This is a genomic window from Janthinobacterium sp. SUN100 (assembly GCF_030397705.1).
Classification (GTDB): Bacteria; Pseudomonadota; Gammaproteobacteria; order Burkholderiales; family Burkholderiaceae_D; genus Janthinobacterium; species Janthinobacterium kumbetense.
In genome coordinates this window covers 740,076-794,084 of record NZ_JAPUBU010000002.1, presented here as the reverse complement: position 1 = coordinate 794,084, position 54,009 = coordinate 740,076, and the positions used below count along the sequence as shown (strand labels likewise).

General features: G+C 59.2%; 62 protein-coding genes (2 of these 62 running past the window's edge). 16 read left to right on the top strand and 46 right to left on the bottom strand.

All coding sequences use genetic code 11. The features are described 5' to 3' along the window. From O0881_RS15875 to O0881_RS15830, 10 genes are all read right to left on the bottom strand, one after another. Positions 1–97: the 5' portion of a hypothetical protein gene (locus O0881_RS15875; RefSeq protein WP_289912128.1), read on the bottom strand. Its footprint begins 71 nt before the window's first position; the window shows 97 of its 168 coding nt (coding positions 1–97); its start codon is at positions 95–97; the stop codon falls past the left edge of the window. Positions 98–126: 29 nt separating this feature from the next. Beyond that, positions 127–741 (bottom strand): hypothetical protein, encoded by a 615-nt coding sequence (locus O0881_RS15870; protein ID WP_289912127.1) that lies wholly within the window; start codon positions 739–741, stop codon positions 127–129. After that, positions 738–977 carry a hypothetical protein gene (locus O0881_RS15865; RefSeq protein WP_289912126.1) on the bottom strand — a complete coding sequence of 80 codons (240 nt, stop codon included), beginning with the start codon at positions 975–977 and terminating at the stop codon, positions 738–740. Before O0881_RS15865 ends, O0881_RS15870 begins: the two co-directional genes overlap by 4 nt. Then, entirely contained in the window at positions 971–1,123 is a 153-nt protein-coding gene (locus tag O0881_RS15860) for a hypothetical protein (RefSeq protein ID WP_170846482.1), read from the bottom strand. Before O0881_RS15860 ends, O0881_RS15865 begins: the two co-directional genes overlap by 7 nt. Continuing rightward, complete coding sequence (locus O0881_RS15855) at positions 1,120–2,958, bottom strand: replication endonuclease (RefSeq protein WP_289912122.1); 1,839 nt, start codon at positions 2,956–2,958, stop codon at positions 1,120–1,122. The genes O0881_RS15860 and O0881_RS15855 overlap by 4 nt, the downstream gene beginning before the upstream one ends. Then, positions 2,948–3,301: a hypothetical protein gene (locus O0881_RS15850; protein WP_035820917.1), complete on the bottom strand. Its 354-nt coding sequence runs from the start codon at positions 3,299–3,301 to the stop codon at positions 2,948–2,950. Before O0881_RS15850 ends, O0881_RS15855 begins: the two co-directional genes overlap by 11 nt. Before the next feature lie 101 nt (positions 3,302–3,402). Beyond that, positions 3,403–3,804, bottom strand: coding sequence for a hypothetical protein (locus O0881_RS15845; protein WP_289912119.1), 402 nt, complete (start codon positions 3,802–3,804; stop codon positions 3,403–3,405). Positions 3,805–3,924: 120 nt separating this feature from the next. After that, entirely contained in the window at positions 3,925–4,188 is a 264-nt protein-coding gene (locus O0881_RS15840; protein ID WP_289912118.1) for an ogr/Delta-like zinc finger family protein, read from the bottom strand. After that, positions 4,185–4,373: a hypothetical protein gene (locus O0881_RS15835; RefSeq protein ID WP_046682347.1), complete on the bottom strand. Its 189-nt coding sequence runs from the start codon at positions 4,371–4,373 to the stop codon at positions 4,185–4,187. Before O0881_RS15835 ends, O0881_RS15840 begins: the two co-directional genes overlap by 4 nt. A gap of 37 nt (positions 4,374–4,410) precedes the next feature. Next, the gene (locus O0881_RS15830) at positions 4,411–4,614 is read right to left on the bottom strand and encodes a hypothetical protein (RefSeq protein ID WP_035820909.1); all 204 of its coding nucleotides are present in this window, start codon (positions 4,612–4,614) and stop codon (positions 4,411–4,413) included. 294 nt (positions 4,615–4,908) lie between these two features. Between O0881_RS15830 and O0881_RS15825 the strand changes: the two genes are divergently transcribed. The 3 genes from O0881_RS15825 to O0881_RS15815 all read left to right on the top strand — a co-directional run bounded on the left by O0881_RS15825 (position 4,909) and on the right by O0881_RS15815 (position 9,998). Further along, the gene (locus O0881_RS15825; RefSeq protein ID WP_289912116.1) at positions 4,909–5,352 is read left to right on the top strand and encodes a helix-turn-helix transcriptional regulator; all 444 of its coding nucleotides are present in this window, start codon (positions 4,909–4,911) and stop codon (positions 5,350–5,352) included. A gap of 345 nt (positions 5,353–5,697) precedes the next feature. Continuing rightward, positions 5,698–8,622 carry a tetratricopeptide repeat protein gene (locus O0881_RS15820; protein ID WP_289912115.1) on the top strand — a complete coding sequence of 975 codons (2,925 nt, stop codon included), beginning with the start codon at positions 5,698–5,700 and terminating at the stop codon, positions 8,620–8,622. Between the two features lie 527 nt (positions 8,623–9,149). Beyond that, a complete protein-coding gene (locus O0881_RS15815) occupies positions 9,150–9,998 on the top strand; it encodes a hypothetical protein (protein ID WP_289912114.1) in 849 nt (282 codons plus the stop codon). A 41-nt stretch (positions 9,999–10,039) separates the two neighbouring features. On the opposite strand, the gene O0881_RS15810 is transcribed toward O0881_RS15815, so the two are convergent. From O0881_RS15810 to O0881_RS15695, 24 genes are all read right to left on the bottom strand, one after another. Further along, a complete protein-coding gene (locus O0881_RS15810; RefSeq protein WP_289912113.1) occupies positions 10,040–11,272 on the bottom strand; it encodes a contractile injection system protein, VgrG/Pvc8 family in 1,233 nt (410 codons plus the stop codon). Then, on the bottom strand, positions 11,269–11,877 hold the full coding sequence (locus O0881_RS15805) for a phage tail protein (RefSeq protein WP_289912111.1): 609 nt from the start codon (positions 11,875–11,877) through the stop codon (positions 11,269–11,271). Before O0881_RS15805 ends, O0881_RS15810 begins: the two co-directional genes overlap by 4 nt. 15 nt (positions 11,878–11,892) lie before the next feature. Next, complete coding sequence (locus tag O0881_RS15800) at positions 11,893–14,763, bottom strand: phage tail protein (protein WP_289912110.1); 2,871 nt, start codon at positions 14,761–14,763, stop codon at positions 11,893–11,895. Further along, positions 14,764–14,877: a GpE family phage tail protein gene (locus tag O0881_RS15795; protein ID WP_071650284.1), complete on the bottom strand. Its 114-nt coding sequence runs from the start codon at positions 14,875–14,877 to the stop codon at positions 14,764–14,766. A gap of 8 nt (positions 14,878–14,885) precedes the next feature. Beyond that, on the bottom strand, positions 14,886–15,194 hold the full coding sequence (locus O0881_RS15790; protein ID WP_289912108.1) for a phage tail assembly protein: 309 nt from the start codon (positions 15,192–15,194) through the stop codon (positions 14,886–14,888). 38 nt (positions 15,195–15,232) lie between these two features. Continuing rightward, positions 15,233–15,742: a phage major tail tube protein gene (locus O0881_RS15785; protein ID WP_278318237.1), complete on the bottom strand. Its 510-nt coding sequence runs from the start codon at positions 15,740–15,742 to the stop codon at positions 15,233–15,235. Between the two features lie 50 nt (positions 15,743–15,792). Next, positions 15,793–16,968: a phage tail sheath protein gene (locus tag O0881_RS15780; protein ID WP_289912103.1), complete on the bottom strand. Its 1,176-nt coding sequence runs from the start codon at positions 16,966–16,968 to the stop codon at positions 15,793–15,795. Between the two features lie 42 nt (positions 16,969–17,010). Next, a complete protein-coding gene (locus O0881_RS15775) occupies positions 17,011–17,496 on the bottom strand; it encodes a hypothetical protein (protein ID WP_289912102.1) in 486 nt (161 codons plus the stop codon). A 9-nt stretch (positions 17,497–17,505) separates the two neighbouring features. Further along, entirely contained in the window at positions 17,506–19,383 is a 1,878-nt protein-coding gene (locus O0881_RS15770; RefSeq protein ID WP_289912100.1) for a phage tail protein, read from the bottom strand. Further along, positions 19,380–20,000, bottom strand: a complete 621-nt coding sequence (locus O0881_RS15765) for a phage tail protein I (protein WP_289912098.1) — start codon at positions 19,998–20,000, stop codon at positions 19,380–19,382. Before O0881_RS15765 ends, O0881_RS15770 begins: the two co-directional genes overlap by 4 nt. Continuing rightward, a complete protein-coding gene (locus tag O0881_RS15760; RefSeq protein ID WP_289912097.1) occupies positions 19,993–20,904 on the bottom strand; it encodes a baseplate J/gp47 family protein in 912 nt (303 codons plus the stop codon). The genes O0881_RS15765 and O0881_RS15760 overlap by 8 nt, the downstream gene beginning before the upstream one ends. After that, complete coding sequence (locus O0881_RS15755) at positions 20,901–21,245, bottom strand: GPW/gp25 family protein (RefSeq protein ID WP_092717996.1); 345 nt, start codon at positions 21,243–21,245, stop codon at positions 20,901–20,903. Before O0881_RS15755 ends, O0881_RS15760 begins: the two co-directional genes overlap by 4 nt. Next, positions 21,242–21,904, bottom strand: a complete 663-nt coding sequence (locus tag O0881_RS15750; protein ID WP_289912095.1) for a phage baseplate assembly protein V — start codon at positions 21,902–21,904, stop codon at positions 21,242–21,244. Before O0881_RS15750 ends, O0881_RS15755 begins: the two co-directional genes overlap by 4 nt. A gap of 265 nt (positions 21,905–22,169) precedes the next feature. Beyond that, on the bottom strand, positions 22,170–23,168 hold the full coding sequence (locus tag O0881_RS15745) for a hypothetical protein (protein WP_289912094.1): 999 nt from the start codon (positions 23,166–23,168) through the stop codon (positions 22,170–22,172). Positions 23,169–23,356: 188 nt separating this feature from the next. Beyond that, positions 23,357–23,833 (bottom strand): phage virion morphogenesis protein, encoded by a 477-nt coding sequence (locus O0881_RS15740; RefSeq protein ID WP_289912092.1) that lies wholly within the window; start codon positions 23,831–23,833, stop codon positions 23,357–23,359. Further along, the gene (locus tag O0881_RS15735) at positions 23,830–24,318 is read right to left on the bottom strand and encodes a phage tail protein (protein WP_289912091.1); all 489 of its coding nucleotides are present in this window, start codon (positions 24,316–24,318) and stop codon (positions 23,830–23,832) included. Before O0881_RS15735 ends, O0881_RS15740 begins: the two co-directional genes overlap by 4 nt. Then, positions 24,302–24,814 (bottom strand): lysis system i-spanin subunit Rz, encoded by a 513-nt coding sequence (locus tag O0881_RS15730; RefSeq protein ID WP_289912089.1) that lies wholly within the window; start codon positions 24,812–24,814, stop codon positions 24,302–24,304. Before O0881_RS15730 ends, O0881_RS15735 begins: the two co-directional genes overlap by 17 nt. After that, a complete protein-coding gene (locus O0881_RS15725; RefSeq protein WP_289912087.1) occupies positions 24,811–25,371 on the bottom strand; it encodes a glycosyl hydrolase 108 family protein in 561 nt (186 codons plus the stop codon). The genes O0881_RS15730 and O0881_RS15725 overlap by 4 nt, the downstream gene beginning before the upstream one ends. Continuing rightward, a complete protein-coding gene (locus tag O0881_RS15720) occupies positions 25,371–25,742 on the bottom strand; it encodes a hypothetical protein (protein WP_035820867.1) in 372 nt (123 codons plus the stop codon). Before O0881_RS15720 ends, O0881_RS15725 begins: the two co-directional genes overlap by 1 nt. Before the next feature lie 65 nt (positions 25,743–25,807). Next, positions 25,808–26,020 (bottom strand): tail protein X, encoded by a 213-nt coding sequence (locus O0881_RS15715; RefSeq protein ID WP_289912086.1) that lies wholly within the window; start codon positions 26,018–26,020, stop codon positions 25,808–25,810. Continuing rightward, the gene (locus tag O0881_RS15710; protein ID WP_289912084.1) at positions 26,020–26,523 is read right to left on the bottom strand and encodes a head completion/stabilization protein; all 504 of its coding nucleotides are present in this window, start codon (positions 26,521–26,523) and stop codon (positions 26,020–26,022) included. Before O0881_RS15710 ends, O0881_RS15715 begins: the two co-directional genes overlap by 1 nt. 95 nt (positions 26,524–26,618) lie before the next feature. Further along, complete coding sequence (gene gpM, locus O0881_RS15705) at positions 26,619–27,335, bottom strand: phage terminase small subunit (protein WP_289912082.1); 717 nt, start codon at positions 27,333–27,335, stop codon at positions 26,619–26,621. Continuing rightward, positions 27,335–28,354, bottom strand: coding sequence for a phage major capsid protein, P2 family (locus O0881_RS15700; protein ID WP_289912081.1), 1,020 nt, complete (start codon positions 28,352–28,354; stop codon positions 27,335–27,337). The genes gpM and O0881_RS15700 overlap by 1 nt, the downstream gene beginning before the upstream one ends. A 47-nt stretch (positions 28,355–28,401) precedes the next feature. Further along, positions 28,402–29,190: a GPO family capsid scaffolding protein gene (locus tag O0881_RS15695; RefSeq protein WP_289912078.1), complete on the bottom strand. Its 789-nt coding sequence runs from the start codon at positions 29,188–29,190 to the stop codon at positions 28,402–28,404. A gap of 136 nt (positions 29,191–29,326) precedes the next feature. Between O0881_RS15695 and O0881_RS15690 the strand changes: the two genes are divergently transcribed. The 4 genes from O0881_RS15690 to O0881_RS15675 all read left to right on the top strand — a co-directional run bounded on the left by O0881_RS15690 (position 29,327) and on the right by O0881_RS15675 (position 35,487). Continuing rightward, complete coding sequence (locus tag O0881_RS15690) at positions 29,327–31,138, top strand: terminase ATPase subunit family protein (RefSeq protein ID WP_289912077.1); 1,812 nt, start codon at positions 29,327–29,329, stop codon at positions 31,136–31,138. Next, complete coding sequence (locus O0881_RS15685; protein WP_289912075.1) at positions 31,135–32,196, top strand: phage portal protein; 1,062 nt, start codon at positions 31,135–31,137, stop codon at positions 32,194–32,196. The genes O0881_RS15690 and O0881_RS15685 overlap by 4 nt, the downstream gene beginning before the upstream one ends. Continuing rightward, on the top strand, positions 32,193–32,408 hold the full coding sequence (locus O0881_RS15680) for a hypothetical protein (RefSeq protein WP_289912073.1): 216 nt from the start codon (positions 32,193–32,195) through the stop codon (positions 32,406–32,408). The genes O0881_RS15685 and O0881_RS15680 overlap by 4 nt, the downstream gene beginning before the upstream one ends. 1,474 nt (positions 32,409–33,882) lie before the next feature. After that, the gene (locus O0881_RS15675; RefSeq protein ID WP_289912071.1) at positions 33,883–35,487 is read left to right on the top strand and encodes a sensor domain-containing diguanylate cyclase; all 1,605 of its coding nucleotides are present in this window, start codon (positions 33,883–33,885) and stop codon (positions 35,485–35,487) included. Between the two features lie 768 nt (positions 35,488–36,255). Here the strand turns inward: O0881_RS15675 and O0881_RS15670 are convergent. Beyond that, entirely contained in the window at positions 36,256–37,371 is a 1,116-nt protein-coding gene (locus tag O0881_RS15670) for a DUF3667 domain-containing protein (protein WP_289912069.1), read from the bottom strand. Between the two features lie 143 nt (positions 37,372–37,514). On the opposite strand from O0881_RS15670, the gene O0881_RS15665 reads away from it, so the two are divergent. The 3 genes from O0881_RS15665 (at position 37,515) to O0881_RS15655 (ending at position 40,035) form a co-directional block, all read left to right on the top strand. Continuing rightward, a complete protein-coding gene (locus O0881_RS15665) occupies positions 37,515–38,783 on the top strand; it encodes a serine hydrolase domain-containing protein (protein WP_289912068.1) in 1,269 nt (422 codons plus the stop codon). A gap of 465 nt (positions 38,784–39,248) precedes the next feature. After that, on the top strand, positions 39,249–39,488 hold the full coding sequence (locus O0881_RS15660; protein ID WP_077401383.1) for a hypothetical protein: 240 nt from the start codon (positions 39,249–39,251) through the stop codon (positions 39,486–39,488). A gap of 154 nt (positions 39,489–39,642) precedes the next feature. Further along, positions 39,643–40,035: a GFA family protein gene (locus O0881_RS15655; protein WP_289912067.1), complete on the top strand. Its 393-nt coding sequence runs from the start codon at positions 39,643–39,645 to the stop codon at positions 40,033–40,035. A 237-nt stretch (positions 40,036–40,272) separates the two neighbouring features. Here the strand turns inward: O0881_RS15655 and O0881_RS15650 are convergent, their stop codons facing one another. Both O0881_RS15650 and O0881_RS15645 read right to left on the bottom strand, forming a co-directional pair. Continuing rightward, positions 40,273–40,707, bottom strand: coding sequence for a hypothetical protein (locus O0881_RS15650; protein ID WP_289912066.1), 435 nt, complete (start codon positions 40,705–40,707; stop codon positions 40,273–40,275). Positions 40,708–40,739: 32 nt separating this feature from the next. Continuing rightward, positions 40,740–41,486: a hypothetical protein gene (locus O0881_RS15645; RefSeq protein WP_289912065.1), complete on the bottom strand. Its 747-nt coding sequence runs from the start codon at positions 41,484–41,486 to the stop codon at positions 40,740–40,742. Positions 41,487–41,830: 344 nt separating this feature from the next. Between O0881_RS15645 and O0881_RS15640 the strand changes: the two genes are divergently transcribed. The 4 genes from O0881_RS15640 (at position 41,831) to O0881_RS15625 (ending at position 43,298) form a co-directional block, all read left to right on the top strand. Beyond that, complete coding sequence (locus O0881_RS15640; RefSeq protein WP_289912064.1) at positions 41,831–42,238, top strand: GNAT family N-acetyltransferase; 408 nt, start codon at positions 41,831–41,833, stop codon at positions 42,236–42,238. Between the two features lie 28 nt (positions 42,239–42,266). Next, the gene (locus O0881_RS15635) at positions 42,267–42,725 is read left to right on the top strand and encodes a hypothetical protein (RefSeq protein WP_289912063.1); all 459 of its coding nucleotides are present in this window, start codon (positions 42,267–42,269) and stop codon (positions 42,723–42,725) included. Positions 42,726–42,862: 137 nt separating this feature from the next. Continuing rightward, positions 42,863–43,063 carry a DUF3079 domain-containing protein gene (locus tag O0881_RS15630; RefSeq protein WP_289912062.1) on the top strand — a complete coding sequence of 67 codons (201 nt, stop codon included), beginning with the start codon at positions 42,863–42,865 and terminating at the stop codon, positions 43,061–43,063. A 64-nt stretch (positions 43,064–43,127) separates the two neighbouring features. Beyond that, positions 43,128–43,298 carry a hypothetical protein gene (locus O0881_RS15625; RefSeq protein ID WP_289912061.1) on the top strand — a complete coding sequence of 57 codons (171 nt, stop codon included), beginning with the start codon at positions 43,128–43,130 and terminating at the stop codon, positions 43,296–43,298. A gap of 3 nt (positions 43,299–43,301) precedes the next feature. On the opposite strand, the gene O0881_RS15620 is transcribed toward O0881_RS15625, so the two are convergent. Next, positions 43,302–44,447 (bottom strand): MFS transporter, encoded by a 1,146-nt coding sequence (locus O0881_RS15620; protein WP_289912243.1) that lies wholly within the window; start codon positions 44,445–44,447, stop codon positions 43,302–43,304. Positions 44,448–44,692: 245 nt separating this feature from the next. On the opposite strand from O0881_RS15620, the gene O0881_RS15615 reads away from it, so the two are divergent. Next, on the top strand, positions 44,693–45,301 hold the full coding sequence (locus tag O0881_RS15615) for a TetR/AcrR family transcriptional regulator (RefSeq protein ID WP_354670216.1): 609 nt from the start codon (positions 44,693–44,695) through the stop codon (positions 45,299–45,301). A gap of 3 nt (positions 45,302–45,304) precedes the next feature. On the opposite strand, the gene O0881_RS15610 is transcribed toward O0881_RS15615, so the two are convergent. Then, positions 45,305–45,781: a GNAT family N-acetyltransferase gene (locus tag O0881_RS15610; protein ID WP_289912059.1), complete on the bottom strand. Its 477-nt coding sequence runs from the start codon at positions 45,779–45,781 to the stop codon at positions 45,305–45,307. A 51-nt stretch (positions 45,782–45,832) separates the two neighbouring features. After that, entirely contained in the window at positions 45,833–46,492 is a 660-nt protein-coding gene (locus O0881_RS15605; protein WP_289912058.1) for a hypothetical protein, read from the bottom strand. Positions 46,493–46,657: 165 nt separating this feature from the next. Between O0881_RS15605 and O0881_RS15600 the strand changes: the two genes are divergently transcribed. After that, complete coding sequence (locus O0881_RS15600) at positions 46,658–47,314, top strand: tetratricopeptide repeat protein (RefSeq protein WP_289912057.1); 657 nt, start codon at positions 46,658–46,660, stop codon at positions 47,312–47,314. Positions 47,315–47,438: 124 nt separating this feature from the next. Here O0881_RS15600 and O0881_RS15595 read toward each other — a convergent pair whose 3' ends face one another. The 6 genes from O0881_RS15595 to O0881_RS15570 all read right to left on the bottom strand — a co-directional run. Next, complete coding sequence (locus O0881_RS15595) at positions 47,439–48,407, bottom strand: ribonuclease Z (RefSeq protein ID WP_289912056.1); 969 nt, start codon at positions 48,405–48,407, stop codon at positions 47,439–47,441. Positions 48,408–48,453: 46 nt separating this feature from the next. After that, positions 48,454–49,920, bottom strand: a complete 1,467-nt coding sequence (locus O0881_RS15590; protein ID WP_289912055.1) for an amidohydrolase family protein — start codon at positions 49,918–49,920, stop codon at positions 48,454–48,456. A gap of 182 nt (positions 49,921–50,102) precedes the next feature. After that, positions 50,103–50,891, bottom strand: coding sequence for a formate dehydrogenase accessory sulfurtransferase FdhD (gene fdhD / locus O0881_RS15585; RefSeq protein WP_289912242.1), 789 nt, complete (start codon positions 50,889–50,891; stop codon positions 50,103–50,105). A 72-nt stretch (positions 50,892–50,963) separates the two neighbouring features. Beyond that, positions 50,964–51,884 carry a bestrophin family ion channel gene (locus tag O0881_RS15580; protein ID WP_289912053.1) on the bottom strand — a complete coding sequence of 307 codons (921 nt, stop codon included), beginning with the start codon at positions 51,882–51,884 and terminating at the stop codon, positions 50,964–50,966. Positions 51,885–51,911: 27 nt separating this feature from the next. Next, on the bottom strand, positions 51,912–52,892 hold the full coding sequence (locus O0881_RS15575) for a cytochrome d ubiquinol oxidase subunit II (protein WP_099664926.1): 981 nt from the start codon (positions 52,890–52,892) through the stop codon (positions 51,912–51,914). Between the two features lie 30 nt (positions 52,893–52,922). Next, positions 52,923–54,009, bottom strand: partial view of a cytochrome ubiquinol oxidase subunit I gene (locus tag O0881_RS15570; RefSeq protein WP_289912051.1) — the 3' portion only. Its footprint extends 293 nt past the window's final position; 1,087 of the gene's 1,380 nt are visible here — the last part of the coding sequence; its start codon lies beyond the right edge, outside the window; the stop codon is at positions 52,923–52,925.

Sequence of the window (54,009 nt, the reverse complement as noted above, 5' to 3'; positions counted from 1 at the left end):
CCGCCAAGGCGAATGCTTCGGCCTCCGTGTGGTGCGGCACTTCGACGCCAGGCTTGCGGTAGTCGCGCAGCCGGCAGAATTCTTTGTATTGCTCCATTTTTCACTCTCCGTCGAGGAATAGACTGTTCATGCGGGCACCATGCAGCGTCGCGCCAGGGAGACCAGCCAATGTGCCAGCTCGGCGGGCGTGTGCTCGCGTTCTGCCTTGCCGCATTCTGGTCGCCAGCCTGGATCACCTTTCCGGCGCCGCTCGCCGGCGCGGTTGCGGCCAGCTGCGGCGATCACGTGCGAGGCGTCGCCCAGGACGATGGGCATGGCCGGTATTTGAGCCGGCGCACAGCCGACGATGTACAGCAAGGTGGCCTTTTCGGCGCGGTGGCCAAACGAGCTTTGGAAGATTGGGAGCGTCCAGCCGCCAAATTTGTCCCGCTCGCCGATCGCTGGCAAGCCGCAGTGTGGCCAGAGGGTCGAGCGCTTTGGATGCTCGAGCACGCCACCGAATTTGCGCACCTGGGCGACGGCCCACACAGCGAGTTCCTTTTCGTCCGGGCGAGGCTTGGCTAGATGGCGCAGCGTGCCCCACGAGCGGCACGGCGGATGCGCCACCACCGGCACGCCACCTGGCCAGGCGCGGGCGTCGCGCTCTGCATCCCATGCATCGACCGCCGGCATGGTCTTGTAGATCGAATTGGCGCGCACGAACAAGGCCGCCACGGCAGGTAATGAGGGTTCCGCTGTCATGCTGGGCACCCGACAGGCGCGACAGCCTTCTTGACCGCCTCAATGGCGCCCAGCGGCACCGCACGGAACATGCCCGCCCACTGGTGGTCCAGCTCCACCCAGGCGTGCAGCTCCCCATTGCCCACGTCGCGGCGCAGGTCGTTGACGGTGCCGGCCTGGTAGCCTTCATCGGTGTCGAATGTCACGCGGTCGCCCAGGGCGACTTGCCGCGGTGAATTGGTCGAGGTGGTCAGCATTGCGGTTTTCCTTTCAATTTGGCAGAAACGCCGCACACGCCGTAGCGGTCGATGGCGTCCAGAATCACGTCACCGCAACAAGCGGCAATCGCGGCATAGTCAAAGCGTTCGGTTTGCGTGCGAACGATCACGGCGTAGGTGCTCATGTGCCATTTCCTTCATTGGGTGGGTTGTCGGGGACGATCAGCCGGGGATACGGGCAGGCGTTGACGGCCGCCCAGGCGGCAATCAGCGCTGTTTTTGCCTCGTGGGACAGGTTGGGCGCGGGCGCCGCCGGCGGCGTGGCCGGGGTAGGGCCAACGGGGTGCGTACAGTTATTTACACGAGTCCGAGGAACGGCAACCCCAACAGCCACCGCGCGAGCGCCTGTGGCCTGTACCGGCGTCCACGTATGGCGCACGGACTTGAAGACCACGCCAATCAGATCACTGCAGCGCACGCCGTAGGGCGTGATGCGCTGGGTTTCGCCGTAGCGGCCGATGACGGTCTTTTCGTCCTTGGCCAGCGTGACGACCAGTTCCTTGCGCGGCACCAGGGCGCCGCCTTGGGCGCGCAGGTACTCGGCCCAGCAGGCGCGCTTTTCGCCGTCGATCTTTTGCACGGCATTCCAGGCGCGGCGCATGGCGGCCGGCGCTTCATTGACCATGCTTTCCTCGATGCGGCGCAGTTCGCGCCATACGGTGACGGGCGCGCCGCCCCATTGCTGGAATTGACGGATGCCCCAGCACGCGGCCCAGGACTCGACGCGCGCCGATGGCGTCAGCTCGACATCGCCTTCAGTGTCGGCCGTGACGACATAACCTTCCTTGGTCTTGTGCTCAGCCACGCCGTCGATGTTCTTGGCCACGTACTTGGCGATGTAGCCGGCGGCGCTGCCCTTGGTCCAGTCGATGCGTTTGACGTCCAGGCGGCGCGCGAAGGCGCCCGGTTCGCCACGATCCACGCGCCAGGCGTAGCGCTTCATGATGCGGATGGCGCGGCCGGCCACGTCCTGCAGGTGGGCCGTCTTGTATTTGGCCGTGGGGCGGACGAACAGCAGCAGATGCCAATGCGGACAGCCATCGTGATGCGGCTCGGCGATGCGGAAGCCGTATAGGCCGATGCCCCGGCGCGCCAGCGCGGAGCGGCACAGCGACGTCATCTTGCCCAGGTAGGCGTTTGCCTCGCGCGGCGTCGAGCCATCGAACTTGTCGTTTGGCTTGCCGCTGTGCTGCATGGCGTGGAAGCGCGATGGGCACGTCCAGGTGATGAAAATGCCCTGGTCGCCGCACTCGCGGGCGATCTGCTCAAAGCCGTTGATGCGCAACATCAGTTCGCCGCGCCGGATGGCCTTATTCGCTGTCGTTTTCTCGGCCAGCTCGGCGATGCTGAATTGCTGGCCGTTTTCGTTTTGCACCAAGGTGGCGGCCAGTGCTGCCGCGTTGCGGCGGTTCTGCGCCAGGCGCGATAGCACGGCATCATTGCTGGCGTAGGGTTCACCGCGATAGTTCACATAGCCCAGGCGGATATTGCCGGCCTCGAAGGCGCGCTTGACGCGCTTGCGCAGTTGGCGGCGCCACCAACGGGCGTCCACCAGGCGGGCGATGGTGTCGGTCATCGTGTCGAACTCGGGCAGCTCAATGCCATACGAGGCGCATTCGTCTTCCATGATTTGCAAGGCGTGCGTGTCGGATACGGCCATCCACAGCATTTTGGTCACGCCGGCAGCCGCGCGCTCGGCGGTGGCTACGATGTCGGCATCGCTCTGCGACAGGTCAACGCCGGCCGGCACGTACTGTTCGGCGAACTCGCGCACAAAGCTGGTGGCGACGGATTCATAGACTTTGTACCAGGACGACCAGGCCATTTTGGCCATGGCGGCCGTGATGACGCGGTTGCGCCATTTGTAGGGGATGCGGGCCAGCTCGGGCGCGAACTGGGCGGATCGCAAAAAGGCTTCGTGACGCTGCGGGGCAGGCAGCAGGATTTGTTTAGATTGCATTCAACAGTCTTTCGTACACACGGATAGCGGCAGAGGTGGCGGCGCGCAGCTCGATGCGCTCTTCCTCGGTAAATGAATGGATGGGCGATTCCCAGCGGTCGGCGTCCAGGCCGGCGGCGATCAACACGGAACGGCGCGCGCCACGCGGCGACAATCCCCAGGCCTGGGCCATGAAGGGCGCCAGATTGCGCGGCTTGATGCTGCGCAGCTGGGCCTTGGCTTCGGCGATGGCGGCCAGCGCATGCCCGGCGCCCGGTGGCGTCGGCATATCCTTGTCGCGCGCGGCCAGAATCTCGGCGGCAGGCTGGAACGACAGGTGATTGTCGATAAGGGACGCCGGCATGGTTCAGTCCTTGATGAAGCCAATGGCCCGCAGCACGCCGGGGGCAATGACGATCAGGAGCGACAGCAGCCAGATGCCGCAGGTTTTGGTCAGGCGCAGCATTAGCGTGCCCCTTCCTTAGGAAAATACTTGGCCCAATCAGTCTGTGTTCTTAAGGAGCTGATGTACGGCACGACGCCCAATTCGCTGGCGAACAGATAGCGCAAATCGATTGCCAGATCGCCGAGCAGAACACGTTGGTGCTCAGGTGTAAAAAAGCCCGCAACATTCAAAGCTTGCGCATCGCTGATGATGAAGGTGAGATTGGCAGCGCCGTAGGCGTGATAGGTCTTGGCAATCTCATGGATGCGGGCGGACAGCGCCGCAATGCCGATGCCCGCGCTGGCTTGCAGCAGAAAACACGTTGGTGCCACGGGGACAATGCAATTTTGCAGGGTCGGGCGGATCGTGCTTGATGCCATGGATTTGTCGGCATCACTGGTGGCGTGCAGCGTGTTTTCCATCGGTTTTCCTTATTTCAGGTTGAACGAATCCCGCACGCTCAAAAAGGAGCGCTGCAGGGCACAGCAAAAAAGGGGAGTTACAACGGCCGGGCTACGGCGGCGCGAGAATCGGGATAGTCATCAGCAGCCCACTGTCAGGTCGAGGGCCAGCTGGCTGGTGGCCGCCGCACGCGCATGCTGGGACATCGGGATGCGGATATCCGGCTTGGGCATGGCGGACAGTGAGAGTGTGCGCAGTACTTCCAAGCCTGCTACGAAAGAGTGCCCGCAGTCCGGGTTCTGGCACATGTAGGTGATTTCCTTGAACATGGCGGACATCGTGCGGCTTTTGACGGCGCGGACGGTGTATTCGCAATGCGGACAGGGCAGGCCGATGACTCTCATTTCAGCTTTCTTTCCACTTGGTACAGGGCGCGACCGCGACCTGTCATGTTTTTCGACTGTATGCGTAAGCGCGACTTGACGAGCCATTCAGCTGCCTGATCGATACTTGCCAGCCCCTGGCGTTGGCGCACGAGTTCCAGCACCGCGCGCTCTTCGTCATTGAGGTTAATTTGATGGTCTGGCATTTTTTGGAACTTTAGAGTTGCTCAAAAGTGACTCGGTTTAAACGCTACGACGCTGTACGCTGTCGATGGTGGCGTCATCCAAGGCGATCACTGCCAAGGCTTCACGCATCACGATCTGGCGCACCAGCACCGCAAGCTCTTCGCCCTGGTAGTTGGCGATCGAGGAAACGAGCTGGTGCTCATAGTCATCGAGGCGCAGCATGACGCGGTGGCTGCGGATACGTTTTGCATCGGGGTACATGACGTGGTCCTTAGTGGGTGGATTTGGATGCGAGTTCGCGCTTGTAGTCGGCGAGGCCGCGCAGGATCAGGAAGCGGAGGAACCAGGCACGGGAACGTTCAAGTTTCGTAGCGCAGCTTTCGACCTCGTCTACCTCGTCAGGCGTCAAGCGGACGCCGAGTGGCCGAGAAGTGATGCCCTTCGCAGTACGTCGGACTTTTGACAAATTATTCATAATGTTATGATCTGTAATCGCTACGGAATGGCGTAAATATATCACTCATTTGAGTGATTTGGAAAGGTATTTGTACTCAAATGAAGTATTTTTTTGATCGTCTTAAGGACGAACGGAAGCGCCTCGGCCTCAATCAGGACGAGTTTGCTGCCCTTGGCGGGGTAAAAAAGGGTGCCCAGTTCAATTACGAAAATGGCTCCAGGACACCAGATTCGGACTACCTGGCCGCTGTCGCTGCGGCTGGGGTAGATGTGTTGTATTTGTTGACAGGAGAGCATGCGTCCTCGGCGTTGCCTGCAGACGAGCAAGAATTGTTAATAGGCTATCGCAAATTGGATATTCGGGCGAAAGCGAGGGTTCTTGGTGTGCTTGAAGGAATTATTGAACCTGCGGTGACCCCAGCACCTAGGTCAGTCGAACGCAGCACGCAGATGGTTTTCCATGGCAAAGTTGGACAGCAGATTCATGGAGATGTAACGGCTCCACAAACGATCAACGTTGGTCGCAAAAAAAAATCGCCGTAATAATACGTGGGGAAAGAAAAAATTAGCAGCGTTAAGGCGAAAGAGCAGATGGAAAATTTTCGCCTTGGCACCAATCCTCTTTGCTTGCTGTTGGTTTCAATATCGATGTGAAATAATAAAACCAGTGACTTCCCGGATCATCAGCAAATTGGATTGCTACGATGGGAGATCTTGCGTGATTTGCATTATTGTGGAGAAAAATAATTTTTGAATTCGATGGTGCATCTGGATCCTTCCATGGGGCTCTACAAGGGTGACTGGTAATTTTATCTGGAAAATTGGTTGTCTGGGTTCGCCGTTAGATGAGAAATGTATTTTCTTTGTGCTAAAAAGGACTGTTTGCTAATGTTATATAGAATATTATTTATTCTCTTATTTGTCTTTAATGCTAATGCCATCGCTTCCGATAAGCTGACATCTAAAGAGATTTTTTCAAAACAACAAGATCGCTTGCAAAAGATAGAAAATGATTTAAGTGACTTTCAGCATAAAGTGCAAATTTCTCTTGATTCAAGCGATAAGCGACTTGCCGATTTTAGCGCGCAATTTGGGGCGCAGGCCACAAATCAAGGAACGAACGCGACTTGGTTGGGAACTATTGTGGCGATCACTGGTTTAGCTATTAGTGTGATTGTGGCTCTTGCTGGATGGCTTACTTACGTCAATGCAACGGCGCGTGCTAAGAGTGAGGCGAAGAAAGCAGTGAAGAAATGGTTTGATGGTAAAGACAGTCATCTTCAGGAATTGATTGTTAATCTAGTGAAAGAGGCAGAGGCAGGTCGCGCTAAGATTGCCGACGATATGGGTAGGTTCGGGAACGATACACTGGTAGCTAGGAATAAAATAAATGCGGCGATCTTGGCGTTTATGCCGCAGACTGGTGATGCAGATCAAGTACAACACTCGGAGGATCCTGCGGCTGTCGAAATCATCCAGAATGCTAGTGAAGAACTCAAAGCCAAACCTGAAAGCGATTTTAGTGCCAATGACCACTATGTTCGAGGGCTTGCCCTTTACAAGAACGGGAAGTTTGAGGGCGCCCTAGATTCGTTCGACGCAGCAATTAAACTTGGCGTAAACGTGCCAGCAAATGAACATGTTTTGTATTTGCTTCTCAAGGGAGTTACGTTGGGACAGCAAGGCAAGTACGATGCTGAAATTGCCGTCTATGATGAGATTGACAGACACTTTGGTAAAGACTTTGCGCCTGATGTGCGCGAACGAGTGGCTGGCTCCTTAACCAATAAAGGCATAGCATTGGGCCATCAAAACAAGCCCCATGATGAGATTGCTGTCTACAATGAGATTGATAGTCGCTTTGGCAGGGACGTGGCGCCAGGTGTGCGTGAGCGAGTAGCTGAGGCTTTACGCAACAAGGGCATCGTACTTGGCCAACAAGGTCGGAGAGAAGAAGAAATTGCCGTCTATGACGAGATCGATAGACGTTTTGGCCAGGACGTAGCTTCTGGCGTGCGAGAACGGGTGGCTGTGGCGTTGCGGAACAAGGGCATTGTGTTGGGGCAACTAGATAGGCTTGAAGACGAAATCGCCGTCTACGATGAAATTGACAGGCGTTTTGGCCAGGATGTAGCACCGGGTATGCGCAAGCGTGTCGCGGAGGCATTGCGCAACAAGGGTATAACGCTCGGCATGCAAAACAAGTTCCGAGATGAAGTTGCGGTCTATGATGAAATTGCAAGGCGCTTTGGCCAAGACGTGGCACCTGGCACGCGTTCGCTGGTTGCCGAGGTATTGATTAACAAAAGCATTGCGTTGAGTCAACTGGATAACTTCGAAGAATGCATCACCGTTTGTGACGAGATTGATAGTCGATTTGGTCAAGACGAAGATCCGGATATGCGCGAACGAATGGCCCAAGCCTTAAAGAATAAGGCTATCTTGCTGGGCCAGCAGAATAGATTTGACGATGCAATCGCCGTCTACGACGAGATTGAAAGACGGTTTGGTCAGGACATGGTACATGCCGTACGCCAGGTGGTGGCTCAAGCGTTACTTAACAAGGGTACAGTGCTTGGCCAACAAGAGAGGTCCAATGACGAAATCGCTATGTATGATGAGATTGACCGGCGCTTTGGTCGGGACACTGCTACTGGTATGCATCAGGAGGTGGCCTCAGCACTACGCAACAAGGCCATTGTGCTAGGCCAACAGGGGATGCTCGACGACGAAATGGCTGTCTATGACGAGATCGATCGACGCTTTGGTTTAGACGTGACGCCTGGCGTACGCGAGGTAGTGGCCCAAGCATTGATCAACAAAGGTTGTTTGTTGGGCAAGCTGAACAAACACGATGACGAAATCGCTACTTACGATGAGATCGACAGACGCTATGGCCAAGACTCTGAGCTTGAAACGCGTAAGATTGTGGTCGGTACATTGAACAATAAAGCTATAGTGCTACACCAGCAAAATAGGCTCGATGACGAAATTGCTGTGTATATTGAGCTCGATAGGCGCTTTGGCGAGGACATGGCGTCTGGCGTGCGAGACGTAGTGGCCGGAGCATTACGCAATAAAGGGGGAGCACTGGGGTTACAAGGCAAGCCAGACGAAGAAATCGCTGTCTACGATGAGATTGATAGGCGTTTTGGCCAAGATCCGGAGCCTGATTTGCGTCAGCGCGTGGCCGAAGCGTTGTGTAACAAGGGTGAGGTGCTTAAAAAACTTGCTAATCTTGACGGCGAAATTCTTGTCTATGATGAGATTGACAGACGCTATGGGCAAGACGAAGCGCTAAACATGCGCGAGCTGGTGGCCGGGGTATTAAACAGCAAGGGTACGCGGCTGCTCCAACAGGATAATTATGAAAGAGCCATCGCTGTATTTGGTGAGATAGACACACGCTATAGCCATGACGTGGAGTCCGGTATGCGCCATCTGGTTGGCAACGCGTTAAATAGTATTGGCTTTGCGAAAATTATTCAGGCTAAGGCTAGTTGGTCGGATGAGCCACAGCGAACAAAGCTATTGACTTCGCTACAGTCGGTGCTTAAACGTGCGTTTATGATTTGTGGTGAGGATGATCGTGCAATAGTATTAGGTAATATTGGATATGGACAGTTTCTTTTGGCACAAAACATGGGATTGGATGAAACGCGTGAGTGCTTGATTCTCGGTGGTCAGCAAGCGCTCGAAAATCAACTTGCCGACGCAAAAAAACATCGCATCGAACCGGAAGATACTGAATATGAGCGCCTGCTTAATACATTGTGGCAGGATATTTTGACCAATTCGAGAAAATCTGTCTGATGATTTTTCTAAACATGGACCAGCCATTTTAGGAAGGCGGCTTTATTGCGAAGATCTACCGATAAATCAATGAAGTTTTCCGCGATGGCGGGGTCAGGTCTGCCATTCAGAGACGATCTCGGCCTTGGTATCTAGGCTCACAACACACTGTGATGTACTAATTATCAATATGGCATGACTAACTATGCTGCGTATCCGTATTGACGCCGAGCTTACGCAGAGACTTTAGCTTGTGGATCCGCATAGTTGGGCCTGTGTCGGAATGGCAGAGCTGCCCCTTAAACTGTTAAACACTCTACATCGCCGGGAAGGCTTACTCTCTGGGCCACGTTGAACGATCACGCGGCAGAGCCATGGAATGTGTAGGACAGATGGGCGATATTCCAGCGATGTGGTTGGATCGAGGAAAATAAACTTAGTATAACTTAACGCCTGCCGCGTCAATTTTTGACGGCATTTACATGGTTTAGTGCTAATTTTCGCTTGCTGATTTTATCTTTTTTAGAAATTAAAAATTAGGTCTTATCATGAATTTACAGCCAAATGTAATTGTATTCTGCCCTGATCAATGGGGTGAGGTAGATAAGTTTTCAAAATTTTATGCTGGAACTCATAGCTTTGGCAGTGATGTAAAAAAAGCCGTCTCGGGGATAGGCGGACACTTCGACAAAGCAATTACATTGCGTAATCTTGCGATGAAGCTTGTGCCAAATCTAAAAATTGATCAGGCGGAATTGACCGCTAATGGATTTACAAGTGCATCTAATGCGACAGAATTTGCCGCAGTTGTTGAGGGAGTTTTTACCGAACTTTACTCTTCTGTTGATTGCGCCAGAAAAGTTGTTACTGCGATATACAAGAAATGTAGGGGAATTACTGACTCCACCCGGAGATTTTTTACTCGTGCTGTAAGTGGCGGAATTAGCGATTTTCCTCCTGAGCTACGAATAGCGTTCACTGAGGCGACTTGGTATGGCGAATTACTCGGTATTCGAGACGAACTCACGCATTCTAATATAGGCTCATGCTTTCAAGCTTCTGGAGAAGATAATATTTCCTACATGCATCAAGGTATGATAAGAAATTCTAAGCCGCTAGTTATCAATGATATTTTCAAAAAGATTGAAGAATTGATAGCTGGAGTAAATCAATTTTTAGGGCGAATTTTTAACTTTTTAAATTCTCAGTTGCTTGAGACTTCACAAACTGTCCTCTGTGGTTTTTTTTATGGAAGGGCATATGTAAGAGATTTAATAGTGGCTAAGCACATTGATTTCAATAGTGGCATTTGTAATTCAAAATCATGGTTCGATACTGCTCCCGAATTTACATGCCCATTAGCGTTACAGTGCGGCGCCTACAAACGTGCGGGTTAGATAGCTGGCATCCTGCGCATTTCGAGCTAGATTTCCGATAGTCAAGATTCTTCGGCATTTTCCCTGATAATTTCTCGCACCTCCTTGATGTGCTGCCATGCGCGCTTGGCAGCGCCCTTGGCGCTGCTCTTGCTCTTGTAAAGGTGATCCAGTTCTTTGAGCTTGCCGGTGGCACCCGCCGTTTCTTGCCCAGCCTTTTTCTTCTTCGCCGCCACGTCCTTCCACTTGGCCACCACGCCCGTGATGCCTTCGTCCGGGTCTTTCTCTTCCTCTCGCTCGGCCTCGACCGCCTCCGTCTTCGTTTCAAATTCCACACGCGTGGTAAAGCCGCTGCTGCCAAGGCTGTGCGTGACCTTGACCGATAGCCACTCGGTGGCGTCAATTTCGGGCTTGAAGCCTGTCACGGTCACGGGCGATTGGGGGAACACGGCCGGGTTGCCCAGGGCCAGGCTCATTTCAAAGGTGGCCAGGCCGCGCAGGATGCGCTGCCATTCGGCCACGGCCGCCGCGCGCGCGTCGGCTTCATTGGCGAAGGTGGTGCGCAGGCGCTTGCTGTTGCCTGGCACGCCGGCCACAACGCTGCGGCGGCGCGCGTAGCGCTCGTCGTGCCAGAAGGCGCGCACGCCCGTGTAGGCGTCGCTCTCGGCGCTGTGGTAGCGGTGGCCGTCGCCCAAGGCGCGCGTGATGGGGATGACCGGCAGCGCCTTGCCGCTGGCGGTGCGGCTCTGGTTGATGGGGATGAAGAGCAGGGTGTCGTTCTTGACGGTGGCCACCGCGTCGTATTTCCTGCCCAGCCGGCGCAGGAAAGCCGCATCGCTTTCGTGGGTCTGGTCGATGTGCTCGACAGCGGTATCGCGCAGGCGCGCCGACACGCCCGACGTCAGCTCGTTGCGAAAGGCAATGGCCTCGATGATGGCGCCCAGGGTGGTCTTGTGAAAGCTGTGCTCCTGCTGCTGTTTGAAGGTGTCGATCAGGTTGGCCGACCTGGCGCGCAGGGTAATGGTGTCGGGCGCTCCGCTGTGCTCCACCTCGTCGACGGTGAACTTGCCCATATCCACCAGGTCGGACGCTTGCCAGCCCAGCGCCAGGGCGATCTGCGCGCCGCGCGGCGGCAGGGCCAGCTTGCCGTCGCTGTCATCGAGCGAGATATCGAGCTGGTCGCTCTCGTCGCCACGGCACAGGGTCAAGGTCAGATTGATTAGCCGCGGCGAGACGATGGCCGTCAAGTCCGTGTCCTCGATGCTGACCTTGAAGGCGGGGATATGCTCGCTCATTTGAACTTGTCCGCCGCGCTGCCGATGGCGCCGCTGATGCTGCCGCCGATCTTGTCTTTCATCTCGCTGACCACGCCGCCATACTTCGAGGTGATGCCGCCCACGACATTGCCCACCACGCTGCCCACGGCATTCTTCGCCGCGCCGGCAATGCTGCTGGTCATGCCGTCGATGCTGAGCATGTTTTTCAGGTCGCCGATGTCGCCCAGGCCGACCATGGCCAGCACGCCATCGTCGTCGCGCTTGAGTGCAATCGAGAACTCGACGCGGCGCGCGCCGCCGCTGCCGTCCAGGATGGTGCGCCCCTCCGTCATGCTTGTGATGCGGTAGGAGCCGAGAATGCGGCCCGTGCCCTGGATCAAAATCCACGATTTGCCGGTGTCCGCCATCATGTGCAACGCATCGAGCGAGTACAGGGAGCCGGTCAGTTCCGGCGCCACCCAGCCCGACAGGGTAATCGTGTCGTCGCCGGGCCCCACGTACTGGTGCGCGTCGCGCAGGCCCACGCGCGCCGTGCTGGCGTGCTTCCATTCCGTTTGCCGTTGCAGCTCGTGATAGGCCAGGGTCGGCAGGCTGAAGACGAACATTCCTAAAATCATCATCATGGTGTGCTTCTTTCTTTAATCGTGGTCGCGCAGGGACGAGCGGATGCGCGCCGCCTTTTCGCGGTCGCGTTGATCGAGCGCCACGCTCACGGCGCGCGCGATTGCCTGAGGATCGGTGCCGGCCTGCACGTTGAGAGTGATTTCGATCTTGTCGCCTTGGATGGTCATGCCAGCGCCAAGCCCGCTCTGGGACTGCGGCGCGCGCGTGTCGAAGGCGCTGGCGGGTAATGCCGTGGCCGTGCCGATGGCGATGCCGGCGCCCAATTGCGTCAGGCGCTGCGCCAGTCCGGAAACCTTGGCAATCGGCGCACCCTCGCTGCGGTCCAGGCCCACGGCCAGGCCTTGCATGGTGTAGTCGCCGAGCTGGGCAAACACGCGGCTTGGGCTGTGGATGCCCAGCTTTTCCTTGAACCAGGCAATGGTGCTGGAACCGGCATTGCTGATGGCATCCTTGACGGCACCCATGGAGCCGGTGATGCCGTTGACCAAGCCGCGCAGGATGTTGGCGCCGAACTCGGTGAACTGGGCCGGAAGCTTGATGCCGAACCAGCTCATGACGCCCGCGAACGCCTGGTAAAACACCCCTGCAGGTGACCAGTTGATAATCAGGGCCGTGATACCAGCCATGCCGCCACTGAAGGTGGTTTTCAGCTGTGACCACAGGCTGGCAACGAAGCCTGTCAGCGGCGCCAGTCCCTCGACAATGCTGTGCCGGATGTTGGCGGCAAAGTCGGTGAACCTGGCCGGCAGCGCGATGCCGAACCAGCCCAGTACGCCTGCGAAGGCCCGATAAAACAGGCCCAGCGGCGACCAGTTGGCGATCAGGCTATTGATGCCGGTAAAGCCGCCGGCAAACGCCGTCTTGACGTCCGACCACAGGCCGCTAAAGAAAGCCTTGATCGGCTCCCAGTATTTATAGATCAGGAAGGCCGCGCCGGCAATGACCGTGACAGCAATGCCAATCGGGTTCAGCAGAAGAGCGCGGCCCAGCCACAGCACGGCGCGGCCGGCCCACATGAAGGCGCCACCCAGGTTGCGTAAGATGGGCGTGAGCACGCCGCCCGTCACGCCCATCTTGGCGAACATGACGTGCAGCATGGCATACGGGCCGATCATGGCGGCGATGCCCAGCATCAGCGGGCCGAGCACCAGCAGGACGCTGGCGATGACAGCAAAACCGGCGATCATGACCTTGGCCACGGTCGGGTTGCGCTCCATGAAGCCGTTCAGGCGCGTGATGGCGCTGATGGCCATTTCCAGACCTTGGGCATACAGCGGCAGGATTTTCTCGCCCATGGTGAGCTTGAGGTTGGCCAGCTTGGACTGCGCCTCCAGTTCCTTGCCGGCGGCCGAGTCGCGGCCCAGCTTTTCCAGCTGGCCGATGTTGGCGGCGCCACGGTTGAGCTTTTCATTCTTGTGGATCTGCACGCGCTGCAGGTACATCTGCGAGTACAGGTTCGACGCGGTGCGGTTGGAAAAGATGCTGCCGATGGCATCGAGCACCTGTTTCTTTTCCGTGATGCCCTTCTTGGCCAATTGCGGCAACAGCACCTTTTCCATCCACTCAAACTGATTTTCGCGGAACAGCTCGGAACCCAGCAGCGCACCGGGATCGAGGAATGCAATTTGCCCGGCTTTATCTGGCGTGACCTTGCTTTTGTCGCCAATCAGGCCAAACTCGTCCAGCTTCCTGGCCGAACGCTTCGTCGTGCGGCCCTGGTACAAGTTCTGGTAGGCGCTCATCAGGGACGTGCCGACGCGGTTGCCGCTCATCTCCTGTACCAGCGGTTCCATCTGGTAGTAAAAGGCGTCATCTTTCAAGCCCTTGGCGGCGATGCCGCCCGTCTTGATCATGTTCAGCCACTCATTCGGACCCACGCGCCCGCCCGTGGCGGTGATGACCTGCTGCACGATATTGGCCTGAGCTTCAAACTTTTCCTTGCTCTCCAGGCCGCCGCGCAGCTCGATGACCTTGAACATGTCCATGAACTTGCGCTCGTTGTCGGCGCCTTCCTCCTCACCGAAGAAGGCGTGGTTGGCAAACTTCATCTTAGCCAGGGTAGGGGCGACCATTTCCGCGTGATGCACGTCGGCAAAGGCGCTCATGCCGTCGCGCATGAGCTGCAGGTTGTCGAGCTGGCTGGTGCCGTAGGTCTTCATATTGCGCGCGAAAGCGACGGCCTCGGCTGACACCTTGTCACCCAGGCCCAGCGCGTTGACGCGGCCCACTTCCGTTTGATAGTGCTTGGCCTCGTTCAGGCCCTTGACGACGGGCGCGCCGATGACGGCGCCCGTGGCGGTGGCGCCAGCGCCGGCCATGGCCAGGTTGCCCGCCTTGTTGCGCAGCTTGTCGGCGTGCTGGGTGGCGTTGGTGACGCGCTGCTGTTTTGCAGCGGAGGCGGCCAGGCGTTTCTGTTGTGAAGCTAGTTCAACGTTTGTCAGTTGGATGCTGTTCTTGAGCCATTCCTGTGCCTTGCCCAGTTGGCGCGTGTCGATGCCGGCCTCCTTGAGGCTGGCGCGCAGGGCGCGGAATTGCTGGCTCTGCTCTCGGCCTTTCAGCGTCAAGGCCTGCGTGACCTTCGTCGCCGCCTTCAAATCACGCGTCATGGCGCGTGTAGGAGACTCGGTCTGTTTTATGCTTGCGGCCAGCTCTTTTACTTTTTTTTGAGCTTCTTTCAGCTCAACCCCCGTTGTTCGAATACCGCTATGCAGTTCGCGGAATTTCCCCAGGTTTTTCTGCTGGGTATTCAGGTCGCGCAAGCGGTCGCTGGTGGCCTTCAAGGCTTTGGCCGTGTCGCTGGAGCCGCCCATGATCTTTTTCAGCGGGCCGGTAATCTTGTCCAGTGCCGCAAATACCACCTGTAATTTCAGATCCCGACCAGCCATCTATTCCGCTCCGCTTCGCTGCCTGGCGCGTTCGCGCCAGGCCATCAGTTCATCAATCGTAAAACCGTCCATCGCTGCCGGCGTCCAGTGGAAGACGCCGGCAATGTCGGCCATGGCGTCTTCTACTTCGCCGGGGATACCGAAAGGCGATCTACTCTGCTCGCCAAAAAACCGGCAACCTCGACGCCCACGGCCAGCAGGTCGGCCGGGTCCATGTTGGCGATGTCGTGTGCGGTCAAGGTCGGCTCGGTGATGCGCGGCAGCACGATCTGCAGGGCCGACACGTTCAGGTTGGCCAGCTCGATCAGGGAAATGCCGCGCAGGGCGCCCGCTTTGGGCTTGCGCACGGTCAGCGAGTTGATGAAGGTGTCGCCGCGTTTGATCGGATCGTCCAGCTCGATGACGGCCTGGTTTTGGGTATCGTTGTGCATGATGTTGTCCTTGTAGGGTGGTGGTGAATAAAAAGGGATTACAGGCCGATGGCCTTGCGGATGGCCGCGTTGGTGTCGCCGCCGCCGAAGTTCTCGGTGCCGCTCATGAAGTCCAGTTCGATGACGGTGGCGCCGTCGATCATCAGCTTGTAATAGCTGCACGCCATGGTGTATTTGTGCGTGGTGTCGTCGCCCATCTTGGCCGCGCCCATATCGATTTCCTTGTAGCGGCCGCGCACGACGACCTCGACGGCGGCGACGCTGCCGTCATCGTCGTTCTGGTAAGCGCCGGCAAAGCGCAGTTGCACGGCGCCGTGCGTGTGCGCGCCGTACTGTTTCAGGGCTTCGGCGATCAGCCCGCCAGCGCTCCATTCCAGCGACAGCGCCTCGTTGCCGAAGTCCACAGACACGGGGCCGCTCATGCCGCCGGCGCGGTACTCTTCCATCTTGCGGCTGAGTTTCGGCAAGGTGACTTCGGGCACCATGCCCATGAACAGGACGCCGTTTTGAAATACGTTGAATTGCTTGAGTTTGTGGGGCATGCCCATAGTGTTCTCCAGTGGTCAGTTGCGCCCGCACGCGGCGGGCGCGGGAATGGTTAAGCCGCGATGCGCGAGGCGAAGTCGGCCAGGTAGCGGTCGGTAATGCGCTGCTGGAATTTCAGGTTTTCCAGCGGCGGCACGGGCGTGTAGTCGTAATCGATGGCCAGCTTGCCGTCTTTCAGCGCCGTCTTGTCGTTGTATTGCTCGTCATACCAGGCGTGGCCGTCGATGATGTAGCCCTGCAGTTTCAAGTCGCGGAACTTGGCGTTGATGCTTTCCAGCAGATCGCGCACCAGGGACGGATGCAAGGGCAGGTCCACATAGGCGAAATGCGCTTCAGCAATGGTGTCGGCCAGCACCTGGGCCGTGCGCGTGTAGCTTTCAAAATAGAAGAAGCCGCCAGGCGCCTCGCAGGTGCGCGAACCCCAGAAGCGGTAGCCGCTCATGTTGATCAGGGTGGTCACTTCCTTGGCGTTGAGCATGCCGGCATCGGTAGCCGGGTCTTGCAAGTCGAAAAATACGTCCTTGCTGATGCCGGTCGGGCCGTTCACGACCACGTTGGACAGCGTCTTGTGCCAGCCCGTTTCCTCGTCGATCTTTGCGCGCAGGCCCATGGCGTAGGCGACGGCCGAAATGCTGGCTTCGGCGTCGACGGCGGTATCCCAGTTGACAAAATCCGGCCAGATGAGCATCAGTTCGCGCTGGCCGAACTGGCCGCGGTAGGTGATGGCTTCCGTGGCGGTGGCGCAGCCGTAGGCCGACGCATAGGCAAAGGCGCGCAGGCGCTGCGCCACGCTGGCCAGGGCATTGGTCACGGCCTGGTTGTCCAGGCCCGGCGCGCCCAGGATGCGCGGTTTCACGCCCAGCTTGCTTTGTGCGGCCAGCAGTGCCTGGGCGCCCAGGTACTGGCCATCCGGCGACACACCGCCCACGGCGTTGCTGGTGGTTTCCGCTTCCGTCTCACCCTCGGCCACGCGCACCACGACGGTCAAAGGTTTGGTCTGCGCGGCAATCGCTTTCAGTGCGCGATACAGGGTGCCGCTCTTGCCGGCCTTGCCCATGGCGGCCAGCACGTTGGTGACGAGCACGGGTTTATTCAGCGGGAAGGCGGCGGCGTCGGCATCGTCGGCCGTGGCGATCAGGCCCAGCACGGCGGTGGAAACGGTGCGGATCGGGCGCGAACCCTCGTTGATTTCAATGACGCGCACGCCATGGTGGTAGTCGGTGGGCATGGTTACTCCTGTCAGTGGTATTTAGAAAATGATCAATATGGCTCAGGCAATTTCTGAGGTGAACGCCGGGAGCAGCCGCTCAGGCGCGCTCTCGACAATGGCGAGGTAGGCGTCATGGATTGCCGCCGCCAGAGCGTCGATATCGGTCGCTGCAACTACGCTCGGGACGGTGGTGATATCCAGTAATGCCTGGCGTGCGGTGATGACTGCCTGTACCAGTTCGCTGTCACCTGATTGCATGGCCGCAAATCCGACGCCAGCGATACGATTCAATATGTCGTCACGGCTCGCGCGAACCGCGCCGAGATAGGCTGCGGCCTGGTCGGTGAATGGCGTTGGTTCCGGCGCGGCAATGATCAGCCGCCCATCGACAAAATGAAATGTGTGGCCGAGCGGTCGCTTCATCGCTGTGTCAAAATCTGCCCAATCGACCGCAATTGCATCGGTGGGCAGAGTGTCCCCGTAATCGATATCGAGTGGATAAAATGAACCTGTCGTTTCTGAATACCTGATTTTCAAACTCATCATCGTTCCCTGTTATTTGCCGATTGCACGCCAGCGCATCGCCTGCTGAGAGGCCGATCCCTGGAATAAACTAAACTGCGTAGTTGCGCCAGGCTGGAAATCAGTGCCTGCAATTGCGCCGGGCGGAGCCGCCCCGGCCATGGCGGTGACGACCTGTAAAACTGCGGATGTGAAGGGGATAGGGAATGTCACAGGCGTCGCGACGTTAGCAGCAGATACCAATGCCACTCCCCATTGCTCGATATAGCCTCCGGGCAACTGCTTATAGCCATTAGGCGTCAATGACGATGAAAACGACGATGAAAACTGTAACTGAGCGCTGCCGCCTATGCCCATCCAGCCAATAGTCGTGGCGATTAATCGCAAGGTATCGCCAGGCGCCATCGTCAGCGATACCTGTGGGGCCGATTGATTGACGAATATGAAATCTGCTCCCTGCCGTAACAGATTAACGATTCCCCCGGAAAAATTGGCGAACTCGACAATCTGCCCATTGGGCAGCGCCGATATCAATGGCAAATTCACGCTAAATGTACCTGTGCCAAAAAACTCGATCATTCCGGCGCATTGGACCGGAGTGATGGTTGCTGTGCTATTGAGTTGAGTTAAACCGGATAAATTTTCACCAGCTTTCGGTTTGTATTGCGGATGCGGATCGGCAGCCGCTGCGTGCCTGGCCAGTTGTTGGTCGCCGTAGGTGCGTGCACTGGTGTCTTGCTGATCGACGTAGGCGACCTTCGCTAGCAGCGGATGCGGGTCGGCGGCAGCCTGGTGCTTTGCCAGTTGCTGATCGCCATAGGCGCGTGCGCTGGCGTCTTGCTGATCGACGTAGGTGACTTTCGCCAGCAGTGGATGCGGGTCTGCGGCAGCCTGGTGCTTTGCCAGTTGCTGATCGCCATAGGCGCGTGCGCTGGTGTCCTGCTGATCGACGTAGGCGACTTTCGCCAGCAGCGGATGCGGGTCGGCGGCAGCCTGGTGCTTTGCCAGTTGCTGATCGCCATAGGCGCGTGCGTTGGTGTCTTGCTGATCGACGTAGGTGACTTTTGCCAGAAGCGGGTGCGGGTCAGTGGCAGCTTGGTGCTTGGCCAGTTGCTGGTCGCAGTAGGTGCGTGCGCTGGTGTCTTGCTGATCGACGTAGGCGACCTTCGCCAGCAGCGGGTGCGGGTCGGCGGCAGCTTGGTGCTTGGCCAGTTGCTGGTCCCCATAGGCGCGCGCGCTACTGTCCTGCTGATCGACATAAGCGACCTTGGCCAGTAGCGGATGCGGGTCAGCAGCAGCCAGATGCTTGGCCAGTTGCTGGTCGGCGTAAATGGCGACTTTGCCGTCTTGTTGATCGACATAGGCGAGCTTGGCCAGCAGCGGGTGCGGATCAACAGCGGCCAGGTGCCTGCCCAGTTGCGCATCGCTATAGGCGCGCACGGTAATGTCTTGGTCATCGACATACTTGCGCGTGGCCAGGATGACGGACGGGTCGATTTTCAATTCGATGGCGGCCGTGCTGGCGACGATCAGTACGATGCGCACCACTTGCGTGCGCGCGCTGCCCTCGGCCATCACAGGTTTGTAGCTCGGCGGGCAGTTGGCCACCGCGCACAGGTCGCCGGCCTCGTCGAAGATGCCGATTTCGCGTATCCACCAGCCGCCCACGTCTTCGGGCAGCACCTGCTCGACGATGATCTGGCTGGTGTTGGTCGGGTCGATGCTCAGCTGGTTCAGGCCGGCACGGCGCACTTCATGCACCAGCGCCTTTTGCGTGCGCGATGGCATGGGCAGATTGCCGTTACCGTCGCCCACGGCCAGGTTTTTCAGTTTCAGGGTTTGGCCCAGGGCGATGGCGTTGGCCAGCTTGGCCTCGCCCACTTCGGTCAGGATGGCAAAGTATGTGCTCATGGATAAATGGTCAGGGTGTCGATGGTATGGGATGCGCCGGCCTGCAACAGCGTGCCGCGCACTTCGATGGTTTCCGCGATCCAGGGATACACGGTCATGGCGTCGCCGTGGTACGCACATGCGCCCGCGTAGACGGTGCCGCGACTTTCCAGATAAATGGCCAGGCCCGTCATGTGGCGGCTGACGGGCTTGGCGTCGGCGATTAGGCGTTCCATTTCCTGAAACATGGCGTCGGTGATGCCCGAGTCCAACACGCCGACATCGAGGTGGAAGGTGCCCGGTACACCCTGCGGCGTGGTTTGCCACCATTCGGTGATGCGGATCAGATAGCCCAGGGATTCCACCACGCGGCGCACGGCGGCAATCGTGCCCTTGTGCTTGTGGATGAAGTAGGACGCCTTGATCGTGCCGCGCTTGATCGACTCGGGCCAGGCGTCATCCCAGCGGTCGACGGAACAGGCCCAGGCCAGAAACGGCAGCAGATTGATGGGGCAGCGGTCTGCATTCCACAGCTCGCGCAGCGGCACGGGCACGTTGACCAGCTCGGCGCAGGCCACGGCAATGGCGCGCTCCAGCGCGGTGGTGTTGGGCGGCATGGTGGGCACGAGCTTATTCATCGAGCACCACCACATTCAACTTGATGGCGGTGCAGCGCGCGGCCTGGGTGGCGTTCAGTTCGATGTCCGCCGCCGGGCTGGTCAAGACGACCTTGCGCACGCCCTCGACGTGGACGGCGGCGCTGCAGGCGGAACGGTAGATGCTGTGCCCCAGCGGGCGGCGCGGCTGCGATACCCGCACGGCGTTGGCGCGCGCGGCGTCCAGCAGGATCGGCACTTCCGGGCCCACGCCGATAAACAAGGTGGCCTCGATCTGGTAGTCAATGACCTGGGCGGCCTGCACGCTCAAGCGGTCGCCCAGGGGACGCACTTCCTCGGCGTTGAGCGCGCGCGCCACGGTGGCCAGCAGCGCGGCGTCGGCGATGCCGGTGGCATTGTTGGCCAGCACCGTGACGGTGACGTGCGCCGGCGAGGGGCTGGTGGCACTCGCGTCCTTGACGCGGCCGTCGGCACTTCGGGCGTGGAATTCATACGAAGCTTTCGGGCCGGCCACGGACAGGCCGTCAGGCGCTTCCTGGATGCGCAAGCGGTAGGCGTCGTTGTCTTCCATGACGGCGGCCACGGGCGGCAGGGCGTTGGGATTGGCCGGCGTGATGACCAGGCGCGCCACGTTGACGTTGGCGCCCAGCTGGTCCAGATCGCCGTCGAGGGCAAACGCCAGCATGACGGCCTTGCCCGCCTCGTTGACGCGGTTGCGCAGGATGGTTTCTTGATAGCTGTTCTCTTCCAGCAGCTTGGTGGCCGGCTCCGATTCCAGTTCCAGGAGGGCCGTGACGGCGGCGCGCTCGGCTTCCGGCAGCAGGCTCACCAGATGCGCCTTGCGCGTGGCCAGGATGGTTTCGAAGTCCAGCACTTCGACCACGCTGGGCGCCGGCAATTGGGTCAGGTCGATAGGCGTGCTCATACGCTGCCGCCTTGCTTGACGGGCACGGACAGCGTGATGCCCTGGCCATTCGCCGTGCCATCGAGCAGCAGCGCAATGGCGCCGTCTGTGTCGCGCGTGAGCTGCACGCTGGCCAGTTGCAAACGCGGCTCCCAGCGGCGCAGGGCAAAGGCGGTGGCCGCGTAGATGCGCAACTGCGTGGCGCTGTTGAGGGGCTGGTCGATCAGCTCGGGCACCTCGGAGCCATAGCGGCGGCGCCGGATGCGCGAGCCGATGGGCGTGGTCAAAATGTCGGTGACGGACTGGCGCAGGTGGCCCAGGCCCGTCAGGCTGCGCCCGGTGGCGGCGTGCATGCCCATCATGCTTGCGGCCCGCCCGACTGGTCGCCGCCGGCCTTGACGCCGCCGTGCGGATGCTTGGCCAGGCTGATGGCGCCGGCCAGCACGTCCTCGCTGGCTTTGACAGTGCCTTGCACGGCCATGGCCACGCCGCCAGCGGCGCCGGCCTTGGCGTTCACGCCGCCGTTCAGGACGGTGGCGCCGTTGACGGTCGCCGATTGCTCGACAAGCAGCTTGCCCACGACGGTCAGGTCGCCCGTGCAGATGGTGCTGGGCGCGTTCGATGTCACTGTGTCGGCCGTGATGGTGGCGCTGCCGCCGGGAATGGTAGCCGTCAGGGCATGGGCCGCGTGGTCGTACTGCACCACGGCGCCGTCGGGGTAGTGCGTGGTGTGGACGGTGTGGCTGGATTCCGGGGCGTCAAACGCCTGCGAGTACAGGGCCGGCAGGATGATGCCGCGCGTCAGGTCGCCGCCCGGGGAAAAGACGATGACCTGTTCGCCGACGGTGGGCGCCGACCAGGTGCGCGTGCTGCCGGCGCGCCGTGTGGCCCATTTCAACCATTCGGTGGTGAGTGTCGGCCCGAGCCGCACGCGTGCCTTGGCCCCTTTGACCTCGGCGATGGTGCCCAGGCGGATCAGATTTTGCAGCAAGCGGAGGAGGTCGGACAGGTCGGCGTTCATGCAGTGCATGTTGCCGAAGTCCGCGTGCGGATGCACGCGGGGGCGGGTTGATATGCGGATTAGTGACTATGGCAGTCCGCGATGCATAAAGGCCATCGCTCACTTAATTTGCAAAAACTAAATCCCCGCACCCGCCTTATAGACAGCTTTTGGTACGTTGCTCAACATGCTTATGATTTTTTAAGCTCGCCAATCAGGTATAACCATATTCCAAACCGTGAATTTTTCTGCACTGGAGTCGGCTATTAAGATTTTTCTTGAGTCGTTATTTAACGAAAAAAGATATAATTTTGGGCTCGTATCTTGAAACATCTGCTGCTTGAGTCGCAAGTTCCTCCATTTTTTGGGAGAGGATGAGTATTGTCTCAAAGGGATCTGGGGTAGAGCCAATATCTAACTCCACAGCTTGGCTCGGGCTGAGCCTAATAGTTAAGATTGGGCCAAAATCAGTTGCAGTCTGTTTCGTCCTAAGCATTGCTGATTCCGGGTTGGCAGACATCGGTTGCCGATGGATCATTTTGTTCCGTAAATCACCTAGGATGCGCAGAAATCCGGGGGATTCGACAGAGCCCCAGGCTGTCATCATAAGCTGAACTAACGGATCTTTAATGTGATCTTTGTGTGCCGTTTTTTTTAACCATTCTTCAAGGCGAGACATATTATCCACGGAATCTTTTGCTTGGATTTGCATTGCCGCCAATTTGGCAAGATGATCTCGCACTGAACAGAGCTCAGTTGCAAGTGAATGAAACGCTAAATAAAGATCCAACATTGGTATATTTGAAAAGCCCGCGCCAACTGGAGAGTTCTCTTTGAGCGCCATTATTAGTTGTTCGTGATGGCGTAGCGCTACGTCACGCAGTCTAATGCCAGCTGCTTGTATAGAAACACTAATATAGCGTGCAATGATTTCATAATTTTCATCACTTTTTAGATGTGCGTTATGTGAGATTGCACTCCACATGTCGGCTGCGCTATTTAGCCCATTTTTCGATGAGGAATTATCGGGGCGCCATAAATTTACATCACCGGAGTTTGTTCGAATGGTCTCATTTGTCCCAGCCCGGAGAGCTCCGGCTATTTTCGCCAGTTCTGTAGTCTGCTCCATAGACTGAAATTTGTAAAAATTTATTGCACCATCTATACGAACGGGCCCCAACGCATATTCGCTATTAGGAAGTTTGAAAGCTACTAATCCTCCAGTAAAATAAACTATCTCCAATGAATATGCATTTCCATAAGATATATTTTCTACTTCTATCATTTTTCGTATCTACGGTTATTTTGGTTCGAGTTAAGTCTATTACGAAAATTGAATGAAACCGTAGCCTAACAAAATGGTCTCTTGCAATGCTCCCTTTTGACTATGGGGGGGCGGCCACTTTTGACCGGTAGCGGTCAGCATCTTGCGACTCTAACGCATTTGATAACTTATGTCAGTTAAAGATTGCATTAATGCATCTTAGTTTTTTCCATGTGACGCAGCAGCGATTCGCGTATCAACGTGCGATCCGGTTCACTCAAGCCCAGCAGCGGCCGCTCCGGGTACCTGTAGACGGCCCCTTTCTTGGTCACTCGGTCTTGCTGGCCAAACTGATGCACATGCGCCACGCGCGCCACCCAGCCAAAGAAGCCGACCTCGATCTGATCGCCGGTCGCCTTTACTTTCAGGTGTTTTGCGGTACGAATCTTGGCGAACATGTCCGCCTTCTGTCGCTTGATGCGCCCATTCTTTCCATTGAATTCCTTGCGCCGCTTGCGCGCCGGGTAGGCTGCGCCGCCCGGTCCCTGCTGCGCTTTGATACGCTGCGCCTGGCTGCGGCGCAGGTCGATGGCGACCTTGTGATTGATGGCGCGGCGCTGAGCCGGCTGCAGTTTGGCCAATAAGGCGCCGGCCCAGGTTGCCAAAGTGTGCAGGTCGTCGCTCATGCCGTAGCCTCGGGCGTGCGCCATTCGGCAAGCAGGGTGTCGCCGTCATACAGCTTCCAGAACTCGTCCGCATAAGCCGGCATGTGCTGTATTTCGGCCAGGTGCTTGATGTCGAGGCGGCCAGCCTCGCCGGCCTTGACGGCCACGCGCTCAGTCAGGTCCAGCTTGATGGAAATATCGACCGTTTCATGGTTGTTGAAGTCCACTTCGAAGGCGATGCCGTGCTTGCGCGTTTCCTCATTGGCCATCAGGTCAAGCTGGTGGACTTTCAGCCAGGCGATCAGGGCCACCATGATGGCGTCGGCGTCGCCCGCGTAGTCGGTGACGATCAGGTTGAGCTTGAAGCGGTATTCGAAGGACAGGGAGGCGGTGGCACTGGCCACCACGTTGCCCTCGTCGGCGAAGACCAGCAGGCGGTCGGGGTCGCGCTGCAGGTCGGGGATGGCGGCGGCCAGGTGCTGGCGCAGGCTATTCGGTTTGTACATGGTAGGTGTCTCGTACTAGGTTGTAGGCGTCGATGCAGGCGTTCAGTTGCCGGGTGGCGTCGTCGCCGTCGCCGGCAATGGCGTCAAGATCTGCCGCAGTCGCTGGGTCAAGTTTGGCGCGCGTTTGGTACCGATGGCCTGCGGCAGCGGCGGAATCTGCGCTTGCGGCGCACTGGCCGCTGGTGACGGGGATTGACACGCGCACAGCGCCGCTGCGCACATCAGCATTGAAACGGCTACGTTCAGTTTTCGCATGGGATTGCTCCTCGGTGAGGTGATTGGCGCGCTGCGCCAGGGTGGCGCCGGCGGCGCGCTCCAGTGTGAGCACGCGGGCGGTGGCTTGGGCCAGTTCGGTGGCGGCGCTTGTTTTGTCGGTGGCCGCCGCCCGCTGCAGCGCGGCGATGCTGGCGTCCTTGCGCCAGCCCTGCGTCGTCCAGCCTGCGATGGCGCCGCACAGGAGAACAGCGGCCAGCAGGCGCCAGGTGGTCGCGTTCACATGGCTACCCGTTCCTTGATCCAGCCGAACAGAAAACGGCGCTGGGTCTTGTTGGCCTCGGTAATTTCCAGATAGTGCGCCGCCTGCAAGCCGTTCAGGGCGCGCAGCAGCACGGCGGCGCCATCCTGGCCGCGCCATTTGAGAAAAGCGGCCAGCGCACCCAGCGACTGCGCGCCCAGGCGGCCGTCGACGAACAGGGCCGGGTAGCGCGCGCCGGTGTCATTAAAACCGTTCAGCCAGCGCTGCAGGAACTCGGCCGCGCGGTGCGGCCCCATGTTCACGCCCGTGTCGATCACTTCGGCGCCGATGCCGGCATGCAGGGCCAGCACCTGGTCGAACTTCGGTTCCGTGATGTAGCGGGCCGTGTAGATGGTGCGCGCCACAGCCACGGGCATATTGCGCATCGGCCCCGTGTAGCCGTTGGCGCGCGCCACCGCCAAGGTGATGCCGAAGTTGGTTTCGCCGCCTTTGTCGGCCGGGTCGTTTACATAGCCGCCTTCGGCGCGCAGGATGGCGTCGATGACGCGTGCGATCAGGGGATTTTCCATGGTGGCCATCAGTGTTCCTTCGCGTCTTTGACCAGCTCGGCGATGTCCTTGTCGCTGCGGCGCTGGAACCACAGGGCCACGGCGCGCGATACCCACCAGCCGGGGGCGCCCACGATCAGGTCGATGGCGCTGGCGTTGACCATGGCGCCGATGGCCGGGAGCTGGGCGCACAGCAGCTGATACACGGTGCCGCCCAGCAGGCACGAGAAGACGCCGGCGCAGGCCAGGCGGGCGACAAATTCGCCCTTGTTGAAGGTGCCGTCGCTGTTCAACGGCGGCAGCACGATGTACAGCATGGCGGCGCCGACCATGCCCAGCGCCGCCTTGAAGCCGTACAGTTTGACCAGGGTGGCGAAACCACCAAACGATTCTGCGGACATTGCTTGATTCTCCGGGGTGAAGTTAGATAGATTTTTCATGACGGTAAAAATGGTGGATTACTGCATTAATCCCATAGCTGCACGATGTCCGCGGCCACCTGACCCGTGCTGGGTGCCGGCTCAGGCAGGGTGACGACCAGCCCGGCCGGTAGCACGGCGCCGTGGCGCGCCAGTGCGGGATTCATTTCCAGGGTGTGCTCGACGTATCCCGCGCCGTCGCCCAGGTAGCGCCACACCAGGGCGTCCACCGTGTCGTGCTGCTGCGTGCGTACCTGCATCAGATCAATTCCACGGTCAGGTGCGTGCGGCCGACGATATCGGCAATCGCCCATTGCGCATTGCGCCGCTGCGCGCCGGGTGCCTCGTCCAGACACTCCATGCTTTTCTTGTCGCTCACGGACGTGGCCGTGCTGTCGTAATCGCGGTAGCGCTCGATCAGATCGGCTTTCGCCGTGCTGTAGACGGCGCGCCGGTACTGCGCCAGCAGGCGGGATTCGCGGTTGATGCGCGTGGCAGGCACGTCCATAAGGGTGGCGATACCGGCAGCGGCCTGCTGGCCTTGCCAGTCGGCCAGCTCGCGGTTGACGTGCAGGATGGCATCGACCACGGCTTGCACCAGGCGCGCGTCGGTGACGGTGCCGTCCAGGCGCATGGCGTCCCGCATGTCCACCAAAGCCATATCGGGAAACCAGCCGTCGTTCTCGATGATGCCGGCGGCCGGCGCTGGCGGTGCCGGGGCGGCGCCAGGCTGGGTTGACGGGGGCAGGGCCATGAAGGACATACGGGGCGCTTTCAAAAATGGGCGGTGGACGGGGTTCATCAGGTCAAAGGGTTGGCCAGAATCCCCCCGTGCCGCCGTGCTGCGGGGGATGCTCTTTACGTGGAACCGGCCGCGCGCTTGATGCGCCGCTCCAGCCGTTCCATATCTTTCTTGACGCCGCACGACTCGGACAGGGCGCGGGCGCGTTTCAGCTGGCCCATGGCCGCTTCCGCCTGCGCAACCAGCGCCGGGGCGATGTCGGTGTCGTCGGCCTGATCGAGCACGGCGATCATGGCCAGGCCGATGGCCTTGTGCAGCTTGGCGCGCGCCTGGTCGGGCGCGTCGCTGGCGGCCGTCAACTGTTCGACGGTGCCAAGCACCTGGGCCGCGTGCTGCGGGTCGCTGGCCAGCTTGCCGTGCAGGTAGCCTTCGGCAAATTCGTCCAGCATCAGGGTGGCGATGTCGCGGCTGTAGGTCTCTGGCAGCGTGAACTTGTGTTCCAGGGCGTAGGCGGCCATGACCAGGGCGCGCTCGTACTCGCCCGTGTCGATGTGCCATACCAGCAGGGTGGCGAACACGTCATCCTGGGCGCCCTTGCCGCCGGCCAGCACGCCGTCGATCCATTGCGCATAGTCGGGCAGCAAGGTGGCCTTGACTTCGATCTTGCGTTCGACCGACTGGATGGATTTCAGGCGGCGCCGGTCATCGGCCAGCTTGTAGAGCATCATTTCGTAAGCCGTGCCGGTGGTGACGCCTTGCGGCGCGGCGGCGCCGGCCGTGCGCTCGGCCAGCATGCGCGCGCGGTGGCGCAGGGCGGGGGACTGGTTGGCCATCACTTGTCTTTCAGCTCGATGTTTTCCACCAGTGCGGCCAGGCCCAGGTCTTCGATCACGTAGGCGTCGTTGGACGATTCGTAATTCTCGATGCGGTCGCGCTTGGGCACGTCCTCGACGCGACGGCGGCGCGCGCCTTCCTGGAAATAGATCGACAGATTGTCGAAACGCGTGATGAGAATGGCGTTGTCGGGGAAGAACGGCACGCGCGCGGCCGGCAAGCCGCCGATGCGTTTCTGGCTGATGATGATGTCGGCCGCCAGGGTTTCCGTGGGCGCCTGCTTGGTGTTGACCATTGGAAAATACTTGTCGTTCAACAGCTTGCGGCCGACGATGGCCACCAGATTGGTGTCTTCCTGATACCACGGGTCCAGCAGGTTGACGGCATCGGTGACGGCTGCGTCCAGATTGGCATAGTCCGCATCGACCACGTCGCCGATGATGACCTTACCCGGCATGCCGCTGGCCACCAGACCCAGCACGCGCTCGGGCGCCAGCTCGCGCAGGTGCTGCAGCCAGCCTTTATTGACGTCCTGTAGCAGCGGATTGGCGTCCAGATCGGTGTCGGCCATGGCTTTTACGCCATTGAAGCCGATGACGATGCGGTCGAGCGCCTGGCGGGTGAGGATGGCATTGGCCACGCGCGACTGGAAGTCGGGGAATTTGGCCCAGGCGTCCAGCTTGGCATAGTTCAAATGCGTGTCGAAGTTGGTTTGCTCGCAGCGGTATTTGGTGCCGTCCAGGGTGGACAGGTCGCGCGTCTTGCGTTCCTTGTCCTTGGTATTGGTGCGGCCGGCAATCGGGCCGGAGACGCCCAGGCCCAGCTTTTCGCCTTCCTGCTCGGTCACGCCGATGATGTTCACTTTCGACAGAAACTCGCTCGATTCCTGCATCTTCGTTTCCAGCTTCTGCTGCACGCTGGGCGTGACGCTGAAGGTCTTGGCCACGTTGTCCGTGTCGTTCAGTTGGCCCAGGCGGGTTTCATACTGGCCAAAGACCTGGCGTGTTTGCTTTTTCATAAATCAGTGCTCCGTTGTTGAATGGGGTATTGGTGGATGGCGCGCGCTTAAAACTCGGTCTGCACGGCGCCGTCGTTGCCGGTGGCGGCCGGGCGGCGCGGGCCGTTGCCGGGCGCCTCGTCCATCTGCGCCTTGAAGGTGGCCAGCTCGTCCTGCGTCGCTTTCTGCGCCTTTTCCGTGGCATCGAGGCGCTTGAGGGCATCGGCATAGTTGTCGTTGGCGGTGACGACGTGGCCGGCCAGCTCCTGTACGGCTTCGCTGATGTCGGCGAACTGCGCGGCGTCGGCGCCGGATTTGTTCGAAAAGCGCGACAGCAGGTTTTTCACGGCGTCCGCCAGCTTGATGCCCTGCGGCTCGTCAAATTCCAGCGTGACCTCGACGGCGGAGGTAAACAGGTTGGTGCTTTGCTGCTTGCGGCTGGCGGAGAATTGCAGCGCCTCGGTTCCCAGGCTGGCCGGGCTGTCGGTGACGCCCAGGCCGACCAGATAGGGCTGCGCCGAGTCGGCAAAGTCGGGCTGGATTTCCAGGCTGGTGTAGAGCTTTTGTTTCGCCTTGTTGATGGCGATCAGCTCCGGCGTGGGTTCGATCTGCGCGAACAGGGCCAGTTTCTTGCCGCTGTCGGTGTCGACTTCCTCGGCTTTCACCGCGATCACGTCGCCGTAGGCCTTGAACTGGCTGTCGGGCAGGATGCCGCGAATGTGTTCGAGCCAGATGCGCGCGCCGTAGGTCTTCGGGTTGTAGGTGGCGGCGATCTGTTCGATGGTGGCGCGGTCGATGTTGCGGCCGTCCGTGGTGGCGCCTTCGGTGGCGACGCGGAAAAATTTCGATTTGGACATGGTGAGCGTTCTCGGTTGATCGGATAACGCCATGGTCAACGTCTTGGCGCTGCGATTCAATGCGGTGCGGGTTGCTATGGGCCATAGCGACTTTTGCCTTTCCCCGCTCCGCGCGCGCGCGGCCTACGCTGGCGGCATGCTGACAATCGAGAAAACAACCGAACAAACCGTCGATGGAATCATCGGCGAACTGGCCGTGCCCGAATCCGAGCCGCGCCGTGCCGCGCGCGCCCTGTACTGGAAGGGCTGGCGCATTTCGTCCATCGCCCGCCACCTGGGCATCAAGCGCAGCACCATCAATAGCTGGAAAGAGCGCGACGAGTGGGACAAGGCGCAGGCCATCGAGCATGTCGAAGCCTCGGCAGAGCTGCGCCTGGTGAAACTGATCGAAAAAGAGGTCAAGAGCGGCAGTGATTACAAGGAAATCGATCTGCTGGCGCGCACCATCGTGCAGATGGCGCGCGTGCGCCGCTATGAGCAACCGGGCGGCAACGAGGTCGATCTCAATCCCAAGCTGGCGAACCGCAATGCCGGCCCGAAGAAGAAGCCGACGCGCAACGACTTCAGCGAAGAGCAGAAAATCCAGCTGCTCGACGCCTTCCAGGACTCGCTTTTCGACTATCAAAAGGTCTGGTACCGCAACGGCGACCAGCGCACGCGCGCCATCCTTAAGTCGCGCCAGATCGGCGCCACCTGGTACTTTGCCCGTGAGGCGCTGGCCGACGCCATGGCGACGGGCCGCAACCAGATTTTCCTGTCCGCGTCGAAGTCGCAAGCCCACGTCTTCAAGCAATACATCGTGCAATTCGCGCGCGAGGCGGCCGGCATCGAATTGACGGGTGACCCCATCGTGCTGCCGAACGGTGCGCACCTGTATTTCCTGGGCACCAACGCGCGCACGGCGCAGGGCTACCACGGCAATTTCTACTTCGATGAATTCTTCTGGACGCAGAATTTCCAGGAACTCAACAAGGTGGCCTCGGGCATGGCCATCCACAAGAAGTGGCGCAAGACCTACTTTTCCACGCCATCCTCGACCACGCACCAGGCCTATCCGTTCTGGACGGGCGAGCTGTTCAACAAGCGCCGCGCCAAGGCCGACCAGGTGAGTATCGATGTGAGCCATGGCCGCTTGTCGTCTGGCTACACGGGCGAGGACAAGATCTGGCGCCAGATCGTCACCATCCTGGACGCCGAGCGCGGCGGCTGCAACCTGTTCGACATCGACGAGCTGCGCAACTTCGAATACAGCCCGGACCAGTTCGATAACCTGCTGATGTGCAATTTTATTGACGACTCGGCCTCGGTCTTCCCGCTGGCCGAGCTGCAGCGCTGCATGGTCGATTCCTGGGTCGAGTGGGACGACTACAAGCCGTTGCTGGGCCTGCGCCCATTCGGCAACCGGCCCGTGTGGATCGGCTACGACCCGGCCTTGAACGGCGACAGCGCCGGCTGCGTGGTGCTGGCGCCGCCCATGACGGCCGGCGGCAAGTTCCGCATCCTGGAGCGCCACCAGTGGCGCGGGCAAAGCTTCGAGGATCACGCCGACGCCATCCGCCAGATGACCCAGCGCTACAACGTTGAATACATCGGCATCGACACGACCGGCATGGGCATCGGCGTGCTGCCGATTGTGCGGGGCTTCTTCCCCGCTGTGACGGCCCTGAATTACTCGCCGGAAGTCAAAACCCGCATGGTCTTGAAGGCCAAAAACATCATCAGCAAGGGCCGGCTGGAGTTTGACGCCGGCTGGACGGACATCGCGCAATCGTTCATGGCCATCCACAAGACCCTCACCCCCAGCGGGCGGCACGTGACCTATGTCGCCGGCCGCAGCGACGAAACCGGCCACGCCGACCTGGCGTGGGCCTGCATGCACGCCCTCGATCACGAACCGTTCGAAGGCACCACCGATAACCACCACTCTTTCATGGAGATTTATTCTTGAGAAAAGCACGACACTTGCGCGCGCGCGGCCAGCAGGCCCAGGGCGCGCCATCACCAGCGGCCACGGCGCCGGCCGCCGCCGGAATCGAGGCGTTTTCCTTTGGCGACCCGACGCCCGTGCTCGAGCACGCCGACATTCTCGATTGCTTCGAATGCTGGAAGAACGGCCAATGGTATGAGCCGCCCATCAACCTGGCCGGCCTGGCCAAGTCATTCAATGCCGGCGTGCATCACTCAAGCGCCATTCACTTCAAGGCCAACGTGCTGGCGTCCACCCTGGTGCCCAGCAAGTATTTGTCGCGCGATGCATTTAAACGCCTGGCGCTCGACTTCCTCACCTTCGGCAACTGCTACCTGGAAGACAGGCCCAGCCGCAGCGGGCGTCCGTTGAGCTATGCGCATGCGCTGGCCAAGTACATGCGGCGCGGCGTCGATTGGGACACGTATTTCTTTGTCACCAATCACAGCACGGCGCACCAGTTCGACAAGGGCCGCGTCTTTCACTTGATGGAACCGGACGTGAACCAGGAGCTGTACGGCGTGCCGCAGTACCTGAGTGCCTTGCAATCGGCCTGGCTCAACGAGGCGGCAACCTTGTTCCGTCGCAAGTATTACAAGAACGGCTCGCATGCCGGTTTCGTTTTCTACATGACGGACGCCGCGGCGAACACGCAGGACGTGGACAACCTGCGGCAGGCCATGCGCGACAGCAAGGGGCCGGGCAACTTCCGCAACCTGTTCATGTACGCGCCGAACGGCAAGAAGGACGGTATCCAGATTTTGCCGGTGTCGGACGTGGCCGCCAAGGATGAGTTTTTCAATATCAAGAGCGTCACGCGCGACGATCAACTGGCCGCGCACCGCGTGCCGCCCCAGCTCATGGGCATCCTGCCGAACAATGCAGGCGGCTTCGGCGCCGTTGAACCGGCCGCGCGCGTCTTCGCGCGCAATGAGCTGGTGCCGCTGCAGTCGCAGTTCATGGCGATTAACGAATGGGCCGGCGTGGAAGTGGTGAAGTTCGCCCCGTATGAGCTGGCCAAGGCGGAGGGCACGGCATGAGTGACCACGTCGACAACACGGACAAGATCATCTTCGCCGAGGTGGCGCGCGGCTTGGCCGCCGTGCGCCGCCGCCCTGGCCTTGTGGCGGACGGCTGCTGTCACTACTGCGACGAGGCGCTGGCGCCAGAGCTGTTGTTCTGCGATGCCGATTGCCGCGACGACTACGACAAGGAGCAGGCGGCCAAGGCGCGCGCCGGCCGCGCAGGATGACCACCACGCCACGATAGCTGGCGCGGCGGGGCCGCGACAGCCCAGCCGCGCCAGCGCACCCCAGCCACCGCACAAGCCGCCCACGAGGCGGCTTTTTCACGTCCAGCTGAATGATGTTGCACCAGAAGCAAGAAAAAAGCCCATTTCGGCCCGGCGCGCGCAGTTGTCCCCCCTCCACACCTGCCCGCTAGTTAGGGGTCTTTTGACTCAAATTTGCGCCATGGCCGAAGGCGCATGAGCACTGGCGCGGCGGGGCGAAGAGGGGGCATGCGATTTGACGCATTTTGACGCACTTTGAGCTGTTTCTGTTGATCCTGGCGTGACAACGAGGGAGCTTATCTATTCGCGCTCTATGGCGTCGTTTGGTGCTGGTGCCGCGGAGAAATTTGAGTTGCTATCGCTATGCGGGGCTTGGTCTACGGTTTCCGCTTTCAGCTAGATAAGGTATTTGCCGGAGCTTTGTTACTGCGCAAACGATCGATTACTAACCGTCGCATCATGCTGTGCCGAAATTGGTTTGCAGAAAAATAATTTTTTAGGTTCGCGTTTTTGATGCTACGATGACTTGTTGTGAAATTTCATAACGATAATCATAATTTGGAGGCTGCAATGGCAGTTCTAAGAGACATTACTATTTTGAATAAGTTTGACATTGCAGTTACTTTAGCTGTGTCCCAGAATAATTTTAATTGTTGTGATTGTCCCACCCCTGGGCAAAATGTCGGTTATATAGAGAAAGGGGCTAGTGTAGATCTCAAATATTGCCGTAAGGACGGTCACGGCTGCGACGGGAAACAGGGGATATTTGAATTGCTAATCAACTCGACTATGTCAGTTACTCTCACCTTTGACTCAAATGGTGTTATGGCTCTGCCGACTTCAATCGGCTGCAACGCTGGCTTGTCATCGGCGAATATTTTGATAATAGCTTCTTAATTATTTGTGACTATTAAGACCCCACGTTCCTTCATGATGACCTCCATGCCGCGATAACCATCAGGGCAAGGCAGCGATAGCCCAGCCGCGCCCCAGCCACCTCAGAGGCCGCCTACGAGGCGGCTTTTTCACATCCCGACGAATGTTGTTGCACCAGAAGCAAGAAAAAAGCCCGTTTTGGCCCCGGCGCGCGCAGTTGCCCCCCTCCACACCTTCCCGCTAGTTCGGGTTCCTTTGACTCAAATTTGCGCCATGGCCCACGGCGCATGAGGACTGACGCGGCGGGGCGAAGAGGGGGCGAGCGTTTTGACGCATTTTTTTGTCATATTGATTTTTTTGCGCGGAATGCCCTCACGGTTGTGGTTGGATTGCCCTGTAACTCAATTTTTACAAAAATGTGGACTGTTCGACATCCATTCGAGATTGTGAGGTGGTAGTGTTGTTTTTAACTTTTTTACATCTTATTTGTTACGATGTGTGAGTATTTGGAGCGCTATTTGGCGCACAATCTTTTCCACATGTAAATGGGAGTTATTCCATGGCCGATTCAAATAGCTTGCCGGCGCGGATGATGGGTTCGGGCTTCAAGCGCTTTTCCTTGTTGCCGCTGGCGATCACATTTGTTGTCGTGGTTTGTATGTCACTTCTTGCAATTCAGGTCTGGATGGCATGGCGTGCAAGAGACGTGCAGCTAAGCGAAGCCGCCCGGGAAAGTGCTAATCTGGCGCAGTCGGTAGCCCAGCATGCCTATGACACGATCAAAGAAACTGATACCGCATTGATTGGATTGGTAGAGCGAATAGAAAAGGATGGCATCTCTGACCTTGAGCTGAACCGTATTCATGAGCTGCTGGCTATGCGCGTGGCGGAGTTGCCCCAGTTGCATGGGATATTTGTTTATGCCAAAGATGGAAGCTGGCTGGTCAATTCTCAGAAAGTGTTGCTGAAGAATTTGAACAATGCTGATCGAGAGTATTTTAAGCATCATCAAAGTAATGCCGAACGTGGCCCTCATATCGGTCCACCTGTACGCAGCAAGTCGACTGGCGATTGGATTATTACTGTATCGCGGCGCATTAATCTTCCTGATGGCAGTTTCGGTGGAGTCGCCCTTGCTACAATTGATATGAAATATTTTAAAGAATTCTATGACAAATTTTCAATAGGCGAGCGAGGCGCGATTTTTATCGCAAATGGAGAAGGCATACTTTTGCTGAGAAGACCATTTGACGAGAAAATGCTTGGTAAGGATATATCCCAGTTTCCATTGTTTAAGGATTATCTTTCCAAGGGGCCGGTAGGTACGGCATCAATAAAGTCAAAATTGGACGGTGTTACACGTATTAATAGCTATAGAAGGGTAGAGGAATATCCTTTGGTTGTCTCCGCAGCATTGTCTCAAGATGAAGTATTAGGAAGTTGGCGCAGCGATGTTTACCTCCAATTTATGGTTGGTGGAATATTGGTTTTACTTATATCATCCCTTGGCTATCGTATGGCTAGGCAAATAAATATTCGATCACAAACTGAGCAGAAGTTAATGTTGGCTGGCGTCGAGTTGGAATTAATTAATGAAACTTTATCTCGACTTGCTAATCAGGATGGACTGACAGGACTAGCGAATCGGCGTCATTTTGACGGGTCGTTAATGGGAGAGTTTAATCGAGCGCAGCGTGGGGAAAGCTCGCTTGGATTAATTATGATCGATGTTGATTTCTTTAAAAAGTACAATGATATTTACGGTCATGTGGCTGGCGATGAGTGTTTAAGGAAAATTGGTAAAGTGCTGGCCTATAGTATGCGCCGGCCAGGGGATCTTGCGGCCCGCTATGGCGGTGAGGAGATGGTCGTGTTACTGCCCGGAACTGATCTCGCCGGCACATTGGCCGTTGCCGAGAGTATTCGTGGTGCTGTTCAATCGATGGAAATTTCACATACTGGAAATCCGCTTGGGGTTGTTACGGTCAGTATTGGTGTGGAGGCATTTTCTCCGATTCATTTAGAAAATGAGCCTATTGAACTGGTCGAGGCCGCCGATAAAGCATTATACAAAGCAAAAGAAGCAGGGAGAAATCAGGTTTGTTATGCGTTTTCTTGCCGGAGGAGCGCGACAAGTGAGAGTCTTTCGGCCTTTAGTCGATAGCTTTACTTTTTGACTTTGATAGAAGTGCGGGAGTCCACATTGATCATGATGGACGACATCAATTTTTACACCGGTGTTGGGTTGCTCAGAAGTAATGGTTTTTGGCTGTGTCCTCTACCAGTGCACCCAGGATGCTTGTAAGTACGCCGCTCTGTATCAGCTCCTTAGCATAGGCTGAAGCCTCGACTCTTATAGCCTGAATTGATTTTAGCGCGCCTGGCGTTTCGATAAACCCTGTTGGGGCACGGACGACGCCGTCGTCACCTCGCTTAGAAACCCAAATTCGACCTCGATAGCGCCCATCCACCAGGAGGACGGTCGTGATGAGGAAGGCATAGTCATTGGGGTGATACTTATTGTTGAAGTGCATAGCGCTGACTCCATCTCTTAAAGTCAGTCTCTCACGGAGATGTTGATCTTGGTTCAGTTTTGACAAGGATTTGACTTAAATCAACAAGATGCCATTTCAAATGGCAACATGGAGTGTTGTTGAGCAGTATCCATGTATAGGAGTATGTTAAGACTTTTTTGTACAGATATTTTCGTGTAGGTAGTTTGGTAGGTACCGGTGTTGTGCGGCACGTAGAAGCTGCATAAAGCCTAGTTATTCGCATTACACCGCTTCCGCCAGGAAATAAAGAAACCGCCTTCGGGCGGTTTTTATTGCCTGGCGAAAGCGAGCAGGACGCTTTAGCGCCCTGTGTGTGAGATTCGATGGGCTGTGTCTACCTGCCCAGCCCGCCCCGAATCCCCCCTGTTTTTGTGACCCTAATGCACGCTCTTCATCAACACCAGCACGAGGAACACGCAAAACACGATGTTGGCCACTACCAGCAGCATGCAAGTGCGCCACAGCGCGCCCCATTTGCCCAGGTTGTAGGTGCCGCGTAGCTGCAGAAACATGTGCAGGGGCGGCGCCAGGCACACCAGCAATCCGATCAGCCAGCCCTGGTTGAGTATCGATAGCGGTATCAGCACGGTCAACAGCAAGGACATGAAGCACAGCGAGTACAGCACGAACACCGCATGCTCGTACATGGTCACGCCAGGCTTCCAGAAAAACATCAGCCACATGAAGGGCAGCGAGATCGGGATCAGCAGGAACGAGAACTTGTAGATCGTGTTCTTGAGCTTGTAAAACGCCAACTCGGGATTCTCTGCGGCGTGATGAAAGGTTTTTTCCAACTCCGGAAACGTGGCGTCGGGATTGGGCGGGCTGGACGCGATCCTGGAGACAGTCTTGTCGAACCAACCGGGCTCTCTCAGCTCAATTGCCTCCTCACTGTTCACTTTTTCGGGCGATGCGACGTACAGCAGGCGTTGCTCGGCTTCGTGTTGCAGCTTGCGCGAAACGGCCAGCGCCTTTTCGACACCAGCGACCCCGGTATTGGCCTTGCGGGCCTCCTCCAGCGCCTGCTCATTGCGCTCGACCCGGAGCTTGGCGGACGCGGCGTGGTTGGTCAGCGAGGCGATATTGGCGTCGCGGCTGAGAAGCTGGCCGCTGCCGAACGAGGTGACGAAGAAGGTCAGGAAGACCATGAACAGGAACAGCGCCAGCGGGGATACATAGTTCTTGCGCTGGCCGTCGATGTAGCGGCGCGTCAGGCGGCCCGGAAAGGCCACCAGCAGCGGGAGCGTCTTCCAAGCCTTGGCGTCGAAGTGCAGGATGCCGTGCACGACTTCTTCGGCCAGGTGCAGCAGTGAATGGTGGATGTGGGCCGGCTGGCCGCAGGCCTGGCAAAACGCGCCGCCTAGCGGCGCCTGGCAGTTGGCGCAGTTCGCCAAGGGCGCGGCACTGGCCGGCTGCGGCGTTTGATCGCCCGCGATCTCGCTGGCCGTCACATCTGCCATCGTCAGGGCGCCGGCCGCTTTCTGGTCACTCATCGTGCATCTCCCACCAGGAAAATGGCTGATTGTGCAACAAGGCGACTGTATGTTCAAGTAAATACTGGCAAAAACGGCAATCCGTTCGACCAGCCCGGTGCGTGCTAAAAAAACGACGTTTTTCTTCCGCTTGTCCGCCGAAAATGCAGTTCGTCGCAAGCCGCTGGTTCTTTGCCGTCATCCTCTTTATCTTCCTTACTGAGCTGGCGCGAACGGTCGCGCTGCCGAGCCACTTTCAACGGGATCTCCATATGTCGAAACTTTACTCGCGTCGCCTCGCCTCACCGCTGCTGCTGGCACTGCTTTTGGTGCTGCAAGCTCCCGCCAGCCATGCTGACTCCGCCTCCACTACCGCTCCTGCAAGCGTCACTGGGGCCAGCGAAGAAGAGGCGCTGGCCGCACGTATCGACAGCGAGATCGCGCCCCTGTTCAAGGCAAACGAGCCTGGCGCCACCGTCATTGTCACGCAGGCCGGCCTTACCGTGTTTCGCAAGGCGTATGGCATGGCCGATGTGACCAAGGGCCTGCCCATGACCCCGGACACCGTGATGCGCATCGCCTCTATCAGCAAACAGTTCACCGCCACCGGCATCCTGATGCTGGCGGATGAAGGCAAGCTGGCTTTGGACGACGACATCCGGAAGTTCCTGCCCGACTACCCCAGCGGAGGCAAGCGCATTACGATCGAGCATCTGCTGACGCATACCTCGGGCATCGCAAACTTTACCAACAAGCCGACCTTTGAGGCGGGAATGAATACGGATCAGACGGTGAGTCAGATGATAGACAGCTTCAAGAACGATGCGCTCCAGTTCGAGCCAGGCACGCGCTATTCGTACAGTAATTCGGGTTACTTCTTGCTGGGTGCAATTATCGAGAAGGTCTCAGGCCTGTCGTATGCCAAATTCGTCGAGCAGCGCATTTTCGTGCCGCTCGGTATGCACGACAGCGCTTACGAAGGCCATGAGCGTGGCAGTGCGATGCGCGCCAAGGGCTATACGCGCAGCAGTGCCGGCTCCGGCTTCGAACCAGGCAAGGCGGTCAGCATGACGCTGCCGTATGCGGCCGGAGCGCTCGTGTCCACGGTGGACGACCTGGCGCGCTGGGATGCCGCCGTCAGCGCCGGCACACTGCTTAAGCCTTCCAGCCAGCAGAAAGCGTTTACCGCCCATGTCCTGGCCGACGGCAAAAGTGTTCCCTATGGCTACGGATGGAGCGTGCGCAAGATGCGCGGCATGCCAATGCAGTCACATGGCGGCGGCATTCCCGGCTTTTCCACCTATGCTTTGCGTCTGCCCGAGAAACAGCTGTATGTGGCGGTGCTGACCAATGCTGACAGGGGCCTCCCGGGGGCCGAAATGATTGCGGTGAAGGCGGCGACTATCGCAGTTGGCAATGGTTTCCCTGAGTAATTCGGGGGGATGCACACGTGCCGCCGACCGGCGCTGCAGAGGCAGGCGGTCACCCGGTGTCAGCGATCCTTCTGCCACCGCCGCCTGCAACGCCTCCGCAAGCTGCAAAAAACGTGGCCCATTATTCCCGGCCAGGCGCGGCATGCAGATGGTCAGGTTTCAATCTTGTATGGTTTGCAACTGGGACATTTTGTCTCAATGTATGGATATTGTTTTAAAGTAGTATGTGTCAGAACCTGCAGCAACACCATCCTTGCATGGCCGTCGCTGACGTTTTCACCTCGCTCATCCGCATTCGGCAAATCACGGCGCTCGGTGCTCTTGATATTTCATAGCTGGCTATAATGAAAGAGTCACGCAGGATGCCCTGGGGGATGGTTTGAACCGTAGTTGCGGAAGCAGCGTTTTGGGGAAGTGCTCCTCACGATAGACAGTATCAAGTAATAAAACCTGGAAATACTCAAAATGATGGATTGGACCCCTATAGTCTTCGTTACGTTCAAGGCTCTCGTGCTTTGCACGGGCATGTTCTTCGCCATCAAGTGGCATTACGATCAAGGGAAGAAGGGGAAAGAGCAAGAGGCGCGCGCGGTGCTGCGCGCGGGCGGCAAGGTGGCCGCACTCTTCGTGCTAACGCTCCTGGGCTTGGGGCTCGTCACCTTCTTCGTCGTCAAGATGGTCGGTCTGGAGATGATCTGGCCCTGATGGCCAAGAGTAGTCTGCCGATATCCGGTGATGCGGCAGCAATTCCCCGCTGCGCGGCAGCCCCGTGCGCACGGAGCTTTCTGAATCATGTGTGACTTGTCTTTTTGGAAATGCTGTGTAAAAATACAGTGTCAACTTTCAAAAAGGACTCCTCATGATCAAAGGCAGTTGCTGCTGTGGCTCGGTAAAGTTTGAATTGGCATCCCCTCCGGCAATGATGGGCATGTGTCACTGTTCCCGTTGTCGGAAGGCTGGAGCGAGCGCCTTGGCCTTCGTTGATAAAAAATCATTTACCTTGCTGGCGGGACGGGAATTCATTCAACGCTATGAGCCGGAGCCTCCGTTTACATATGCAAGAACTTTTTGCAAAAAATGCGGAACTTCTTTAGGGGAAATTGGCTCAGAGAATGATTCATTTCCCATCTCAGTCAATTGCCTGGATGATGACCCTGAGGCAAGAATACAATTCCATGTGCATGTTGGCTCCAAGCCTGCATGGTATGAGATTTGTGATAGTGCAAAACAGTTCCAAGAAAGTCCGACATAATAAGAAAAGCCAGTCATTTGACTGGCTTTTTTATCGCATGTTGTCAGGTCCGGTGCGGGAGGATTGCTTTTATTCGTCCATGGCCCAATTGCCTTGATATCTATTTCGTGGCTTGCGTTTCAATTGAGCCGGCATCCACGACGTCCAACGCCGTTGTCCATGCGCCAATGGCGGAACTGGCCTTTGCGCCCATTCGATCTTGGCTTCCCAAGCGATCATTTATGCGCGATGCCCCCTTTAACGGCTAACTGGCACAAACACTTCCCAATTATGCTGTATCGCGGGATTGACGGTCTTGGCGCAACTCACGGCAACATTCGGCCCAGACAGGCCGTGGCTTTTCGGAACCCATGCGGCACGCAAAGGCGCTGCGCATTTGGTAACCAGAATCTTCCGGTTCGGCTGCATGACTTGCCATCTTGTTCCATTTTTGAGATTTTCTGCTGCAATAAACTTGACGGCAGCATCCCTTATCTCAAACAAGCCATGTATGTCGCCTCGTGTCCGATCCTCGTCTATTGTGGTCGCGAGTGCCGGTGAAATACCGGCAACAAGAAAAAAAGAAACGACAAGGGGGGCGTACACGCGTTCTTTCAATTGTGAGGGTAGCAATATATTTACATCCTTGCCAAGTCTATTCGATATTGGATAGGAAGGGGCATCGCCAGGCATGTGCGCATTGGCGAATTTTCAGCGTGACACAGTCAGGCTTCTTCGCCCCGTCGATAGGTGAATTGTTGACGGCTAACCCCCTGGGTGACAAAGTCAGCATCTGGCGGTATCGTTTCCCAGAAAAATTCCCGCTGAAAGATCGGGATCTTGTTGAATTTTCGCGAACGGAATATCCATCTGTTTTTCGTGAAATCGCTGTAGCGGTCGCCTTTGAACTGCTTGTGTACAGTTGTGAAAGGAAGCAAATTTTCAGCGATATCCGGGAAAGCCAGGCTCGGGTTGTCGTCCTTGAATTTCTCAAAAATGCCAAACTGATCTCTGCAGATGACTTGAATGGCAGTCTCTGGAAAACGATGGCGTGGAGACCATAGGACGTTCCAGCCTGATTCTATTTCATTGATGAAATTTGCCAGGTGCGGCGACATAATATAGGCGTCCGACTCGATGTGGATGATTTTATCGACGCCTAATTCATTTGCCACATTGATGGAGTGGAGAAAGCTCCGCCACCAGCCAGGATAATCAATCCCGCTTTGTCGCCCCAGATTGTTATCGAAGCGAATGATGAGATTTTTCTCGTCATTTGAAATCAGCGTATCTTTATGGGAAACCGTCTTGATGATTTCGGCAGGTGGAAGAAATGGCGAACCATCGTCAATCATTATTTTTTTTATTGCATTGATTGGTATGTTTTCGTAGTAGTCGAGCCACCGTTGATACCGGCTTTCCCAGGATGGCGCATCTTTTATGAAACTGGTGCAGAATATAATGGCTTTCATTGGCTAAGCACATTCCTTGTATCTGAAAAATCCGGGTTATTTACGGGTTTATTTATTGAAATTTGCATATATTTTAACAGGTCGGAGGCGCTTGAATCAACGTACGGCATGCCGGCGAGGGAGTTGGCGGCCACCCGGTGGCATCATGGCTTCTGGCGCGCTCCGGCGCTGTCACGCCATGAACCGGCAGATCCCGCTGCCTCCGCCCGCTTGGGGCGTATCGTCCACAGGCATGGATGACCGCTGGTTATACTATTGCATACAAGAGGTTTCTTCCCGTGCCCGCAATGGCAATATTTTGAATGCAAACGCGCCATGCGCGAACTCTTTACACCCGTGAACCAATGAAAAACATCACCGTCGAATATCGCCATAACTTCCCCCTCGATCCGCTCGATGTCGTCCGTGTCTTCGATCAATCCGGCATCAAGCGCCCGACCGCCAATCTCCCGAGAATCGCGCGCATGTTCGCCGCGCCTTGCCTCTCTCTGTCGGCTTGGGTGGATAATGAGCTGGTGGGGGTGGCCCGCTCGCTGACCGATTATGCGTATTGCTGCTATCTGTCGGACCTGGCCGTCGACCAGCGGTACCAGGGGCTGGGTATCGGCAAGGAACTTGTCAAGCGCACCCAGGCCATCATCGGCGACGACGTGTCCTTGATACTGCTCTCCGCCCCGGACGCCATGTCCTACTATCCGATGCTCGGTTTCGAGCCTGCCGGCAACGCTTACGTCATCCGGCGCAAACATTGAGCGACCGTTTTAACAATTCCCGCACCTGATGAAACCCGTCTATACCCTCGCCGAAGCCCTGGCAAAAGATCCCGGCCGCGTCGCCAAAACCCAGGCCCTCACCCTCGACAGTGCCAGGCCCCACATGGGCCTGAAGGGCAGGCATGGCTTGTTCGCTTCCGATGTCTGGTGGGAAAGCATCGAGGCACAGCGCCTCCCGACGCAAACCTTGACGGGCATCATCGAACGCACGTATTTCGCGGGCCAGGACAGCCGCCGTGGCGATCAGGTCAACAGCTTCACCTTGCGCATGGCGGATGGCTCGGCAGTGGACGAAAGCATCTACATAAACCACAAGCAAGACATCAGGCTGTTCGTGCCTGGCGCGATGGTGACGATGGTCTACGCGCAAGATGAGCTGAAGGCACAGCCGGCCGCCGACGGCGGTGTCAATGTGGCGCGTATCGTGCTGGAAGTGGCCATATCCGTCAGAAACGATAAAGAGTAGGGGGTGGCGCCATGCCGATGCTCCACGATCTGCACAAGCTTGATATTGGACAAGTTTCTAGCTGAAATTGGTTTGACCTCCCCCCGCGCCAGGTCTAGAGTCGACAAGGAACCCTCAACGGACCACGATCGCCTCCCATGGCCAAGCCTTTCCCCTTGAATCCCAAGAACCCCGAACGCATCTGCTGGGGCTGCGACAAGTATTGTCCGCCGGATGCCATGCGCTGCGGCAATGGTTCCGAACGCACGCAGCATCCGATCGAGCTGTTTGGCGAAGGCTGGAATGACTGGGGGCTGGCGGCGGCCGACAAGGCCGACAAGGACGAACACCAGCCTTGACGGCAAGCGCAGCACGCGGCGCGCCGCTACAATCTCTTCATCGCGTCCGCGCTGAGGAGCCTCCATGCAAGAAACCCTGTCCCGCTGGCTGGCAAGCAGCGCCGGCGATGTCCAGTTCGTCGAGCACCCGCTGCGCAACACGGCCACGGTGGCGCTGTCGCATGCCACCCTGATCCGTTTCCTCGCGCATACGGGACACGTGCCCCTCATCATGAGCGTCCCCGCGGCTCCCTGATGCTCAATGCCCGGCCACGGGCGCGCCGCCGCTGCGCCGTCCCAGCCGGAAACCATGCGCGCGGGCAGACCAGGCGATGGCAAAGGCCAGCACCAGCAAGCTGACCATGGCCCACGGGAAGGCGCCCGCGCCCCAGGTTTCCAGCAAGGCGCCGCCTGCCACGCCCGCTGCCGCGATGGCTCCATTCCACGCCACCACATTCATCGACAAGGCCACGTCGGCGCCGCTGCCGGCCGTGTCGGCCAGCGCCGTCTGCAACAGCGTTGCCGCGCCGCCAAAGGACAAGCCCCAGACGGCCATGCCCAGGTAAATGACAATGGGAAACTGTGACGCGATGCCCAGCACGAGGGCCGTCGCGGCGAACACGCCCAGGCTGACCAGCACGGTGGCGCGCAGGTGGCGCTCGACCAGCTTGCCCGTGATCCAGATGCCGGCCATGGCGGCGGCGCCGAAGACGAGCAAGACCAGGTCGACCCGTTCCGTCAATCCGGCCGGCGCCACGAATGGGGCGATGTAGGTGTAGAGAATGTTGTGCGCCAGCATCCAGGCGATGACGACGGCCAGCACGGGGCGCACGCCCGGCGTCGTGAAGACGCGGCGCAGGGGCAGGCGTTCATGGACGGACTGGCCCGGATAGTCCGGTACCTTCGCCAGCACCCAGGCGATCAGGATCAATGTCAGGGCGGAAATGATCCAGAATGCGGCGCGCCAGCCGACGAGCGAACCGAGCAAGGTGCCCAGCGGCACGCCCAGGGACAGGGCGACAGGCGCGCCCACCATGGCAAGCGCCAGGGCGCGGCCTTGCTGATGCGGCGCCACCATGCGCCGCGCGTAGCCTGCCAGCAAGCTCCACGCCAGTCCGGCCGCCATGCCGGCAAAGAAACGGGCCGCGAGGGTCAGCCAGTAGTGGGACGACAGCGCCGTGACGGTATTGAACACGAGAAAGCCGATGATGGTCAGCAACAGCACGTTGCGGCGGCGCCAGCCGCGTGTGGCGATGGTGAGCGGAATGGCTGCCAGCAGGGAGCCGAGGGCATAGGTCGTGACCATTTGCCCGGCCAGCGCGGCGCTGATGCCGAGTCCCGTGCTGATCTGCGGCAACAAGCCGGCGGGCAAGGTTTCCGTGACGATGCAGATAAAACCCGTCATGGCCAGGGCCAGCAAGCCGGCGACGGGGAGGCGGTCGGCCAGCGCAGGGCTGGCTCCGGTAGTGATAGTGGCGTGATTCACGGCAAACATCCTTGTCAAGTGATCAGGCGCAGGAGTGCCCCTGACCGTCGCTGCGATATATATGTATCGATCGGTACAAATATAGGCGATGGCGCGCCGCGTTGTCAACGACTTCTGTATCGAGTAGTATGTAAGTAAATGAGGAGGAGCGAAGGATGGCGCAAATGGGACGGCCGCGCACGTTCGACCGGCAGGCGGCGGTCGAGCAGGCCATGTTTTTATTCTGGCAGCAGGGATATGAATCGACGTCCTTGAGCCAGCTCAAGGCGAGCCTGGGCGGCGGCATTTCCGCGCCCAGCTTTTATGCGGCGTTCGGCTCGAAGGAAGCGCTGTTCCGCGAAGCGGCACAATGCTATCTGGACACGTTTGCGCGCGTGACGGAATGCCTGTGGGACGATGGCCTGGCGCCGCGCGCAGCCATCGAGCTGGCCTTGCGCCAGTCGGCCAGCATGCAGTCCGATGCGGGCCACCCGCCCGGCTGCATGGTGGCGCTCGGTTGCATGAGCGCGCCGACGGCCGAGCATGCGGCCGTGGCCGCGCCCCTCACGCAATCGCGCGCCCGCACGCGTGCCGGCTTCGTGCGCTGCGTCGAGCGGGGCATGGCCGGCGGCGAATTGCCTGGTGATATGGATGCCGTGGCGCTGGCGTCCGTCTTCGACAGCTTTCTGTCGGGCGTGGCTATCCAGACCCGCGATGGCGTGGGCTACGCCGTGCTGGACAACGCCATCACGCAGATTCTGCGCGTGTGGGATGCCAGCCGCGTGCCAGGCTAGACGCTAGGCCTGGGCCGCAAAGCGAAACTCCAGCACGTCGTCGCCGTATTTGTCCGTCTCGCCCGTCGAGGTCCAGCCCAGGTAGCGGTAAAAGCCGTACGAACGCGAAGCGGGGTCGTCGGAGCAGCCGAGGAACAGCCGTTGATGACCGTGCGCGCGCAGTTCCGTCATCACCAATTCCAGCAGGGTCTTGCCGATACCGAGGCCTTCGAATTCCGGCAGCAGTGCCAGGACGATGATTTCGCCCGTGTCGCGCTCGCCAAAGCAGTAGCCGACCAGCTGGCCGTCATGATGGCAGACGTGGCCAGGCAAGCTGCCCGAACGCATCATTTCCGCCCAGGTGTCGGCCGTGATGCCCACTTCCGCCAGGCGTTCCGCGGGCACGGCGTTTTGCCGCGTCCTGCCCCGCAAGTCGATAAAGGCCGGAGTGTCTTCCGCCTTGGCGGGATGGAAGGTAATGGAAGCTGGATGTGTCGTCATGTCATTACTCGCTGGTGTCGTGTCTGTGGCGGCAATGAGGTTGGATAAACCTCATTCCCAGGATTTGCGCATGGTTTGCGCATGGCGTTGCCAGTCAAAGATTTTCGTATTCTCGATTGCCTGCTGGCCGGGATTGCCGCTATCGATGATTTCATCCTTGACGATAATCAAGTCGTTTTTGTCATTCAAGCGGTATTCCCGGTAACGCTCGCAATCCTGTGCGCGCCGGGCGATGGCGATTAATGTGTTGCCCCGCCACGCATAGCTGTCTTCATAAAAGCATTGCGCCGCGCAGCCGCAATTGGGAATGCCCCCTTCGATTCTTTGCTCGGCCATGTTGATGTTCAGATTCGGAATGGCTGACAAGGGTTGATTGAAACGGTATTGCTGCGCTGGCGCATCCCACAGCCATACATCGGAACAGCGGATGCGTCCCTGGCTATCCGTGTATCCGGTGACCCACAGGTCGGCATGGCCGTCGAAATTCATGTCCAGCAGCAGCGCGTGCAAATTGCCCGTGCCGCTGCTGCTGCAACTGCCATGCATCCACTGCTTTCCGATTTTCAGCCGATACGTCTGTTTTTCATCGTGATTCGCATAGCGGATATCTGCCGCTTGTTGCACTTTGCCTGTCGCGGCTTTATCCAGATGCAAGGTGCCAGCATAGACCGAGGTGGAAATCAGGGATAAAAGCAGAGCGATCAGTTTCATGGCGATATTTATGGGCTGGCACGAGTGCACAATGCGTGGATTACATCAGGCGGAGAATGATCATACTGCATGAATCCGGCAATGCGCCACACGATTTCCTATCGTGCATTCTGCGCGGAACAGTGCTGTGTACAATGCCAAAAAATCCCCGAATAAGGAATCTTTATGAGCTCCTCTCCTGAATCTTTGAATGAAGCGGGCATCCTCGCTTATAACGACGGTCATTATGCCGAGGCCTTCAAGCAATTCGATGCGGCGGCGCGCACGGGCGATCCGGCCGGCCGGCATTTATTGGCCAGCCTGTATTACCAGGGCCATGGCGTGACGCAAGATTTACCGAAAGCGGTGGAATTGTTTACGGCGGCCGCGCAGGCGGATTTCCCGCCGTCGCTGGCGAATCTGGCCCTGATGTATGCGGGCGGCGATGGCGTCGCGCAAGACATGGCGCAATCGCTCGCGTATGGCCGCCAGGCGGCCGAGGCGGGCGATGGCCAGTCGCAATTCAACCTGGCGCAGGCTTACCGCAAGGGGATTGATGTACCGCAAGACTATGCCGAGGCGGCGTTCTGGTACAAGCAGGCGGCCGAAGCCGGCTCCCTGTCGGCGCAGAATGAATACGGCTTGCTGTACGCGCAGGGGCAGGGCGTGGAACTCGATTACGTGCAGGCGTATGCGTGGATCGCCATGCCGGCCGAGGCGGGCAGCGCACAATCGATCAAGAACCGCGACCAGTTGCTGGAAATTCTCACGCCGTCACAGCAGCAGGCGGCGCGCGCGCTGGCCGCGGAGTATGCGGCGCAGTATGGCGTCAATCCCCACTAAAGTAACACCTAACAAAACCTACTGCGCGTCGTAATTTGCGGTCTGCGATGCTCACTGTACCTTCGTACAGTTGCGCTTCTCAACCACAACTTACTTCCGCTCGCTACGGTTTTGTTAGGTGTTGTTATTGGGATTTCCCAGGTAGTTTTTTCAGCACGCCGGCCGCATCGAGTTCATAGCTGTCGAAATCGCGCGCGAGGAACAGTTCACCCGAGTAATGCAGCCGCGCTTCCGCTTCCAGTTCGGCCATGCCTTCCGCATGGTGATAGCGGGCGCTGAAGTGGGTGAGGATCAGGTTCGGCAAGCGGACCGCTTCGGCGAACTGCGCCACGCGCTGCACGGAGCTGTGCGTGGGGCCGGGCCCCACCTTTTGCAGCATGGCTTCCGTGTAGGTGGCTTCATGCACGAGCAATTGCGCATCCGCGCAAGCGTCGGCCAGCAAGGCCGGTGTGTCGTTGTCGCCGCCGACCACCACCGTGGCGCGCTGCGTTTCCGTCTGGCGGAAAGCGGCGGCGCGCAAGAACGTGCCATCGTCGAGCAGCGCATCCTGGCCAGCCTGCAAGAGTCCCCAGGCGGGACCGGGCGGCACGCCGGCCGCCTGTAGGGCCGCCTTGTCCAGCTTCCACCTGCTCGTTTCCAGCGCGAAACGGTAGCCGACGCTCGGTGCGCGGTGCGACAGCGCGTGGCGCGAGACGGTCAAGCCCGCTTCCTCGTAGACCACTGGCGCGCTGTCCACGTCGATATGAATCAATGGATAGGTCAGGAACAGTTCCGTGTGTAGCAGTGTCGCGTCGATCCAGGCCTTGATGGCGGCCGGGGCGATCAGCAGCAAGGGCTTCTTGCGCCCCGTCATCGAGGCGCTGGCCAGCAAGCCCGGCAGCCCATAGCTGTGGTCGCCATGCACGTGGGTGATGCAGATGCCCACCAGGTCGTGCACGGACAGGGGCAGGCGCTGCAGCCGGTGCTGCGTGGCTTCGCCGCAATCGATCATCCACCAGTCGCGGTTGTGCGTGGTTTGCAGGGCCAGTGACGTAACGTTGCGGTAGCGCGTGGGCACGCCGGAAGACGTGCCGAGAAAAGTCAGTTTGAACATGGGCGCATTATGCGGCAAGCCAACGCCGTTGCCAACGCGCCCGCCTTCAGCTTGCCAATGGCGCGCGCAATTTGTCCTTGTAGATGCGGCCGTTTTTCATGATCAGCAGCAGGTTTTCTTCCGGCTGGGCGAGGAAATCGAGGTTTTTCGCAGGGTCGCCATCGGCCACCAGCAAGTCGGCCAGCGCGCCCGCGGCCAGCTTGCCCAAGGTGCCAGGGTAGGGCGAGCGCTGGCCGGACAGGGCCAGCAGTTCGCCATTTTGCCCCGTCGCCTGCGCCAGCAAGGTCAATGGATCGTAAAAGCGCGTGAGTTTCGCCAGCTGGCGGCCTTGCGTGGGCGTGTTTTTCGCGTTGAACAGGATATCCGTGCCCCAGCCCGTCTTGATGCCGTACTTTTGCGCCAGCGCATACGCCCTCACCGTGCCTTCGGATACGATCCTCTGGCTGGCCTTGCGCGCCGCATCGGGATACACATTCGCATCCGCGTCTTGCAGGAACGGTTGCAGGCTCCACCACGTGCCCGTGTCGCGCATCAGGCGCGCGGAGTCGTCGTCCGCCAGCTGGCCGTGCTCGATGCTGCGCACGCCTGCACGGATGGCCCGCTGTATGCCTTTCGGCGTGTAGACGTGGGTCATCACATACGTGCCCCAGTCGGTGGCCGCTTCTACGCCGGCGCGCAGTTCGCGCTCCGAATACTGCGTGCTGTCGAGCGGGTCATACATGGAGGCGACGCCGCCGCCCGCCATCATCTTGATCTGCGTCGCGCCCAGCATCAGCTGCTCGCGCACGCGGCGCAGCACTTCCGCCTCGCCATCGGCGATCATGGCCATGCCTGCCGTTTCCGCCATGCCCAGCGGCGCATTTGCCGCCCGGGGGATGTCGGAGCGCAAACGGAAGTCGCCATGGCCCGACGTTTGCGAAATCATGGCGCCGGACGGAAAGATGCGGGGGCCGTCGACGATGCCTTCATCGATGGCGCGCTGCAATGCAAACGCGGGGCCGCCCGGATCGCGCACGGACGTAAATCCCCGCAGCAGGGTGCGCTGCGCTTCTTGCGCCGCCACCAGGTACAGATAGCCGATATCGGACGTCATGGCCGTCACCTGGTTGATGGCGGCCAGCATGGTGTGCCAGTGGGCGTCGATCAGGCCCGGCATCACCAGCTTGCCCTGGCAATCGACCACTTGCGCGCCGGCCACCTTTTCGCCGGCCGGCAACAGGGCGGTAATGGTCGGGCCCGTCACCAGCACGTGGATGCCGGAACGGGGCGCCTTGCCCGTGCCGTCGAACAGGCGCAGATTGGTCAGCAGCAGGGGGCGCTGGGGCGTTTGCGGCTGCTGGGCGATGGCGTTGCTGGTGGACAAGCCGATGAAGGGTGCCAGCATGGCGGCCGCGCCGCCGAGAAATTGCCGGCGCCGCATGTCCGCCATCACCCGCTGGTGCAGGATGGTGAAGACGGTGCCGCCGCAGTCGCAGGCGCGCGGCTTCAAGCCGCCCGTTTGCCATGTATCCATCAGATGCTGCTCCTGTGCCAGGGCCATTGCGGTCATCCTTTCATCGCTGCCGCGCCGTGTGCTGGCACGCGGACAAAGTTAATTAATGGAAACAATGACCATTGAAAGCCCGCAGCGAAGGCAAGTCAAGCGTGCACTTGCTTTACAGCAAAGAATGCAGCATTTGCCGTTCAAGGTGCATGCTAAGGTGCATGCTGGCCGCTATCTTCGCCCGCCGTGTAATCGACAAAGCCGTCGCGCCGGCAAAAGCTGGCCAGTTGCATGCCGGCCTGGCGCGCGATGCGGATGGCCAGCGAGGTGGGCGCCGAGATGGTGGCGACGAGCCCGATATGCATGCGCGCCGACTTGCGCACCAGTTCATAGCTGGCGCGGCTGGACAGGAAGACGAAGCCGTCGTGCATGGCGATGCGGTGCAGGGCCAGGTAGCCGATCAGCTTGTCCAGGCCATTGTGCCTGCCCACATCCTCGAACACTTTCACGACGGCGCCCTCGGCCGTGCACCAGGCGGCCGCATGCACGCCGCCCGTCTTGTGCATCAGCTCCTGGTAGGGCAGCAGTTCGCGCGCGGCGCGGCCGAGGATGGCGCTGCTGGCCACCAGCGGCGGCAGGGGACGCGTGATCTTTTCCGGCACCAGGTCCAGCAGGGCCAGGCTTTCGATGCCGCACACGCCGCAGCCCGTGCGCCCGGTCAGTGCGCGGCGGCGGGCCTTGAGCTTGATCAAATCCGGCTGCGCGATGGTCAGCCGCACTTCCGCGCTATCCTCGCCGCAGCACACGTCGAGGTCGTAGATGTCGCGCACGCTGCCGACGATGCCTTCGGTCAAGGTAAAGCCGACGGCGAATTCCTCGAGGTCGCGCGGCGTGGCCATCATCACGGCGTGGGCGATGCCGTTGTAGACGAGGGCCACGGGATACTCCTCGGCCACCATGTCGCGGCCCGCCGTGGCCACGCCCCCCTGGTGGCGCACCATGGGGACGTCCAGATAACCGTCGCGTTCGATGGTGGTGATGCCGATATCGCATTCCATGATTTTTTCCTCCGGTTAATCGATCTGATAGCGCGGGCAGGGCCGTATCGAGGGCGGCAGCGGGTCGCCATGCAATTCCAGCAGCGAGCGTTCCGTTTCCCGCGTCATGGCGTTCAGGGCCAGGCAGTTGGGCGCCAGGCCGAACGGTTCGGCGATCTGCTGCGCAATGGCTTCCAGCGCGAACAGGGTGTAGGCGACGAAGACGGAAATGAGGGGCGTGGCCACGCCGATGGCGTCCACCAGGCCCAGCGGCAACAGGAAGCAGTACATGTAGACGGTGCGGTGCACCAGCACGCCGTATGGATACGGGATCGGCGTGTTCTTGATGCGCTCGCAGCCGGCCACGGTGGCGGCCAGGTCGTTGAGCTGGGTGTCGAGCATCCACAGCAGCTGCGTCTGGCCCCCCTGGCGCTGCACGGCGTCGTGCAGCATGGCGCGCACCGCATGCAGGATGGCGACGGGCTTGAAGTTGACGCCCTGCAAGCGCTGCACGTCCTCGGCCGGCAGGTAGCGCGCCAGGTCTTCCTGCGGGTCCGTCTGGCGCAACTGGTGCTTGAGCGCGTAGACGAAGGCGACCAGGCGACGCAGCAGCAACTCATGGTCGAGGCCGCTCGTTTCCTGCGGCAGATACGTGAGCGCCTGCGAAGCGAGGGCCCGCGCGGCGATCAGCAATTGCCCCCAGATATGCCGCGCCTCGACGAAGCGCGCATAGCTGGCGTTATTGCGAAACCCGAGAAAGATCGCCAGGCTGATGCCGACCATGGGAAACGGCGCCGTATCGAGCGGAATCTTGACGCCGAAGATACGGCCATCCGTCAGCAAGGCCAGCGAACTGACGACCAGCATCAGCAGCAATTGCGGGATGATGGCTTGCAGCACCGAGCCATCCCAGACAAACAGCATGCGGAACCAGTTGGTGGTGGGGCGAATGATCATGATGGAAGACGCATGCTGTGATGTGAATCAATGTTTCCGGGGCACGACTTTGCCCTCGAAGACGTAATATTGGAACAGGTTGTAGCCGATCATGATCGGCAGCATCGTGCCCATGCCGATCAGCATGAAGATCAGGGTCGGCTCATCGGACGCGGCCGCCGCGATGCTCAGCTTGCCCGGCACCAGGTCCGGGAAGAAGCTGATGGCCAGGCCCGCGAACGACGCCAGGAACAGCACGATGGCGCCGCGGAAGGGGCCGCGCACGCCGTTCACGTGCACGGCCCACAGGATGTAGATGAAGGCGCTGGCGGCGATGGCGGCCAGGGCCAGCAGCACGCCGAACACGCCCGGCTGTGCCCAGCGGTCGTGGCCGATGGCGCTGAAGACCATGGTGCCGGCCGACAGCACGATGGCGGCCGCGACCGTTGCCAGCACGCTGGTGGTCGCGTAGCGGCGCGCCGCCGCTTCCAGCAAGCCGCCCGTCTTCTTGATCAGATACGTGCTGCCCAGCAGGCAATAGCCGGCCACCACGCCGAGCGCCGTACAGGCCGTGAAGATGCCGCTCAGCCAGCCCGGCTGCAAGCCCGTGATGACCTCGCCCAGCACCACGCCTTGCGCCACGGCGGCCAGCAGGCTGCCCACGCCGAAGACCACGTCCCACAGGCGCTTGTTGCCGGCAGCATGGCGGAACTCGATCGAGGCGCCGCGCATGATCAGGCTGGCGATCAACAGCATGATGGGAATGTACAGCTGTTCCAGCAAGGTGGCGTAGGCGCTGGGAAAGGCGCCGAACAGGGCGCCGCCCACCACCACCAGCCAGGTCTCGTTGGCGTCCCACACGTGGGCGATCGATTGGAAGATCAGGTTGCGTTCCTGCTCGCGGCGGGTGAACAGGCTGAGGATGCCCACGCCCAGGTCGAAGCCGTCCGTGACGACGTAAAAGATCAGCATCAGGCCGATCAAGCCGAACCAGGCATTGCCCAGCATGGCATGCGAATTCATATCCATTACATACTCCTAGTCAGATGGCGGCGCATTTCAATACCCCACGGCATGGGCGGCGTCCGGCAGCGGCAGCGCCACGTCCGGGCCTTGTTGCAGCCATTTCTTGGCAAACACAAAGAAGGTGAGGAACAGCACGACGTAAAACACGGCAAACATCAGCATGCTGCCGGCCACGGCGTGGGCCGCCACGTCGGAGACGGCGTCGCGCGTGCGCAGCAAGCCGTACACGACCCACGGCTGGCGTCCCACTTCGCGTACGATCCAGCCGCACTCGACGGCGATGTAGGGCAGCGGAATCGTCAGCACCCAGGCCAGCAGCAGCTTGCGGTTGCGCACGAACTCCTGCACCCGTCCACTCACCTTGCGCCAGGCCACGAAGGTCCAGAACGACAGCAGCACGAACCACATGCCGATGCCGGCCATGGCGCGGAAGGCGTAGTACAGCAACGGCAGCATGGGCGGCTGGTCTGCGCGTGCGATGTCGGCCAGGCCCGTGATCTTGCCCGTGGCGCTATGCGTGGCGATCACGCTGAGCATGCCGGGCACTTCGACGGACCAGTCATTCTTTTGCTCCGCCTGGTTGGGCCAGGCCAGCAAGGACCAGGCCGCGCCCTCGCCATCGGGGTTCGTGTGCCAGTGGCCTTCGATGGCCGCGCCCTTGGCGGGCTGGGTCTTGAAGACGTCGACGCCGCTGGAATCGCCGAGCCACACCTGCAACGGCGCGATGACCAGCAGCAACATCAGCGCCAGCTTGAACGAGCGGGCGAAGAAGGCCGGTTCGCGGCGCTTGAACATATACCAGGCGGAAATGCCGGCGATGACGAACAAGCCCGTTTCCACGGCAGCCACCCACATGTGGCCCACGGCCCAGGCCATGTCGGGATTGAAGATGGCGGCCACGTAATCGGTGACGATGATCTTGCCGTCCACCACGCGCACGCCGGCCGGCGTCTGCATCCAGGAATTGGCGACCATGATCCAGAACGAGGAAATGCTGGACCCCAGCGCCACCATGCCGGTGGCAAACAGGTGCACGCCCTTCGGTACGCGGCCCCAGCCGAACATCATGACGCCGATGAAACCCGCTTCCAGCATGAAGGCCATGGCGCCTTCGAAGCCG

What these genes read in the sequence shown, in the direction of transcription:
- O0881_RS15870 (WP_289912127.1), bottom strand. Translation starts at nt 741, where the DNA reads ATGACAGCGGAACCCTCATTACCTGCCGTGGCGGCCTTGTTCGTGCGC.
- O0881_RS15865 (WP_289912126.1), bottom strand. Translation starts at nt 977, where the DNA reads ATGCTGACCACCTCGACCAATTCACCGCGGCAAGTCGCCCTGGGCGAC.
- O0881_RS15860 (WP_170846482.1), bottom strand. Translation starts at nt 1,123, where the DNA reads ATGAGCACCTACGCCGTGATCGTTCGCACGCAAACCGAACGCTTTGAC.
- O0881_RS15855 (WP_289912122.1), bottom strand. Translation starts at nt 2,958, where the DNA reads ATGCAATCTAAACAAATCCTGCTGCCTGCCCCGCAGCGTCACGAAGCC.
- O0881_RS15850 (WP_035820917.1), bottom strand. Translation starts at nt 3,301, where the DNA reads ATGCCGGCGTCCCTTATCGACAATCACCTGTCGTTCCAGCCTGCCGCC.
- O0881_RS15845 (WP_289912119.1), bottom strand. Translation starts at nt 3,804, where the DNA reads ATGGAAAACACGCTGCACGCCACCAGTGATGCCGACAAATCCATGGCA.
- O0881_RS15840 (WP_289912118.1), bottom strand. Translation starts at nt 4,188, where the DNA reads ATGAGAGTCATCGGCCTGCCCTGTCCGCATTGCGAATACACCGTCCGC.
- O0881_RS15835 (WP_046682347.1), bottom strand. Translation starts at nt 4,373, where the DNA reads ATGCCAGACCATCAAATTAACCTCAATGACGAAGAGCGCGCGGTGCTG.
- O0881_RS15830 (WP_035820909.1), bottom strand. Translation starts at nt 4,614, where the DNA reads ATGTACCCCGATGCAAAACGTATCCGCAGCCACCGCGTCATGCTGCGC.
- O0881_RS15825 (WP_289912116.1), top strand. Translation starts at nt 4,909, where the DNA reads ATGAAGTATTTTTTTGATCGTCTTAAGGACGAACGGAAGCGCCTCGGC.
- O0881_RS15820 (WP_289912115.1), top strand. Translation starts at nt 5,698, where the DNA reads ATGTTATATAGAATATTATTTATTCTCTTATTTGTCTTTAATGCTAAT.
- O0881_RS15815 (WP_289912114.1), top strand. Translation starts at nt 9,150, where the DNA reads ATGAATTTACAGCCAAATGTAATTGTATTCTGCCCTGATCAATGGGGT.
- O0881_RS15810 (WP_289912113.1), bottom strand. Translation starts at nt 11,272, where the DNA reads ATGAGCGAGCATATCCCCGCCTTCAAGGTCAGCATCGAGGACACGGAC.
- O0881_RS15805 (WP_289912111.1), bottom strand. Translation starts at nt 11,877, where the DNA reads ATGATGATGATTTTAGGAATGTTCGTCTTCAGCCTGCCGACCCTGGCC.
- O0881_RS15800 (WP_289912110.1), bottom strand. Translation starts at nt 14,763, where the DNA reads ATGGCTGGTCGGGATCTGAAATTACAGGTGGTATTTGCGGCACTGGAC.
- O0881_RS15795 (WP_071650284.1), bottom strand. Translation starts at nt 14,877, where the DNA reads ATGGCCGACATTGCCGGCGTCTTCCACTGGACGCCGGCAGCGATGGAC.
- O0881_RS15790 (WP_289912108.1), bottom strand. Translation starts at nt 15,194, where the DNA reads ATGCACAACGATACCCAAAACCAGGCCGTCATCGAGCTGGACGATCCG.
- O0881_RS15785 (WP_278318237.1), bottom strand. Translation starts at nt 15,742, where the DNA reads ATGGGCATGCCCCACAAACTCAAGCAATTCAACGTATTTCAAAACGGC.
- O0881_RS15780 (WP_289912103.1), bottom strand. Translation starts at nt 16,968, where the DNA reads ATGCCCACCGACTACCACCATGGCGTGCGCGTCATTGAAATCAACGAG.
- O0881_RS15775 (WP_289912102.1), bottom strand. Translation starts at nt 17,496, where the DNA reads ATGATGAGTTTGAAAATCAGGTATTCAGAAACGACAGGTTCATTTTAT.
- O0881_RS15770 (WP_289912100.1), bottom strand. Translation starts at nt 19,383, where the DNA reads ATGAGCACATACTTTGCCATCCTGACCGAAGTGGGCGAGGCCAAGCTG.
- O0881_RS15765 (WP_289912098.1), bottom strand. Translation starts at nt 20,000, where the DNA reads ATGAATAAGCTCGTGCCCACCATGCCGCCCAACACCACCGCGCTGGAG.
- O0881_RS15760 (WP_289912097.1), bottom strand. Translation starts at nt 20,904, where the DNA reads ATGAGCACGCCTATCGACCTGACCCAATTGCCGGCGCCCAGCGTGGTC.
- O0881_RS15755 (WP_092717996.1), bottom strand. Translation starts at nt 21,245, where the DNA reads ATGATGGGCATGCACGCCGCCACCGGGCGCAGCCTGACGGGCCTGGGC.
- O0881_RS15750 (WP_289912095.1), bottom strand. Translation starts at nt 21,904, where the DNA reads ATGAACGCCGACCTGTCCGACCTCCTCCGCTTGCTGCAAAATCTGATC.
- O0881_RS15745 (WP_289912094.1), bottom strand. Translation starts at nt 23,168, where the DNA reads ATGATAGAAGTAGAAAATATATCTTATGGAAATGCATATTCATTGGAG.
- O0881_RS15740 (WP_289912092.1), bottom strand. Translation starts at nt 23,833, where the DNA reads ATGAGCGACGACCTGCACACTTTGGCAACCTGGGCCGGCGCCTTATTG.
- O0881_RS15735 (WP_289912091.1), bottom strand. Translation starts at nt 24,318, where the DNA reads ATGTACAAACCGAATAGCCTGCGCCAGCACCTGGCCGCCGCCATCCCC.
- O0881_RS15725 (WP_289912087.1), bottom strand. Translation starts at nt 25,371, where the DNA reads ATGGCCACCATGGAAAATCCCCTGATCGCACGCGTCATCGACGCCATC.
- O0881_RS15720 (WP_035820867.1), bottom strand. Translation starts at nt 25,742, where the DNA reads ATGTCCGCAGAATCGTTTGGTGGTTTCGCCACCCTGGTCAAACTGTAC.
- O0881_RS15715 (WP_289912086.1), bottom strand. Translation starts at nt 26,020, where the DNA reads ATGCAGGTACGCACGCAGCAGCACGACACGGTGGACGCCCTGGTGTGG.
- O0881_RS15710 (WP_289912084.1), bottom strand. Translation starts at nt 26,523, where the DNA reads ATGTCCTTCATGGCCCTGCCCCCGTCAACCCAGCCTGGCGCCGCCCCG.
- gpM (WP_289912082.1), bottom strand. Translation starts at nt 27,335, where the DNA reads ATGGCCAACCAGTCCCCCGCCCTGCGCCACCGCGCGCGCATGCTGGCC.
- O0881_RS15700 (WP_289912081.1), bottom strand. Translation starts at nt 28,354, where the DNA reads ATGAAAAAGCAAACACGCCAGGTCTTTGGCCAGTATGAAACCCGCCTG.
- O0881_RS15695 (WP_289912078.1), bottom strand. Translation starts at nt 29,190, where the DNA reads ATGTCCAAATCGAAATTTTTCCGCGTCGCCACCGAAGGCGCCACCACG.
- O0881_RS15690 (WP_289912077.1), top strand. Translation starts at nt 29,327, where the DNA reads ATGCTGACAATCGAGAAAACAACCGAACAAACCGTCGATGGAATCATC.
- O0881_RS15680 (WP_289912073.1), top strand. Translation starts at nt 32,193, where the DNA reads ATGAGTGACCACGTCGACAACACGGACAAGATCATCTTCGCCGAGGTG.
- O0881_RS15675 (WP_289912071.1), top strand. Translation starts at nt 33,883, where the DNA reads ATGGCCGATTCAAATAGCTTGCCGGCGCGGATGATGGGTTCGGGCTTC.
- O0881_RS15670 (WP_289912069.1), bottom strand. Translation starts at nt 37,371, where the DNA reads ATGAGTGACCAGAAAGCGGCCGGCGCCCTGACGATGGCAGATGTGACG.
- O0881_RS15665 (WP_289912068.1), top strand. Translation starts at nt 37,515, where the DNA reads ATGCAGTTCGTCGCAAGCCGCTGGTTCTTTGCCGTCATCCTCTTTATC.
- O0881_RS15660 (WP_077401383.1), top strand. Translation starts at nt 39,249, where the DNA reads ATGATGGATTGGACCCCTATAGTCTTCGTTACGTTCAAGGCTCTCGTG.
- O0881_RS15655 (WP_289912067.1), top strand. Translation starts at nt 39,643, where the DNA reads ATGATCAAAGGCAGTTGCTGCTGTGGCTCGGTAAAGTTTGAATTGGCA.
- O0881_RS15650 (WP_289912066.1), bottom strand. Translation starts at nt 40,707, where the DNA reads ATGCCTGGCGATGCCCCTTCCTATCCAATATCGAATAGACTTGGCAAG.
- O0881_RS15645 (WP_289912065.1), bottom strand. Translation starts at nt 41,486, where the DNA reads ATGAAAGCCATTATATTCTGCACCAGTTTCATAAAAGATGCGCCATCC.
- O0881_RS15640 (WP_289912064.1), top strand. Translation starts at nt 41,831, where the DNA reads ATGAAAAACATCACCGTCGAATATCGCCATAACTTCCCCCTCGATCCG.
- O0881_RS15635 (WP_289912063.1), top strand. Translation starts at nt 42,267, where the DNA reads ATGAAACCCGTCTATACCCTCGCCGAAGCCCTGGCAAAAGATCCCGGC.
- O0881_RS15630 (WP_289912062.1), top strand. Translation starts at nt 42,863, where the DNA reads ATGGCCAAGCCTTTCCCCTTGAATCCCAAGAACCCCGAACGCATCTGC.
- O0881_RS15625 (WP_289912061.1), top strand. Translation starts at nt 43,128, where the DNA reads ATGCAAGAAACCCTGTCCCGCTGGCTGGCAAGCAGCGCCGGCGATGTC.
- O0881_RS15620 (WP_289912243.1), bottom strand. Translation starts at nt 44,447, where the DNA reads ATGACGGGTTTTATCTGCATCGTCACGGAAACCTTGCCCGCCGGCTTG.
- O0881_RS15615 (WP_354670216.1), top strand. Translation starts at nt 44,693, where the DNA reads ATGGGACGGCCGCGCACGTTCGACCGGCAGGCGGCGGTCGAGCAGGCC.
- O0881_RS15610 (WP_289912059.1), bottom strand. Translation starts at nt 45,781, where the DNA reads ATGACGACACATCCAGCTTCCATTACCTTCCATCCCGCCAAGGCGGAA.
- O0881_RS15605 (WP_289912058.1), bottom strand. Translation starts at nt 46,492, where the DNA reads ATGAAACTGATCGCTCTGCTTTTATCCCTGATTTCCACCTCGGTCTAT.
- O0881_RS15600 (WP_289912057.1), top strand. Translation starts at nt 46,658, where the DNA reads ATGAGCTCCTCTCCTGAATCTTTGAATGAAGCGGGCATCCTCGCTTAT.
- O0881_RS15595 (WP_289912056.1), bottom strand. Translation starts at nt 48,407, where the DNA reads ATGTTCAAACTGACTTTTCTCGGCACGTCTTCCGGCGTGCCCACGCGC.
- O0881_RS15590 (WP_289912055.1), bottom strand. Translation starts at nt 49,920, where the DNA reads ATGGATACATGGCAAACGGGCGGCTTGAAGCCGCGCGCCTGCGACTGC.
- fdhD (WP_289912242.1), bottom strand. Translation starts at nt 50,891, where the DNA reads ATGGTGCGCCACCAGGGGGGCGTGGCCACGGCGGGCCGCGACATGGTG.
- O0881_RS15580 (WP_289912053.1), bottom strand. Translation starts at nt 51,884, where the DNA reads ATGATCATTCGCCCCACCACCAACTGGTTCCGCATGCTGTTTGTCTGG.
- O0881_RS15575 (WP_099664926.1), bottom strand. Translation starts at nt 52,892, where the DNA reads ATGGATATGAATTCGCATGCCATGCTGGGCAATGCCTGGTTCGGCTTG.